Origin of the sequence: Komagataeibacter melaceti (assembly GCF_003403295.1) — a bacterium.
Classification (GTDB): Bacteria; Pseudomonadota; Alphaproteobacteria; order Acetobacterales; family Acetobacteraceae; genus Komagataeibacter; species Komagataeibacter melaceti.
This window is the reverse complement of the sequence record NZ_QUWV01000090.1, coordinates 1-46,803: the sequence shown is the minus strand read 5'-3', so window position 1 is coordinate 46,803 and position 46,803 is coordinate 1. Positions and strand designations below refer to the sequence as shown.

The window sequence follows — 46,803 nt, the reverse complement described above, 5'->3', positions numbered from 1 at the left end:
GCATTTCGCTGGAGCGAAAATACGCAGAAGAAAGATACGACAATGCAATCAATGTGACCTCTTGCATCGTAAAGGCCGTCCACATAAGGGGGACATGGTGCATCCCTATCTGCGCAGGCGTGCCGGGCAGGAAAAGGAAATCTACCCGACGCCGGAACTCGAAAAGGTGCTCAGGAAGACGCTGGGCATTCCGCTGTTCCAGGAACAGGTGATGCAGGTGGCCATGGTCTGCGCCGGGTTTTCGGCATCTGAAGCTGATCAGTTGCGCCGGGCCATGGCGACGTTCAAGAATACCGGCACGGTCTCGCGTTTCCGCACGCGGCTGATTGAGGGCATGACGGCGCGGGGTTATCCCGAGACCTTTGCCGAACGCATCTTCCAGCAGCTTGAGGGGTTTGGCAGTTACGGCTTTCCCGAAAGCCATGCCGCCAGCTTCGCCATTCTGGCCTATTCGTCATCCTGGATGAAATGTGCCCATCCGGATGTATTTCTGGCAGCACTCCTGAACAGCCAGCCCATGGGATTCTATGCCCCGGCGCAGCTTGTGCGTGATGCGCGCGAACATGGGGTCGAGATCCGGCCGGTCTGCGTCAACGCCTCGCGCTGGGACAGCATACTTGAAGGCCCGGAGCGGGATGACGGGCTGTTTGCCGTCCGCCTGGGCATGAACCTGGTGAAAGGACTGGCCAATGAGGATGCCGCCCGCATCGTCGCGGCGCGGGGCGACCGGCCCTTTGCCTCGGTCGATGATCTGTGGCGCAGGGCAGGGGTGAAGGGGGCAGCCCTGACCCATCTGGCCGAGGCGGACGCCTTCCGGCCGGGACTGGGCCTGGCCCGGCGCGAGGCGTTGTGGGCGATCAAAGCACTACGTGACGAACCCCTGCCGCTGTTTGCCGCAGCCGCCGTCATGCGTGAAGCGGAAGAACCCGACGTGCTGCTCCAGCCCATGCGGGACGGGGCCGAGGTCGCACGCGATTACAACCGCACCGGCCTGACCCTGCGGGATCATCCCCTGGCCTTCCTGCGTGCCGACCTTATCGAGCGCGGGATGGTGACGTGCCGGCAGGCCCTGGAGGCCCGGGACAGGAGCAGCCTGTCGGTGGCTGGGCTGGTACTGGTCCGCCAGCGGCCCGGTTCAGCCGAAGGCGTGGTGTTCATGACGCTGGAGGACGAAACGGCGGCGATCAACGTGATTATCTGGCCCGATATGTTCGAGCGCTTCCGCCGGATAGTCCTGTCAGGACAGATGCTGGGGGTTGTCGGACGGCTGCAGAAGGAAGGGGAGGTGGTACATCTCGTGACGCGTGAGATTGTTGATCTTTCCCGCCTATTGGCCGATGTGGGAAATCGGTCGTTACAGATACCTCCAGACTTCGATCAGGGCAGGTCTTCCGAAATATCATTGTGAAGGCCCGGAATTTCCATTGAATGTTGTGTCAGCAGGATAATCCAAGTTCGTAATGTCCTCTTACGCTTACAAAGCGGACATCGAAGTGGTGAGGGTAGTTTTCCGAAAGCTGACATTCTTAAGAGAACCGTGATAGACGGCGTTTGAGGCATTGCTGCTATACCAATAAGCGCGGTGGTAACCGACCTCAGAACGATACTTACCCTTGCAGGTTCAGACGTGAAACAATAGCTGTGAAGAGGCGGCGAGGTTCTGGAACAGGATCAAGAACCTGTTTAGATCGCTTTGTCAAAATTGAGGTTGAGTTTCTGCTGATAGACACCGATCCGCTTTTTTGCTCTGTCGATCACGTCGCTGAAATGTAAAATCTCAAAATAGGTTTCTCCCAGCGGCTGGCGGGTAGCCGGATCCATCAGCGGACTGGACTGAAACCAGCCATTCCCGGTCGGAAACGGCGTCCAACTCCCTCCCAAACGCAGGTTGTTAACTGTATCACCGATCAAATATCCGTAAAATTTCCTGAGCTTTCCGCCGGATTTGGCCGCAAGTAGATGGGCATATTCGGTCAGGTCGCCGATATGCTCGTCGGTGGACACGCCGGGAGCCTTGAACTCCACGATGATGGCTGATCCCTCTTTGCTAAACAGGGCGATGTCAGGTCGCTTTCCGCTATTGTCGTCAGCCCGTCGTGCGAGCAACTCCTGAAATTTCTGGTCTATGTCGCTTTCAAAAACCGCCTCTCCATCATTCCACTTAATATTGGCGAGTGGGATGTCGGAAGCGATGTAATCGTAATAGTGGTATTCTTCGCTCAGCAGCCAGATGTCATGGTCGGATACATCTTGGCTGTCCTTCCGCATAGGGAAAAATATGTTGTGAATGATCTGTTCATCCTTACGGCGGACACCTTCCGCCACCGCCTGCATCGCCAAATTCTTGTCGCAGGCCAGAGTAAGGATTTCGACAATCGCTGCCCGGCGGACGATGAGCTGCGACAGGTTGGCCATGTCAAAATTCTTGAGTGATGAGGTATATTTCCACGAGATTTCATCGATCTTCTTGCGGTATTCGTCCGAGTCTGGCTCCGCCTTAAGAATTTCCTCCTTCAAGCTGTAGATTTCCGCTGTCTCGTCAATCACCCGTTCCTGATATTTTTTTAGAACGCGCTCGACAACCGCTTTTGCCGGTTCTCCATAGATGATCCGGGTCGAGGTATCCGCGAGCATAGCTTCGCTGATACCGAATTGATCGGAGATTTCCCTGAGAACATCTTCCTTTTTCCAATCAGCCGGTGTCACCATCGCATAGATGATCGGGTCGATTACCTCGTGGATCGAGCCGTAGGACAGCTTAGCGTCGGAGAACAGATCGCCGGTTGGGATGTTCTCCGGAATGTTGTCGAAATTGTCTCGCTGCTCATTGACATGCCTGTCAAGAAAATCACTCTCAATCAAAACAATATGATGGAAGCCGCCCACCGGGTTATTCTGTTCGGTCCGGGTCCGCAGATACCGGGGGGTGATGTTTCTGACCGGAGAGAACTTTGCACAGAAAGCAATGGCGTTTTCGGGAAGATCATAAATCGCGGCATCAAGCTGGTAGTGCGACAGCTTGAAGCTCTGGAATGTTCCTAGCGGGTCGCCAGAACGCGGGTCACGCTCTTCGACCTGAACGACCGGAGAGGCTGTAACGGTCGGCAGGTCTGAGCGCTTCAGAGTTTCGACCTGATCTTCGCTATTCCAGTGGGACGTCAGAAACTCGAACTCGAAGTCGCCCAAGCGGCTTTCGAGACTCACTAGTCTTTGAAGAAAGGCGATGAGCATTCGCTCTTTCAGGACAGGTGCCGAAAACAGGTGGCTCAGCGTTTTGCCATGAGCGATCCGAGCGCGGGTCGTGTCCTTGAACTGCTCAAGCTGGATAAGAGTCCCGATATCGCCATCATTGCCGGGAGACGATTTGAAATCGTCATAGTCAATCTGCTTTTGCAGATCGGAATAGCGCATCTGACGTCTAACGATGTCCGTTCCCTGACGAAAGGTACTGTCGATCGACAAGGCAGAAAAATGATGAAAATACTGGATGCGGCCAGCACCCTTGCATTGCCCAATTCCCGAGATGAGAAGATCATCCTTGTAGGATGTATCTTTCGTCAGAAAAGCCTTGAGCTGTTCGTCACCAAGCCCGCATCCGTTGTCCTTACAGGAAACCGCCATGACCTCCTCATCGTCCAAGAGATCGCTCGATGAAAAATCAACTCGAATTTTAACGATGAGATTTGGAACAGAGCCATCCTCATGAGTTCGGATAAGATAAAGAATCTATGGCGTTGGAAATAATTTCTTCAAACACGACATAAGGATTGGAACTTAATTTGGTATTCTTAATGCTTCCCCTAACGTCCAGCGTCATGTTCGTTTCAATCCATGCCTTAGGTTTCGATCACTGTCACTTCTGACCGTAGCACGGCTTGCAAGTCAAACACACATCGGTTGATGGAAAAATCGAGGCGCTCCCTTAGGTGTGTGAGGGGTAAGCAGTCTAATGACCGGATAAACGGGGCCTGTGTCTAGCGTCCGCTTTCAACCAGACCAAGCGTTTACCGATGTGGATGGGAACGGCCACCTTTAGTTAGCAGGCGTCATCAACATGAGCGCACGAAATCGCTGCTTTCGGTTATCTCTTCCCATTAATTGACCTTCTGCCTTCCCCCATCATGACCCATTGAGCGTATCGGCCGGGCAGGACGGCAGCACGTGCGCGAGGTAGCGCGAAAGCTGCGGCCCCAGTCCGTCAGAGGGAAAGATTCCGGCGATGTAACCGTCCGGACGCACGAGCACCCACTGACCGGGTTCGATCCCGTACGCTTCGGCGATATCGCCATCTTCGTCGACGAGTTCATGCCCCGCTCCAACGGTGACGATACGAACGCCCGCGATAGCCGACGGCCGGTCATGCGGCTGGTAGCCGAGCAGGGTCCAGTGAAACCCTTGAAAAACCGTGAACAGCCGTGTCCGTTGCCCCGCCTGTCCGCGACAGGGCGCATCGGGGGCGCGATCACCCGCCTGCACTCTGCCGCCCACCGAGCCGGGCGCGCTCAATGATGAGCCGCGATAGCCGAGGTCGAGCTGACGCGCTTCGCGATCGCGCCGCATGGTGCCCTGCTTTGCTTCACCAAGCAGCCGCGTCGAGAGATGAAGCATGTTCGACGCGATCTGCCGGCGCTCCGCCTCGTAGCTGTCGAGCAGCGCTTCCGGCGCACCCGCGAGCACGGAGGCCAGCTTCCAGCCGAGATTATAGGCGTCCTGAACGCTGGTATTGAGACCCTGACCCCCGGTTGGCGGGTGAACACGAGCGGCATCCCCCGCGATGAAGACGCGTCCGACCCGGTAGCGATCAGCCAGACGCGCATTCATCGCATAAACCGAGGACCAGGACACCGCGCGGACGGCGATGTCCCCTCTGCCGGTCCGGGCCCCGATGAGCGCGGTCAGTCCGGCCGGAGACAGGTCGACCTCTCCCTCCAGTGCCACGGGCGCCTGAACCTGGAACAGATCGGTTCCCGCCAGCGGACAGATCATCACCTGTGTCGCCGGTGAACCGAGCTGGAAACGATGCCAGACGGACCGATCAAGACCTTCCAGCCGCACATCGGCAACGATCGCACGCACGCCCAGTGCTTCTCCCGGAAAATCAATCGCCAGGGCATGGCGCACGAAGCTGCGGCCGCCGTCGGTTCCGACGAGGAACCGGGCGCGGATCATATGCTCGCCGGTTTCGTCTCCCATCCTCGCCGTCACGCCATGTGCGTCCTGTTCAAATCCGGTCAGCCGTGTGCCGAAGCGGAGATGATGCCCAAGCTCGGCAAGCCGCTCCCGCATGACGGCTTCGGTTGCGAACTGCGGCAGCATCAGCGGCGCGGCATAAGGTTCGGCGGGAGTGGGGAAGACTTCCGCCTCCGTCAGAAGCGACACGTTGTGGGTTCCATCAGGACGATACTGGCACAGCGGCGGGTAAGGGCCGCCTGCCGCCGCCACGCGGTCGACGAAGCCGAGATCCTCGAAGATCTCCATCGTCCGGGGCTGGATGCCTTTCCCGCGCGATCCGCTGAACGGCTGCGTGTTCTGCTCGACCAGTCGGAACGCAACCCCACGTCGGGCGAGGTCAATCGCAAGTGTCAGGCCTGCGGCCCCGGCACCCGAGATCAGGACGTCTGTATCGAAGGACACTGGCAACTCCGCGAATCAATGTGTAATATTCACGTATCTCAGATCGGCATCCAGGGCAACAAAAAGCGTGAATAATACACATGATCCTGATATCCTGCGCGGACTTCATGCCGCGATCATCGATCTGGTCGATGAAATCAACCGGCCGCGTCGGGATGATCGACTGATCGAAGAAGCGGGCATTCCACTGGATCGCGCCCTGTTTCCGCTTCTGGCGCGCGTAGGGCGTTACGGTCCTGTCGGTGTTGTCGAACTTGCGGACCGTACAGGGCGTGATCATACGACGATCAGCCGACAGATGACCAGGCTGGAAGAACTGGGCCTTATCGAGCGCCACCCGTCTGCCGCGGACAGGCGTGTTCGCGAAGCGACAGTGACTGGAAAGGGACAGGAAATGGTCGACCTGCTGAATGCGGCCCGCCAGAGACTGGCGAACCGCATTCTCGTCGACTGGACGGATGCCGACCTCGATCAGTTACGGACGCTTTTGCGACGCTTCGCTGACGACCTGATGCGATGATAAATCCAGTGAAAATCTGTCACCAGAATCAAACCGGTTGCTTCCCTCGTAAAGCCGTATGTCGTCTTCAAGAATGGAGCAGACAGGCGGCAGTCGCCTCACTGTGATCATACAAATCTTGGAATGATGTTTCGTTAAGCGGACACGATGGATTTAGCTGCCTGCGGCAGGAGTGTCCGTCAGCGGCCTGACCCACTTGCAGCCAAGGAGTTGACGTCGAATGTTATCAAACTCCATTGAACAGAGACTACAGAGTTTTCCGGATGACGTACACCGGCGACCTCAGATACTTCCTGCTCGAAGTAGGTCGACACTGGAAACTCGTCGCGAATCCACCAGCAGCGGTCTCCACGCCACGGTCTTGTCCCCCAACGTGACCTGTCCGCCGAGCCAGAGTAGAGGTAGGCATACTTTGGGGATGCTGCGCGAAAAAGCGACCATGGAAGCGAAGCCCCCGCCGCCGAGTGCGAAGCGCGATACTTTATCTTCATCGGGCGCCGCGCTGCCATCCTGCTTCAGCCATGCCCGCACCAACTGGCGACCAATGTTCTCACACGCAGCGATCTCGTCGCTGGACCAATCGGCTTGCGGTCGAAAGGCGTAACTGTCGACATAGTCGTGGAGGGTGTCATAGTAATGTGACAACTCCATCCCAAGACCAAGGCGCATTTCTTCTGGCACTTTGCCATTTAGGAAGTCGAGCAACTCTGCACGCGACGTATCAATAGAGACGCGACCCGCGAGGTTAAGAAAGCGGATCGCTTGCCGCGCAACAAGCAGACCGAAATCTGTGACGATCCCGTACCGCAGCGTCACCGGCGCGGTTGGCAACTGCGTGCTCATTGCACGGAGGCGCCTAACTACCTCGTGTCCGCTCCACAGCCCGTCTTCATGGATTACAATCTCGTCAGCGGGCGTAGAAGGGAACTCAAGAGTACCGACATCCTTGCGCCAGCGTAACGCGTGAACCGTTCCAGGCGGGAACGTGCGCTCCAGCAGCCCCTTCATTTCGACCCAACTACCACCTTGGTCGTCGTCCTCAATGTAGCACGCGAGCTGCCGAAGGCCGACTTGGTCGGCCTTACGCATGGCGAAGGCACCGCTCGGTAGATCACCTGTGCGAACGATGCGCAGCCGCGCGGCAAGCTTCGGGCCGATCGTGCCGCACCTCAGCTCGGCGAACTGTTGAAGCCAAGCATCAAGGCTCCCGCGCTGGCTCTCGAACCGATTCAGTTCAGCGGTAGCATGGTGGCGCCAGTGCGCGCCTATCGATTGAAGATGCTCGCCAAGCTCACGCCTAATTGCAGCCGGCGCGAGCTTCCTCGTTGCTGCATCACCGAAGTTCTCGGCGCACCACCAATCAATCAAGTCTTCGAAGCTGCACTTGGTCTCACGGTTGATGAAAAGCCGGTTGCGTGGATGCGGTGGGAAGCTCGCGATCTGTCCTATCAATTGCCTAGTGGCGCGTGCACGGTCTGAGCTCGACGCCTTGCCTGCGCCGCCGTAGCCCACGACCACGACTTCCCCCCGTCTGTTCGGCACGATCTCGCTCCGCGCCAGATCCTCGAGTCTGTCGGCGTCCTTTAGAGGCAACACGATAAAGAGCTTACCATTCGTCAAGGCTTTAATGCCGTCTCGCCGTTCAATCGCGATCTGCGTCGAGTACGACGCCGAGTGGAAGTCTAATAGTGCGCAGTTCGTCAAGCGTCATCAGGTCTACCGCTGCATGGACGAGCCGGCGGGCCCTCGCGAACGTATCTTTCGCACCTGCAGACGACGACGCACGGCGAGGTAACTTGGTGGCCTTAGCGTAGGCGCTATAGGCCCCGCGCTCAGCAGCCGTCAGTTGGCCTAGAACTGCTGATTGAATTGCGGGGCTTAGGCCAATATCCATGATCCTTGACCGAAACAACTCGGCAAGCTTTTGGCGGCGAAACTCTCCCCAATCCCGGACGGATCCGGGAACTGCTCTCCTTAGGGTTGCGATCCACTTATTGAAGTCGGCATCGGCTGCACCGCTTCGCTCCAAAGCCGTGGCCGCGACGGGAGGCAGTGTATCAGCGAACGCGCGACGGATCGCATCGTGTTCGTCTAGGTCGGCCTTCCGGATCTCAATTTCGGCTTCGTCGCCATTGGCAGGAGCGTCTCGCGCGAGCAGAAGGGGAATGGACTGTTTCAGCACCAAGTGCTTGCTGGAACTGGGACTGACGAATGTACGCCAGATCTGCGAGGCTGCACCGTCGGGTAGCTTAGAGGCTTCGCGTCCTTGGATGCTATAGAGGACGTCCTTTCCTTGATATCCGATCTGTTCGAGATCATCGGATAGATGTCTAAGCACGAATGCCGCTAATGCACCCGAACCCGTGGGCATACCCACCATCGCTCGGATATCAAGATTTGGAGCCGCACCTTGAATTAGCTTATTTAGCTGTCCACCGGTTATTGTCGCCTCGGGCCAGTTACTCAGAGCCTCTAATATTGCCGCAATATGGACGTCGAGCATAATAATAGCTTCAGTCTATTGTGCCCGCCGCCCCATCGACTGGGACGGCGGGCGAAATCAATAACAAGCCAGCAGTTACCGGCTAGGAGCTAGACAGCATGGGTCTCAAACCATGACCGCGTCCGGATTCCGTGGACACCCGATCCGGACCGTTGACAGAAATAATGCCCATGGAGACGAGTGCAGCAACAAAGGTCAGCACCATCTCCTGTCAACAAACTAAGTTTAGGCCTTGTGGACAAGATTTGCAAGACAGCTCGGACGGCGGAATTGGACTTAGAACTGCCAAAGCGGTCGGAGCACTCAAATGTCTGTATCTTCATATTTAGGGCTTGAAACCGGACATTCCATTTCCCCCCCAAAGACGACATTATGAAGGCTCTTTTGGCAGCGTCTTTATACAGTTCTACCAATTCTGAATGTGCTTCCCTATCATCGGTGGCATCATGTGGCCCATTGTCTTGGATGGCCCGAATAGCGTGACCAGCCTGCATCCTGCCGGTCGCAAGTTTTCTTATCCGCGCGCCCTATCGCGCAACTGACTTGTTGCGTTTGCATGGCCATGTCTTTCTCTAATTGACCTTGTTACGTCACTGCCTCGCTTGCGAGGCTTGTCGCCGGGGTCTTCCATGTCCGTCATTTCTCCTCGTTCCGAAGCGGCTGCCCGTGGAGCGCGCATGCTGCGTACCGCACTGGGAGCCGCAATTGCCTGTCACCTCGACGATCCCGCCATTGCCGAGGTGATGCTCAACCCTGACGGACGGCTTTGGATCGACCGTCTGACAGGCGGCATGGAGGATACGGGCACCCGGATCAATGCGGCCGATGCTGAACGCATCATGCGCCTGGTCGCCCATCATGTCGGGGCAGAAGTCCATCCCGCCTGTCCCCGCGTTTCCGCCGAACTACCGGGAACAGGGGAGCGGTTCGAGGGGCTGCTGCCACCAGTGGTCGCGGCACCCTGCTTTGCGATCCGACGTCCCGCCGTAGCAGTGTTTTCACTGGGTGACTATGTCGCGTCCGCGATCATGACCGCCACGCAGGCTGACATTCTGCGTGAGGCTGTCCGGGAGCGCCGGAACATCCTTGTCGTCGGGGGCACCTCGACGGGCAAGACGACCCTGGTGAACGCCCTGCTGGCGGAGATCGCCACCAGTGGCGACCGCGTCGTGCTGATCGAGGACACCCGTGAACTGCAATGCGCGGCTCCCAACCTTGTCGCGCTGCGGACCAAGGACGGCGTTGTCACGCTGTCCGACCTAGTCCGGTCGTCGCTACGCCTGCGCCCCGATCGCATTCCGATTGGCGAGGTGAGGGGAGCCGAAGCCCTCGACCTGCTCAAGGCCTGGGGTACCGGCCATCCCGGTGGCGTCGGAACCCTGCATGCCGGATCGGCCATCGCTGCGCTCAGGCGGCTGGAACAATTGATCCAGGAAGCTGTCGTCACGGTGCCGCGCGCCCTGATCGCCGAAACCATCGACATGATCGCCGTGCTGGCCGGTCGCGGCAGCGCGCGTCGTCTTGTCGAAATCGCTTCCGTCGAGGGGCTCGGCCCGAACGATGATTACATCCTCAAATCCGTCGGAGACGTGTCATGATGACCCCGTCCGTCCTGCGCCGTCGCGCGGCCGTAGCGCTTGCGCCCGTATCCACCCTTCTGCTTGCCGTCCCGGCCTACGCATCGGGGTCAAGCATGCCATGGGAAACCCCGCTCAACGAGATCCTGGAATCCGTACAGGGACCGGTAGCCAAGATCATCTCGGTGATCATCATCACCGTGACCGGCCTGACGCTGGCTTTCGGGGAAACCTCGGGTGGTTTCCGCCGCCTGATCCAGATCGTGTTCGGACTGTCCATCGCCTTTGCCGCCAGTTCGTTCTTCCTGTCCTTCTTCTCGTTCTCGGGGGGAGCGCTGATCTGATGGAAATACCTGAAAACGCCCCCGGCTATTTCGCCCCCGTGCATCGGTCGCTTGTCGAGCCGATCCTGCTCGGCGGCGCACCGCGCACGGTCGCCATCGTCAATGGCACGCTGGCGGCAGCCCTCGGGCTTGGCCTGCGGCTGTGGGTCGGCGGCGCTGTGCTCTGGCTGCTCGGTCATCTGGCTGCCGTCTGGGCTGCCAGGCGGGATCCGGCCTTCGTGGACGTGGTGCGCCGGCACCTGCGCTATCCCACCCATATGGTCCGGTGAGGGGTCATGCTCAATCTTGCCGAATACCGCCATCGTCGCGACCGTCTGGCTGATTTCCTGCCGTGGGCAGCACTGGTCGCCAAAGGCGTGGTCCTGAACAAGGATGGTGCCTTCCAGCGCACCGCCCGCTTCCGGGGGCCGGACCTGGACTCCGCGACCGAAGCCGAACTCGTGGCCATCACGTCACGCGTCAATAACGCGTTCCGGCGCTTTGGCTCCGGCTGGTCGCTGTCTGTCGAGGCCCAGCGCCGTCCCGCACGGGATTATCCGCTGTCGCAGTTTCCCGACCCGGCTTCAGCCCTGGTCGATGCCGAGCGCCGCGCACAGTTCGAGGAAGAAGGGGCGCATTTCGAAAGCCATTATTTCCTGACCCTTGTCTGGCTTCCGCCGGCCGACGATGCCGCTCGGGCAGAATCCTGGCTTTACGAGAACCGGGCCGGCACGGGATCCGACTGGCGTGCGGTGATGGCCGGGTTTCTCGATCGCACCGACCGCGTGCTGGCCCTGATCGAGGGCTTCATGCCCGAGGTTGCGTGGCTCGACGACGGCGAGACCCTGTCCTACCTTCATTCCTGTGTCTCGACCCGGCTGCAACGCGTGCGGGTGCCGGAAATTCCGATGTATCTCGACGCCATTCTGGTCGATGAGGATCTGACCGGCGGCCTCCTGCCAAGACTGGGCGACGCGCATCTTCGCATCCTGACGGTTACCGGGTTTCCCACCCGGACCTGGCCGGGCCTGCTGGACGACCTCAACCGGCTGGCCTTTCCCTACCGCTGGTCCACGCGCGCGATCTGCATGGACCGGACGGATGCGACAAAAGCCCTGGGGAAGATCCGCCGCCAGTGGTTCGCCAAACGCAAATCCATCATGGCGATCCTCAAGGAGGTGATGACCAACGAGGCCTCGGTCCTGACGGACAGCGACGCCGCCAACAAGGCAGCCGATGCCGATGCGGCATTGCAGGAACTCGGCGCCGATCTGGTGGGGCAGGCTTATGTCACCGCGACGATTACCGTGTGGGACGAAGACGCGTCCGTGGCTGACGACCGGCTGCGTCAGGTCGAAAAAACCATTCAGGGTCGTGACTTCACCTGCATGCGCGAAGGGGTCAATGCGGTCGAAGCGTGGCTGGGCAGCCTGCCGGGCCATATTTATTCCAATGTGCGCCAGCCCTGCCTCTCGACCCTGAACCTTGCGCATATGATCCCGTTTTCCGCCGTATGGGCAGGGCCGGAACGCGACGGCCATTTCCGCGCACCCCCGCTATTTTTTGCGAAGACCGAAGGGGCGACGCCATTCCGTTTTGCCCTTCATGTCGGTGATGTCGGGCACCTGCTGATCGTAGGACCGACGGGGTCTGGCAAATCGGTCCTGCTGGCCTTCATGGCGATGCAGTTTCGCCGCTACGGGAATGCCCAGATCTTTGCCTTCGATTTTGGTGGCTCTATCCGGGCGGCGGCTCTTGCGATGGGCGGTGACTGGCACGACCTGGGCGGCGGTCTCGCCGAGGACATGTCGGAACCGGTCGCCCTGCAACCCCTGCGCGATATTGACGCGGCAGGCGAGCGGGCCTGGGCTGCGGAATGGGTGGTGGAACTGCTTGGTCGCGAAGGCGTCACCATCACCCCTGATATCCGCGATCATGTCTGGTCGGCCCTGATCTCGCTGGCATCAGCCCCCCTGCCAGAGCGTACGCTGACCGGCCTGTCGGCGCTCCTGCAGTCCAACGCGCTCAAGCAGGCCCTCCAGCCCTTTACCGTCGGTGGCCCGTGGGGACGACTGCTGGATGCCGAGCAGGAACATCTGGGCGAGGGGGACATCCTTATTTTCGAGACCGAGGGGCTGATCGGAACGGCAGCAGCCCCTGCCGTGCTGTCCTATCTGTTTCACCGCATCGAGGGGCGGCTGGATGGTCGTCCGACCCTGCTGCTAATCGACGAGGGCTGGCTGGCACTGGACGATCATGGCCTTGCGGGACAGTTGCGCGAATGGCTCAAGACGCTGCGCAAGAAGAATGCCTCGGTGGTGTTCGCGACCCAGTCGCTGGCCGATATTGACGGCAGCCCGATCGCACCCGCGATCATCGAAAGCTGCCCGACCCGGATCCTGCTGCCCAACGAGCGGGCGCTGGAACCCCAGATCACCGCCATCTACCGCCGGTTCGGCCTCAATGACCGCCAGATTGCCATTCTCGCCCAGGCTACGCCCAAGCGCGATTACTACTGCCAGTCCCGGCGTGGTAACCGGCTGTTCGATCTGGGCCTGTCCGAGGTGGCGCTGGCCTTTACCGCAGCCTCTTCACCCACGGACCAGGCCGCCATCACCCATGTCCTCGCCGAAAGCGGGGCCGACGGCTTTGCGCGCGCCTGGCTGGCCCATCGGGGGGCTGACTGGGCGCTGGACATGCTTGGAAGGGCGAAACCGTCATGAAAACGTCCCGTATGAAGGCGGTTTTCATTATCGGAGCGGGCCTGCTGCTGCCCGTTCTGGCAGGTCGTCCAGCCCGCGCCCAATGGGCCGTCTATGACGGGGCAAATCATGTCGAGAACGTCCTGATTGCTGCCCGTGAACTGCAGCAGGTCAATCAGGAGGCCCAGAGCCTCCTCAACGAGGCCACGATGCTCGCCAACCAGGCGCGCAACCTTGCCAGCTTGCCGTATTCCACCCTTGCGACGCTGGAGCAGTCCATCGCCCAGACCCAGCAGTTGCTCGGGCAGGCACAGGGGATGACTTACAGCACCACCAGCATCGATCAGGCCTTCAGCGGCACCTATCCCGCAGCGCTTGCCAGCCCCACATCCGCGAGCCAGATGCAGGGGGATGCGCAGACGCGCTGGCAGAACGCGCGGGCGGCCTATCAGGATTCCCTGCGGGTGCAGGCCGGGGTGGTGGGTAATCTCGATGGCACGCGCGATCAGGTCACGGGTCTGGTCTCCTCCAGTCAGTCCGCTGAAGGGGCATTGCAGGCCCAGCAGTCCGGCAACCAGCTGGCGGCACTCCAGACCCGGCAGCTTGCCGATCTGACCGCGACCAGTGCCGCCATGGCCCGTGCCCAGGCCCTGGAAGGGGCTCGACAGGTCGAGGCGGAGGAACAGGCCCGGGCACAGCTGACGAATTTCCTCAACTACGGCACCGGCTATCAGCCCGGCTCCGCGCAGATGTTTCACTGATGCGCTGGCCCCGGATCACGGTGCCGGTCGGCGCGCGGATCATCGCCGCAGTCATGGCGGCGGCAATCTTCGCCGTAGCCGGATGGCATGCTGGCCATAAAGCAGCCCCGCCCCTGTCCGGCGTGCCTGTGGGGATCATGACCCCTGTTCGGTCCTCTGATCCGCTGGCCGCCGGGCTGGCGCGATGTGAGGCGCTCGGTCTGCGGGCTGATGGTGACGCAGGCTGTGCTGCCATCTGGGCCGAGAGCCGGCGGCGGTTCCTCGGTGATGCGAAGGGCCACTGACCATGCAGGGCACCGGCGTCATCGACAATTTCCTCGGGGTCTTCACCACCTATATCGATTCCGGTTTTGGACTGGTGCAGGGGGACGTGCACGGGCTGGCCTCGATCCTGATCGGCATCGATCTGACCATTGCCGCCCTGTTCTGGACGCTGGCCCCTGATGAGGACATCCTCGCACGCCTGATCCGCAAGACGCTCTATATTGGCGTATTTGCCTATCTGATCGGCAATTTCAATTCCCTGGCGGGCATCATCTACAATTCCTTTGCCGGGCTGGGGATCGAAGCGGGCGGCGGCACGATGACGGCGGCGCAACTGCTGCAGCCGGGCCGTCTGGCGCAGGTGGGCATCGATGCGGGGCGGCCGATCCTGGCCTCGATCTCCTCGCTGGTCGGGTTCGTCGCAATCTTCAACAATTTTATCCAGATCATCGTGCTGCTGCTGGCCTGGCTGATCGTGGTGATCAGCTTTTTCATCATGGCGATCCAGCTTTTCGTTGCGCTGATCGAGTTCAAGCTGACCACGCTGGCAGGTTTCGTTCTGGTGCCTTTCGGCCTGTTCGGGCGCACGGCGTTCCTGGCAGAAAAGGTGCTGGGCAATGTCGTGTCTTCCGGTGTGAAGGTACTCATGCTCGCCGTGATCGTGGGCATCGGCTCCACCATCTTTTCCCAGTTCACGACCGGGTTCAGCGATCCGCCGACCATCAACGATGCCCTGACCTTGATCCTGGCGGCCCTGTCCCTGCTGGGTCTGACCATTTTCGGCCCGGCGCTGGCCAACGGGCTGATTGCCGGTGGGCCGCAACTGGGGGCGGGGGCCGCGATCGGCACCGGTCTCGGTGTCGCGGGCGCTGGTGCCGCGGCCCTTGGTGTCGCTGCTGCCGGTGTTGCCGGCGCCGGGGCAGCAATGGGCATGGCGGCGGGGGCCGCTCGTGGTGCGGCCTTTGTGGCCGGCGGCGCACGGGCCGCCTATGGCGCGGGGGGCCTGTCCAACGTGGTTGGCACCGGCGCTTCGGCGGCGATGAGTCCGCTGCGCAAGGCGGCCGCCAGCATGAAATCCAGCTACGCCGCCGGCGCCTCCGCCGCGACAGGCGGGGCAGGGGGCGCGCAGGCCACAGGAGGCGCTGGTGCCACGGGCGGCAGTTCCGCCCCGCCAGCCTGGGCCAGCCGCATGCAGCGCAATCAGCGTATTCGGGGCGGGGTTTCCGCTGCCGAGCAGGCCATCCGGGGTGGTGACAGGCCGAGCGGCGGGTCCGGTGTCGATCTGTCGGAAGGAGAATGAGCATGTTCCGTCGCCCGACCATCCGCTATGGCAGCACGCCCGAGCCGGAAACCCCCTACCAGAAAGCCGGTCAGGTCTGGGACGAGCGTATCGGCTCTGCCCGCGTGCAGGCGAAAAACTGGCGTCTGGCCTTCTTTGGCAGCCTGGCGCTGGCCGGAAGCCTCGCCATGGGGCTGGTCTGGCAGTCCGCGCGGGGCACCATCACGCCCTGGGTGGTCCAGGTCGACAAACTGGGACAGGCGCAGGCCGTCGGCCCCGCAACCGCCGCCTATCGCCCGACCGATCCGCAGATCGCCTGGTATCTGGCCCGTTTCATTACCGAAGTGCGGGGCATTCCCGCCGATCCGGTGGTACTGCGCCAGAACTGGCTGGACGCCTATGATTACGTCACCGATCGCGGCGCGCTGGCGCTCAACGATTACGCGCGCAGCAACGATCCTTTCGCCCTGGTCGGGCGGCAGCAGGTCTCGGTCGAGATCGCCAGCGTCATCCGCGCCTCGGATGACAGCTTCCGGGTCGAATGGGTAGAGCGTCGCTATGTCGACAGCGCCCTGTCCGTCACCGAACGCTGGAGCGCGATCCTGACGGTCGTGGTCCGGTCGCCCGATAATGCCGAGCGGCTGAGGAAAAACCCGCTGGGCATCTACATCCATGCCCTCAACTGGTCACGGGAGCTGAACTGATGCGTGTCCTCTCGCTTGTCCCATTGCTCCTTGCCACCGGCCCGCTTTGCGCCTGCGCCACCTGGAAGCCGCCAGCGGTGCCCTATGACAATACGCCCCGGCAGGCCGTGAGGCTGCCTGAGCCACCCAAACCGGTGCAGGTGGTGGCACTTCCCCAGCTGCTTCCCCTTCCGGGTCAGCTCAAACCGGTCCCGTGGGGCCGCTCGCATGCTGAAGCCGCCGATCCGCATGTGCGCGTCGAGGCGGCCAACAATGCTGCGCGGGTGCAGCCGACCCGCTCGGGCTACCTGAACGCCATTCAGGTCTATCCGTTCTCCGATGGAGCGCTCTACCAGCTTTATGCCGCGCCCGGCGAGATCACGGATATCGCCCTCCAGACCGGCGAGAAGCTGGTGGGCACGGGGCCGGTAGCAGCAGGTGATACGGTGCGCTGGATTATTGGCGACAGCACCAGCGGGACCGGGGCCGAACGCCGCGTGCATATCCTGCTCAAACCCACGCGGCCGGATCTGATGACCAATCTCGTGATCAATACCGACCGGCGGACCTATCATCTGGAACTGCGTTCCGACGAGCGGACTTACATGGCATCGGTGTCGTGGGATTATCCGCAGGACCAGCTTCTGGCCCTGCGCCGGCAGGACACAGATGCCGACGAACAGGCGGCCGTAGCCACAGGCGTCGATCTCGATGCCCTGAATTTCCGCTACCGGATTGAAGGAGCCAACGTGCCCTGGCGACCGCTCCGGGCCTATGATGACGGGCGACAGGTGTTCATCGACTTCCCGAACGGGATCGCGCAGGGTGAAATGCCGCCGCTCTGGGTGATCGGACCGCAGGGGGACGGGCAACTGGTCAATTACCGCGTACGCGGCACCCATATGGTCGTGGATCGCCTGTTTGCCGCAGCCCAGCTCAAACTCGGGACCGGGAAACAGCAGATGGTGCGGATCGTCCGCACGGATGGCGCGCGGCGGTCATGAGCGGGAACGATGACACGGCCAGCGAGGAACGGCCGCCCGATACGCTCCGTCCGCCGTCCGAAATGCGGCTGCGATCGACACGGCCGCCGGTCACAAGGCTGTCGCGACGGGTCCTGCTGTCTCTCGCCGCACTCGGCGCGACAGGCGTGGGGGGCGCGCTCTATTACGCGCTCCGGCCGTCAGGCCCTGTGAAACCGCCTGAACTCTACAATACCGGCAACCGGAACACGCCCGATGGCCTGGCAGGGCTGCCCCGCGATTATTCGCAACTGCCCCATGCCACACCGCGTCTCGGGGCGCCGCTGCCAGGTGATCTGGGTGGTCCCATGCTCAGGGCCGGGGTTGCCGGACCAGTTATGGCGACACCAACCCGTGAGCGTGATCCGCAGGCCCAGAAAATGGCGCAGGAACGCGATGCCGCCCGGCTCAGTCGGCTGTTTGCCCAGACCCAGACGGCGCATGAAGAACCGGCCACGACCGGCACGACGTCCACGATACCGGGTGCGGCCGATAAGCCGGTGCCTGCAGAAACTGATGGCAAAGAGCAGTTTCTGAACGGTCCCGCAGACCGCCAGACGGTCATTACCGATCGGGTCGGGGCACCGGCAAGCCCCTTCACGTTGATGGCAGGGTCGATCATCCCGGCTGCCCTTGTCACCGGGATCCGTTCGGAACTGCCGGGCGACATAACCGCCCGTGTTACGGAGAACGTCTATGACAGCCGTACCGGTCATATCCTGCTTATCCCGCAGGGAAGCATCCTGTCCGGGGTCTATAATTCACAGGTCGGGTTCGGCCAGACCCGGGTGCAGATGGTCTGGACCCGCCTTATCTTCCCCGATACCCGCGCCCTTGCCCTGCAGCGCCTGCCCGGGATGGATGCCAGCGGCTATACCGGCCTGCACGACAGGGTGGATAATCACTGGGGACAGGTCTTCGAGGCAGCCATCCTCTCGACCATTCTCAGCATCGGCTCGGAAGCCGATATCAGCAGCGGGCAGGGGGGGATCGCCCAGGCACTGCGGATGGGGGCATCGCAAAGCTTCAATCAGGCCGGAGAGCAGATTGTGGCGCGCTCGCTCTCGATCAAGCCGACGGCGATCAACCGCCCAGGCCTGCCCATGCGTGTCATGGTCAAGACTGACCTTGTGCTCAGGCCCTATGGGGAGACAGGAGAATGACGAAGCTCAGGCTGACGACGATCGAGGTCGAAAAACCCGTACGCCTGACGGTGGACCTGCCCGCGGCCCTGTACCGGGATCTGGTGGCTTATGCCGAAATCATGGCCCGTCAGGACAATCTGTCCGAGCCTTATCCGCCTGCACGACTGGTTGCGCCCATGCTGGCTCGGTTCATGCAGGCGGATCGGGGTTTCCGGCGTCTGCGGAACGGGCAGACGAGGGAGGGAGGCCGGTCCGGGACACCGTCCGCATAAACCGGACAAACCGACCCAGCAGGGCATTCTCGGCTTCGGCGCGCCAGGCCAGGTGCATGTCGAATTCAGCCTGAATGTCGGCAATATTGCGGAACGCGAGGCCCGGTGGCTGCAGGTCGCGAATGGCGGTACTGGACAGGGCAAGCCCGGCGCCAGCGCGGACCTGTGACAGCAGGGTAAGCATGCCGCCCCGATGCATCACGATGCGCGCCTGTGGTCCGAGCAGTCCGAGCTGGAAACGGGCACAGCGGTCGTCCTGTGCCATGACCGGCACCAACAGGTGTTCCGCCCTCAGATCCACCAGAAGCACCGTCTGGCGCTTCGTAAGACGATGGCGCTGGGGCATTACGGCAATGATATTTTCACGGTACAGCGCAAAGGACGCAAGGCTGGCAGTCAGCGCATCCGGGTGGAGAATCGCAGCGTCGACGCCCCGGTTCAACAACAGGGCCGTCACGCTTTCTTCCAGCGGTGCATATAACCCGATCCGTGTCCGGGGATGGGCTTCATTCCATCGCTGCAGCCATGTTTCGACTATCGGATGCAGCGGCGGGCAGGCGAGGCCAAGGCGGATTTCGCCTTCGAGGTTGTCCATGGAACCGCTCCCGAGCGCAAGGAGATGATGGGCTTCGGCGATCATGCGGCGCGCATGTTGCAGGACGCGGCGTCCCGGGGCGGTAATCACCGTGCCGTTCACGCCGCGTTCGAAGAGGGTCATCCCGAGCACGTCTTCGATCCGGGTGAGACGGCGGCTCAGCGCCGCAACGGAGGTGCCCAGTTCGGTCGCCGCGCGGCCAAGGCTGCGCGTCATGTCGAGTACCTGCAGGATATGCAGGTCGCGTATACTCAACGAATGGAGGCGTTTCATCGCGAAATCGTCCTGTCCATTAACCCCTATGGGATAAAGACGTCTGACGACTGTCATTTCAGTAACGCAAAGAAAAAGTACCATTTGCGAACGGTTCTTAGTTGTGTTAGGGGAAGTCTGTATCACGGCAATCAGGCGACCCGCAGGGTGGACAGAATACGAATCAGTCGGCTGTTTTCGAGCCACCAGCGTGAACTGGCCGACTATGTCGGCAGGCAACTGAACGACCGCGACCTCGCCGCTGACTTCGTGCAGGAAACCTTTGTCCGGTTTATGGAGCATGGCGATGCGCTCCCGGCCGGAGCCTGCCGTGCCTTTCTTTACAGTACGGTGCGCAATCTGGTGATCGACCACGTCCGGTCACGGCAGCGCCGCAAGACGTCCAGTGTCCCTGTCGATGATCTTGCCCATATCGCCGATGATCGGCCCCGGGCCGACGAGGTGGCCGCCGCAAGGGAAAAGATCAGGCAGATCGCAGCCCTCCTTGATGAACTGCCCCAACTGACGCGGCGCATCTTCGTACTCAATCGGGTAACCGGGCTGAGTTACCGCACCGTTGCAACCCGGCTGGACGTATCGGAAAGCACTGTGCAGAAGCATCTTGCCACCGCCCTACGCCATCTTCTGTCGCGTCTGCCGCGCTGATCCACGTGTTTTCTTTTACTGGTTTCGTGATGTCCGGACGTCTTATCTGTAACCGCCCCGTCGCACCCGGCAAGCAGGGCCAATGACAGACAGTACGGACGATCAGCAGGACAGGATTGATGCGGAAGCCGCGGAGTGGGTCATCCGCCTGGGTGGCGGAAAACTGACGCCCGAAGAAAAACGGGCGTTTGCGACATGGCGATTGGCGTCATCCCTGCATGAAGCGGCGTTCCAGCGTGCTTCCAGCCTGTGGTCTGATCTGGACGTCGGTAGCCGGGAAAAGAAGGCCCGTCATCGTCGAACCGCAACGCATGTCACGAGCGCCGGTATCGCGGGCCTGTTTGTTCTGGGGCTTGGCATTGGCACGGGATGGGTCGAACCGGGACGCTGGCTGGCGGATTACACCACACCCGTTGGCGAGATTCGTACAGTCCATCTTGCCGACGGCAGCATGGCCGTCATGGACAGCCATACGGCCCTGAGCGTTCGCTATACCGCCAGTGAACGCCGGATCGTGCTGATCGGCGGAGAGGCTTATTTCACGGTTGCTCCTGTAACGGTAGACGAACGTAGGCCCTTTGTCGTGGAATCAGCCGGAGGCACGTCAACGGCGCTGGGCACTGAATTCATGGTTGCCCGCGAAGGCGCTGGCGTCGATACGACCGTGACCGAGCATAGCGTGCGTGTCGCCACTCGCGATGTGGGCACACTACACCGTTCCGTCATCGTTGAAGAAGGGCAGAGCGTTCATTATGGCCGTGACGGGACGTTGGGAACGCCCGTCTCCGTTCCGGCTGCCTCGATGACAGCCTGGCGCAACGGCCAGCTTGTTTTTGACAACGCCACTCTGTCTGACGTCATCGGCCGCCTCAACCATTACAGACGCGGGCGTATCATGCTGATGAGCAGCGGTCTTGGCGCACGACGGGTTAGCGGTGTCTTCTCTTGTACCGATACGGATGGTGCTGTGACGGCCATTACCCGCCAACTGGCACTGCGTTCAGTTTCGGTCGGCGGTCTGGCCACGGTCATCTACTGAAGCCAGTCTTATAGACCGAACAGCCTGCTGCAGCGTGCATACGCAACAGACTGATATCACGAAGAAAACCAAAAAAATGCGATCTTTTCTCAAAAACTTTTACTGAGTCCGGGTATCCCAGCCGTCTTACTCATTAACGCAAATGCAATGCATTCTCGTTTTCTGAGGATGCTGTCGGTGATGAGGTAAGAAAATGAGGGCGTTTGGTAAAGCGCGGAACGATATGGAGCGCGGACGCAGCGCGCTGTTGCGCCTGTTCATGTCAGGAAGTGCCCTGGCCTGGGGTGTCGTTGGCTTATCTCCGGAAACTGGTCTGGCACAGGAAGTCGCCGCGACTGTCCCCGCGCGCACATTGTCCGTGAACATACCGGCAGGGGATCTGAACCATTCGCTTTTGGCCTTCAGTCAGCAGGCGCATCTTCAGATATTCTTCGAGACCAGCCAAGTGAAGGGACTGAAGGGAAACGCTGTTTCGGGTACGATGACAGAGGATCAGGCGCTTTCCCGTATTCTTGCTGGAACCGGCTATACATTTGCGCGATCTACAGGAAACCATATTTCCCTTGTTAAGGCGTCCGCCAATATCACGCTTGGTCCGGTGCGGGTCGGAGGTAGCTTTAACGCACATGCAGCAGCTATCGGGCCCGGGAACGGTTATGTCGCAACCTATACTGATGCGGGTACGAAGACTGATACGCCCTTATGGGAAATTCCCAGTTCTGTTTACGTAATTACCAAACAGGAGATTCAGGACCAACAAGCACAAAATATCCAAGAGGCACTTCGGTACATGCCCGGTGTGTATTCTGAGAAAACGGGTACCGGAAACAACGGAAACGCTGGTACGTCTGGTGGAGGATTTATGCAGCGCGGTTTTCAGTCCACGCAGTATGTTGATGGTATTCAATCCAATTCTATGTCCGCGGGCGAAACTGCTTTTGTCGAACGGGTAGAAGCTCTGAATGGTCCTGCATCAGTTATGTACGGGCAGACAGGACCCGGAGGTATCATCGCAACACGTTTAAAACAGCCAACTGACACGCCTATCCGAAATGTTTCAGTCGGTTTTGGGAACTGGGGTCGTTATGAAGCGACATTTGATGTAAGTGATAAAATCACAAAGTCTGGTAATCTCAAATACCGGATTGCAGGAATCGGTGTGACGCAAGGAACGCAAACGGATTATGTGAATTATAAGAGAGTGGGAATTCTGCCATCCATCAAATGGGATATCGATAACAAAACGAGTGTTACCCTTGTAGGGAGTTATGTATACACACCTGATAACGGCTTTTATGGCACAGGTTATCCACTGATAGGCACGCTAGTGCGCGGTAAGGGAGGATACCTACCTCGAAGCCGTTTTCTAGGAGAGCCGAGTGCTAATGAGTTCAATACATCGGAAGCGCGGTTTGAATATCAATTCTCCCACAAATTTAACAAGCATTTTGAATTCCAGCAGACATTTATGTACGAAAGTTCGACTGCGAAATATAATTCCCTGAGTGGAGCTAATCTAGATAGTGATGGTTCTACATATGAGAGAACAGGGAATAAAGCTTCTCAGCCTAAAAAAACGATTGGTCTAGATAGCAAGATAATTAGTCATTTCTCTACTGGACCCGTTAATCACACCATTGTGGCTGGTATGGATTTTCGCCAGGTTAAAGTAGAACAGAATATTTATTATGATCTTAGCGCATCCTCAATAAATATATGGCAGCCTCAATACGTATGGTCTCCTAATTATAGCTTCTCGGGATCCGACATGGTTACGAATCAGGATTTGTTCCAGACGTTAAATCAGAAAGGTGTATATTTTCAGGATCAGATGAAGTTTCATAAGCTTACTGTGACCTTAGGAGGACGACAGGACTGGTATGGTTATGATGGAACTGTTTATGCCCAGCGCCATATTGGTGCGACAAATGTGGCACGACATATAAGTACTGAACATAAGGAACCTGCCTCCGCATTTACATGGCGTGCAGGCTTTACTTATAATTTTGATTTTGGGCTGACGCCTTATTTCAGCTATGCAACCTCTTTCATGCCTCAGGTTGGATATTTCGACGCGGCAGGAAAGTTGTTCAAGCCCAACCAAGGCGATCAGTTCGAGGCGGGACTAAAATACTTAATCCCACATTCCGATATTTTTCTGACTGCCGCTGCGTATCATATTAAAGAAAGTCACTACGCCATCACCGACACGACCAACCCAGGTTATCAGGTTGATGCCGGGACTGTTGTATCTAAAGGGGTTGAGTTATCCGCGCATGCGAACATTACCAAGGATCTTCATTTAACAGCGTCATATAGCTTTAATGACACACGAGTAGCAAAGAGCGATACAGTTGAAAATCAGAGGGATATGTACGGGAACGTCATTGGCGAAGTCTCAGAGAAGGGAAAATATATAGCCGGTCTACCTAGAAATATGGTTAATATGTTTATTGACTATACTCCATCTGCAAGAATTCTGCACGGTTTTGGTGTGAATTTCGGCGTTCGATATATTGGAATGACCTATGCCGATAATGCAAACTCGTTTAAAGCGCCTGCGTATACTATATTTGATGTCGGCGCCCATTACGATTTTTCTGCATTAACTCCTACTCTCAAGGGATTGAAAGCACAGCTGGCGATCTCAAACCTCGCGAACAAGAGATACGTTACATCTTGTAGTTCTAGTAGTGGTGGGGGAGCTTGCTACTACGGACAGGGCCAGCGCATATATGGAAATCTTTCGTATAGTTGGTGAAATTTTACCGTCCGAAACTGCACCGACTTTCCTTATTTAAATTCAAAGTATTGCCCCGCGTTCTAATGCCAAAGTCGTGGGGCGGCGCTGCTACAAGTTCCGGAGGGGCACGCCAGCAAGAAGCATGCGCTGTTCCTATCTATCAAACGAAGAAGACCAGTAGCAGAGCACTTTCATCTGAACGCAGTATGCAGGTGATTGCGGCTTCCTGAATGTGTTGTGACAGCCCCAATCTCGCTTCCACCTTGCAACGACGGGCAACGCCGAAACGGAGCTCCTGATTCTCTATGCATTCAAAGCATTAGAAGCCGCACACGTGCCAGATTCGTGAGGTCACGCCATGCAATCTGCGTGAGGAGCCTCCTGCGATATCCGTGTAATGTTCCGTGCCAAATTCGTGGAGTAGGGGTGTGCAGCATTCACGAAGCCGGGATGCGAGAAGCGTGGTGGGTGGCGACGCAAAAAACGTGAGGCGATCCTGCCGAGTTTATGATGAGACCATGACACGATGCGCGAGGCTGCACGGTGCCCTTACGCAAATGAGAGCTTCGACGGATTACCATCTCACGATCTTTTTTTGATTTCTGTTACTGAAAACATCCAGTTCGCTCGTCTTACACATAGTAAGGCGGCGTTCGCTTAACCGTTCGGCCGCTCACGATACTATCGGAGCCGCAACGGGAATTGGTTTCCCACGGAAGGAGTGGACGTGGTCATTTGTCATTTTATCGTTTGCGACTCACTCTTACACGCATTTGTGAGTGCGCGGCTTTCATGACCACCCGCACGCTTCGCCGCTGGTTCGTGGTCCATAAATGGACGAGCCTGGTCTGCACGCTGTTCCTGCTGATCGTGTGCGTGACTGGCCTGCCGCTGCTGTTTTCCGAGCAGATATGGGACACATTTGTGGGCGACGATGACCCGCCTTACGAGGTTCTGCCAGCAGGCACGCCGAACGCCAGCTTGGATGTCATCGTGGATAAGGCGCGTGCACTCTATCCCGGCCAGATCATCACCAGCGTCAATCCGGATGATGATGAACCGGCGGTGCTGGTCTCCATGGCGCCGAGTTGGCAGGCCCTGAAGGACGACGAGAACTATCCCGACCGGCATTCCGGACACTGGATCAAGTTCGACGCCCGCACGGCCAAGGTGCTGGAGCAGTCGCGCCCGGCCGATGCGCCCAAGGAGCCGCGCACCTGGACCGGCATCATCATGGGCATCTGCAATCGGCTCCATACCAGCCTGTTCGCCTATCTGCCCGGTCGGCTGTTTCTTGGCCTTATGGGCGGCGTGTTCGTCGCCTCTCTCATTTCCGGTACGGTGCTGTATGGCCGTTTCATGAAGCGGCTGCCGTTCGGTTCGGTCCGAACGGATCGGGCCTCGCGCCTGACATGGCTGGACCTGCACAACCTGCTGGGGGCCGCAACACTGGTCTGGGCGACGGTGGTGGGCTTCACCGGGCTCGTCAACGAACTCCAGACCCCGCTGTTCGGTCTATGGCGTGTGACCGATGTGCGGCAGATTTTGCGCCCCTACGCCAGTCTGCCAGTGCCGTCGCAGGACCATCTGTCCTCGGTGCAGGCCGCGTTCGATACGGCGGCAAAAGCGGCACCTGGCAATGAGGTGACCGGCCTGTCCTTCCCCGGTGCCTCCTTCGGCAGCCCGGTGCATTACGTGCTCTGGACCCGGGGCGCGACCCCGCTGCGGGCGCGACTGTTCACCCCAGTGCTGGTCGATGCCCGTACGGGCGAGTTGACCGGGGCCTATCCCATGCCGTGGTATCTGCGTTTTCTGGAAATTTCCCGCCCCCTGCATTTCGGCGATTACGGCGGTATGCCGCTGAAAATCCTCTGGGCGCTGCTCGATGTGGTGGTGATCGGGGTGCTGGTCAGCGGTCTGGTGCTGTGGGCGGCCAAACGGAAGATCGCCACCGACGCCCGTCTGCAGGCGCTGGGATATGAACTGGATGATACGTCTGAGCTTGTCCCGTTGCCTCACGCTGCAGGGGAGGGAGCAAGATGATCCCCGCCTTTTTCATCCACCCCGCCAACGGAACCACCAGAAACCGAAGTCGGAAACCTGCGTGGGCTCAATGGGTTGCGCCCCAGACTGATGCCAGATCCGTGATGTTTCCCCCTGCAAGATTCGTGATTTACCCATGCCAGATTCGTGACCTGGGTGTGTGCAAGAAACGTGATCTGGGTGTGCAAGATGCGAGAGGCGCCGCTGCAAGATTCGTGACGTCCCCCTGCAATTTCGTGAGGTGGAGCGGTTTGAGCCCGGAGGTCTGCCGGTGAACGCCATGTCACCCGATCCGCTCTCACCGCAGGTGCCCACCACCCGCCATCCCGTCGCTGTCTGGCCGTGGCCGATCGCGCTGGGCCTGCTCACCATCTTCGGCCTGCTGTCCGCCCTGCTGGGCCAGCATGGCGTCTGGCTGGCCCTGTCATGGGCCGCCCTGTCTATTCCCCTCATCGTGACGGTCGCCTGTCTGTTCAAAGCATGGTGCCGCACATCGTCTGTCAAAGGAGGTCAGTCATGACCCCGATCTCGTTTTCCCCGTGGGATATGTTCCTCAACGCCGGTCCTGTCGTCCGCTGCGTGATGATCCTGCTGGCTGTGGCCTCGCTGCTGACCTGGACCATCTTCATCGCCAAGTCGATCGAACTGCTGCGCGTGCGCCTTAAACTCCAGAAGGCCGAAAAAGCGCTGGAAGAGGCCAATACGCTGGACCTTGGCGAGGAATGGACACGGGGGAATTCGTCCATCGCCCACACGCTGGTCATGGCCGCCGAGACCGAGCGCAAACGCTCTGCCGACATTCCTGACGACAGCGAGGGGCTGAAGGAACGCATCGTCCTGCACCTCGAACGTCTTGAGGCCGCTGAAGGACGCAGGCTCCTGCGCGGCACCGGTGTGCTGGCCACCATCGGGGCCACGTCTCCCTTTATCGGCCTGTTCGGCACGGTCTGGGGCATCATGACCTCCTTCACCGGCATCGCCGCCAGCAAGGCGACCAGCCTCGCCGTGGTCGCCCCCGGTATTGCCGAGGCCCTGCTGGCGACAGCGCTCGGTCTGGTTGCGGCGATCCCGGCGGTGGTGATCTACAACCATCTCGCCCGTCAGACAGCGTCCTGCCGCGCGCAGGTTGCCGACCTCACTGCGCTGGTCATGCGTCTGGTCTCACGCGATCTGGGCCGTACGCAGATGCTCATGGCGCAGGGCAATATCGTGCGCATTGGCCCGCAGGCGCGGGATGTCCGCACGGCGGCCGGGGAGTGAGCCGTCATGATCCGCATGCGCCATACCGATGAAAGCCCGCACGAAGCCAGCGAGATCAACGTTACGCCGTTCATCGACGTGATGCTGGTCCTGCTGGTGATTTTCATGGTCACCGCCCCGCTGACCACGGTGAACGTGCCGGTGGATCTGCCGTCCTCGAGCGAAAAGCCGACGCCGCGCCCGGACGACCCGGTGTTCCTGACAGTGAAGGCCGATCATGGTCTGGCGCTGGGAGAGGATGACATCACGATGGACGGTCTGGCGGGGGCTCTGGAGACCGCGACGCAGGGCAACAGGGACGAACGCATCTTTCTGCGCGCCGACAAGACGGTGGACTACGGCACACTGATGGGCGTGATGGATAAACTGCGCTCCGCTGGCTACCTCAAGGTTGCGTTGGTCAACCTGCAGGGACAGGAGGAAGGCAGCGAAGCTGGCACAACAATGGTGCCGACCGCCTCCACAACCTCGGGTAGTGCTCCTGCTACGGCTCCCGTTGCGGCAGGCACGCCGTGAGCAGTTCGACGGATATGGCGCAGGGGGCGGATATTTCCGTGCCATCGTCCTTCTCCGACTGGCAGAGGGGGCAGGCCCGTCTGGCCCGACGTCACGATGCGCTCCGCTGGGGCCTGTCCTTCCTCGCCGTGCTCGCGGTCAATGGCGGGGCGGTCTGGTGGATCATGCGTCTGCCGCCGCCCGTGATGGCCGTGCCCGAACCACCGCCTGCCGCCATTGCCATCGACATGGCGCCGGAACCGGTCTCAACACCCACCCCGCCCACAGACCTGCCGCCGGGACCACAGCAGACCCAGTCCATCCCCGATCCGGTGCCGGTCGAGCCGCCGAAGATCACGGCTCCGCCGTCGCCCGCGCCCAATCCGCCAGTCCCGGTGCCCAAGCCCGAGAAGCCGCGCAAGATCGTCAAGAAGAGCAAGCCGGTGCCGATGCTCAAAAAGCCCATCCCGGACAAAACGCCGCCCGCCGAGGCTACGACCGCGCCGCCGTCCTCGGAAGCGCCACCGGCGCCCACGCAGGCGGCTCCCGCTCCAGGCGCCTCATCTTCCAAGGCATCGCATGACCCGGTGACCTGGCAGGGCGCATTGCTGGCGCAACTGGAAAAGTTCAAGCGCTACCCGTCCGATGCCATGGCCGACCATCAGGAAGGTGTTCCGACCGTAACCTTCTCCATGGACCGCAAGGGGCACGTGCTCTCGGTGACGCTGGCCAGCAGTTCCGGTCATACGCTGCTGGATCAGGAAGCCATAGCGCTTCCCAAACGCGCCCAGCCGCTCCCCATCCCGCCGGACAGTGTCGCGGGGGATCCGATCACCCTGACCGTACCCGTCGAATTCTACATCCACCCCGACAGGAACTGAGGTTTCTGGCCATTCCCTTATTCTGATCGTGACAGGATCATCACCATGCTCGCCTTTTCCGAACACCGTCGTTCTCCGCCCGCCCTGAACCAGATCCGTCCCGGCATGGGCGCCAGTCGCAATGCGGTGCGCAAGCTTGAGGACCGCTGCCGGGAGGCGGGCGTGAAGATGACCGACCTGCGCCGGGTGCTGCTGCATGGCATCCTTGAGGCAGGCGCGGGGGCCACGGCCATCGAGATCTGGAAGACCCTGCGCACCATGACCGACGGCCATCCACCCAGCCAGGGCTCGATCCAGCGCAACCTGAACCTGCTGGTCGCCCGCGACATCCTGCGCCGCGACGTCTCGCCCGACCGGCTGTGGCATTACAGCATTGCGCCCGAACGCAAAGGCAGGCTGGCCGTCACCTTTGTCGAGGCGGGAACGGGCCGAAAGATTCCGTGCCGGATGCCGGAAGTGGCGGCCCTGTTGCGTCGGGCCGCGGCTGAACACGGGCTGGCCGTGCAGGCCGCCGCCATTACCGTGACGCCGGTACCAGCCGCGGGTGATGCGGACATCCGCTGAGCGCTGAAGCATTTTTTCATCCGGTCGCTGAAAAAACGCAGTGGCCGATCGTCTTTATAGACAGAGCCCTCCCGCAGGGACGGGACATCTTCCTTGAAATTCATTGCCTGGTTCGTCCGTCGCCCGGTAGCGACGCTCCTTCTGCTGCTCTCCGCCGTGCTGTCGGGCCTGATGGCGCTGCCTCTCCTGCCGGTCTCGGACCTGCCCGATGTTGACCTGCCGGTGATCTCGATCTCGGCGTCGAATGCCGGTGGCTCGCCCGAGGTCATGGCCCGCACGGTGGCCGCCCCACTGGAGCGGCATCTGGGCAATATCGCGGGCGTTACACAGATGATGTCTTCCTCCACACGGGGGCAGACCTCCATCTCGCTGGGCTTTGAACTGGGGCGCGATCTCAATGGCGCGGCCCGTGACGTGGAAGCGGCGATCAGGGCTGCCCGGCGCGACCTGCCGACCACGCCGGGATCGGACCCGCAATACCACCGCGCCAACCCCAACGCGACACCGGTGCTCATTCTGGCGGTGACACCGGGCATGCAGTCCATGGCGAAGCTGTATGATCTGGTGAACACGACGCTGCGCCCCATGCTGCTGCAGGTGCGGGGTGTGGGGGACGTTACCCTTATGGGCAGTTCAGCCCCCGCCGTGCGGGTGGAGATGAACCCGCTGCTGTTCTTCAAATACGGGATCGGGTTTGAAGACCTGCGTGCGGCCCTGGCCTCGGCCAATGCGCATACGCCCAAGGGCGTGATCGACATGGGCGACCGGCGTTACCAGTTGGCCGTCAATGATCAGGCCGAACACGCCGATGCGTATCGGGATCTGGTGATTGCCTACAAGAGCGGGCGTCCGGTCCGGCTGCGGGATGTGGCCACCGTGACCGACAGCATGCAGGACGTGAATGCCGCCGCGTTCTTTGATGGCAGACCAGCCCTAACCCTGATGGTGCGTGCCCAGCCGGGGGCCAATCTGGTCGGCATTGTCGATGCGGTGAAGGCCCGCCTGCCGCAACTGCGCATACTGATGCCGACCGGTGCGGATATTGCGGTCGCGCGGGATGGCTCGGCCGTGATCCGCTCCTCGCTGCATCACACGCTGGTGACACTGCTGGCCGCCTGCATTCTGGCACTGACCGTGGTGTGGGTGTTCCTGCGGTCATGGACGGCATCCATCGCAGCCGCGATCATTGTGCCATGCTGCCTGATCGCCAGCCTCGGGCCGATGCATCTGGCGGGGTTCGGGCTGGACAACCTCTCGCTCATGGCGCTGACGGTGGTCACGGGCCTGGTGGTGGATGACGCCATTGTGGTGATCGAGAACATCATCCGCATGCGCGAGCGGGGTCTTTTCATCGACGAGGCCGCCATTGCCGGGGCGAGCGAGGTGGCGTTCACGCTGCTCTCCATCACCGTGTCGGTGCTGGCGGTATTTCTGCCGATTGGACTGGCCTCGGGGCTGACGGGACGGCTGTTCCGGGAGTTTGCGGGCACCGTCGGCATTGCCGTGACCGTCTCGCTGGTTCTGTCCTGCGTGGTCACGCCGTGTCTGACGGCGTTGTGTATGCGGTTTGCCGAGGGAAGAGACGCCCGCATCAACGAAGAACAACCGACCGTAGCGGAAGATCATTCCCACGGCGTCGATGCCGCAGATTTTCTGGATCATGAAAAACACAGTGGCAGTCTGTATCGCCGTATTTTGGAAATCTGCCTGACCCACCCCGGCAAGACCGCGCTGCTTTTGCCATTGACCCTGCTGGTGGGCGTCTTTCTGTTCACCCGCATGCCAAAGGTCGTGTTCCCGCGTCAGGATATGGGCATCGTCTCGGGTGGATCGCGGGGCAGCGGCAGTTCGCTGGCCCAGACCAAGGCGCGGCTGGAGCGGTTCAGCAGGGTGTTGCTGGAGGATCCCGCCGTGACGCATGTGATCGCCTATCTGGATACCGGCGAAGGTTCCAGCCACGGTATGGTGTTCGCCACACTGCGCGACCTTTCCACCGGGCGCGCTTCAGGAGCGGAAGTCGCGGCCCGCGTCGTGGCCCGGATGGGGAAAGATATCCACGCCGAATATCATGCCCAGGCGCCCGGCAACATCATGATGCGGGTCGGCTCGAACAGCAGCGGGGTCAGCTACATCCTGCGCAGCGAGGATGACCGGCTTCTGGGACCGGCAACACGCAGGCTGGCAAAAGCCCTGCGGCATCACCCGGAGTTCACGGACGTGGACCTGGACGTCGATCCGCCCGGACAGAGCATTACGCTGGCGATCGACCGCGATGCCGCCGCCCGCGTTGGCGTGACGCCGCAGGTCATCGGTAACACCCTGTCCGATGCGCTGGGCCAGACCACCGCCTCAGTCGTCTACACCATACACGGCCAATACAACGTGGTGCTGACCGTGGAAAACCGCTTCCAGCGCGATCCCGAGATCCTGAAACAGTTCTGGGTCAGTCCGTCCGGGGGATCAGCGTCGGGCAGTTCGGCGTCCAACACCATCCGGGTGGTCACGTCGGCCACGGCCAGCACCACGGCATCGACCGGTGCGACGGCGTTTCGAAACCAGATCGCCAATTCACTGGCGGGCGGGGCGAATGCGTCCACCGGCTCGGCCGTGGCGACGGGAGCGGAGACGCTGGTGCCGCTGTCGGTGGTGGCGCGAATTACCCCCAGTCTCGACCCGGTGGCCGTGACCCATATCGGCTACGCCAGTTCCGCCGCGCTAGCGCTGGAACTGGCGCCGGGTGTCAGCCTGTCACAGGCACAATCCGTTATCGATCAGGAATGGCGCAGCCTGCATCTGCCGGAGACCATCACCGGGGAATTGCAGAGCGATGAAGGGGATGTTGGAAAAAGCACCCATGACAGCGAGATCCTGATCGTCGCGGCCATCCTGGCTGTCTGGATCACGCTGGGCATGCTCTATGAAAGCGTGTGGCACCCGCTGACCATTCTCTCCACCATTCCCTCGGCCGGGATCGGAGCCATCCTGGCGCTCAATCTGTTCGGGCTACCGTTCTCGGGCATGGCGGTGATCGCCATGCTGCTGCTGACCGGCATCTCGCTCAAGAACGCGATCCTGCTGGTGGATTTCGCCATCCACGCCGAACGCGAACGCGGCCTGACGCCGCGGGACGCCATTCGTGAGGCCTGCCTGCTGCGGCTGCGGCCGATTGTCATGACCACCTTTGCGGCGGCCCTTGGGGCACTTCCGCTGGTGCTGATGGGCGGCTACGGGATGGAACTACGCCAACCGCTCGGGATCGCGCTGATCGGTGGCCTTCTCGTCAGTCAGGCCCAGACCATGTTCACCACGCCGGCCCTGTATTTGTTGGTGGGGCGATGCGCCTCTTTTTTCAGGAAAGCAGAAACATCATGAGATTTTCCGGTCATGCGATCAGGGCAGGGGACTGACGGATGGACTGCCTGCGGCGGCTGAAAGGGCGGGTTTATCGGGAATGATAAAAATATATTCCGATATATCTTGACGTAAGATATATCGGAACGTATATCGGTAAGCATGAAACACAGAAACAGACACGCAGGCGGTCGTAACCGCCAGACTTTCTCCGCCGAAGGCATGGCCAGCGGTGGGGAACCCCGCCGCCATCACGGTCGCGGTGGACACCACGGCGGTGGTCGCCGTGGCGGGCGTCACCGGCTGTTCGATTATGGCGAGATGCGGCTTCTGGTCCTCTCGCTGATCGCTCAAAAACCAACCTACGGCTACGAACTGATCCGCATGATCGAGGAAAAGTTCGGTGGCAGCTACGCCCCCAGCCCCGGCGTGATCTACCCCACGCTGACCTGGCTGGATGAAGCGGGCTATGCCCGGATTGTCGAAGCCGACGGTCGCAAGAACTACCACATCACGCCGGAAGGCGAGGCCTTCCTTGCCGCCAGCCGTGCGGCCCTTGAGGAAATACTGGCCCGCGCCGCGACCGGCGCGGCAGAGGGCAGGGGTGGGCGCAAGGATGTCCCGATGCCGGTCATGCGCGGCATGGAAAACCTGCGCACGGCACTGCGCCTGAGGCTGCGCAACGGCGGCCTTGATACGGAAGCCGAAGAAAAGATCGCAGCCCTGCTGGATGACGCCGCCCGGGCGATCGGACAGGTCTGAAAGCGAGATTTCCTGCCCCGGTTGGCCAACAGGTCGCCCGGGCAGGGATGCCCCATAATCCCGCCATGTATGGATCTGTTGTTTATGGAATGTCATGGCGTGGTTTGTGAGTAACCGGACAAATGTTGCTCACGTTCCAGAATATCCATCCGGCTATCTGGAACATTCACCGCAATAGTCCTGGCCCATGTAGGAACATCAGTTCCGGCCCGGATATTCCCGATACTGCCCATTACATCATACGACCTCACATTCCAGTCCCCATGGCGCGACGGACCCGAGGTCGGATTGAAGGATATATCATGAAGCGTTCAATTCTGTTTGCCCTTGCCCTTGGCATCTCCCTTCCGCTGGCAGCCCAGGCCCAGTCCCCTGACCAGAACCAGGGCAGCGGGCAGGGCGAACATCGTGGCCATGGCGGTCACGGCCATCACGGTGGCAGGCATGGCGGCCACGGCAACCATGGGGGCCAGGGCGGCGACCGCCAGAATGGTGGTGACCAGAACGACGGTCCCGGTGGCCAGCGTGATGATCGCGGTGGTGAAAACCGCGGCGACCAGAACAATGGCCCCGGCGAGCGCGGCAACCGTGGTGGCGGCAGCCAGAATGGCAACTGGGGTGAACACGGCGGTGGTCGTGGCGGCGACCGCAATGGCGGTTGGAACCAGAACAGCAGCAGTTCCAACTGATCCCGTCCCTCAAGCGGAAGGCCCGGCGTATTGCCGGGCCTTTTTTGTTGAAAACACCGGAGACGCGCCATGCTGCCCGGTCATTGTGAACACACCCGGCAGAAAAGCACGCTGACAGGCAGGAACGCGCATGCAACCTGTCACCGGCCCTTTCCGTTGCACGTGGACCTGTCAGAGGAGGAACGTCATGTTCAGGATGCAGGTCAGAAATAATCCGGATATTCCCGTGCCGTCTGAACCGCCGACCACGGTGCCACCACCCACACCCATTCCGGATCCCGGGCCTGACCCGGATGACGGTCCGCTGGATGATCCCCGACCGGATATACCGGACTGGGGCAGTGATGACGAACCGCTTGATCCGCCCACGGATGACCCGCCTGATCCGTTTGCACCCAATGAGAAAGACAGGGGAAGCGTCGAAGACTGGTAAGCTGCGGGTTTACATTTCGTGACGGGAACACAGCCGGTTAGCGGATTAAGGTTGGGGTTCCAACAGGTGAGATGCCGCTACTCTCCATGTCCAACCATAATACAGGACGTGTCTTCACGTTCTTCGTACCTGTCCTCGTGATGGCTATATCAGGCTGTCACCAACTGCCCGACCATACCGATAAATGCTGGCGCGCGCCATCGTCGCACAATAGTAGCGTGCATGGCAGCATAACCACGGGCTTTGGCGTCGGCAGCGGGCACGGCATGATGGGTGGTTTTCCCATGGGCGGCATGACAGGCGCAGGCGGTATGCCCGGCCCGATGCCGACGGGTATGGGGCCCGGCATGGAGCAGAGCAGTCCCTTCACGGAAGAACAGACCGCCAGGAACAGCCTGCCAAAAGACTGCATGCCGCCTGATTTCCCCATGCGCGCACAAAGTTCCGCCCACCAGACGACCACCCCGCCAACCCAGCCTGCGGTCCAGCAGGTTCCCGATACGGTAGACGTATCCGGCATCCGCATCGGTCCGTGAACTGATCCATGTCTTATATCCATTCTGAATGGAAATGATCAGTTCTCATGTCGCATATACAGTACAGTCGCGACATAGAGTCAGAGGGCTGCGCGGGAGTTCGTGACGGGATGAGAAGAGGGGAGAGAGGCTCGCCTACGCCCGTCATGGAGTTCACCGTCATGACGATCCGAATGCCTGGATCAGCCAGGCCCCTGTCTGATCCGTTAAAGCCGATGTGCGATATCCGACTTCTGCCTCATCAGTCAGGCAATCGGCCTGCAACCCGAAAACTCGGGGCAGGACATCCGGCACGACCGTTTTTCAGACCGAAACCGGACAGGATTCCCATGGAGATCCTGCAGTCCAAGCAGGCTGCCGCCTGCAAGTCTTTCTATCCGGTTCCCCTATCACCGGCCAGATCGGTTGCGGCCGCGTAGCTTCGTGCCGTCTTAATCAGTTCCGTTCCGTAACTGCTTCACAGGCAGTCGGGAACACTCCGGTATGCCCCGGAAGCAGCATGGCATCGCCATTCATACCGGGAAGTCCTGCAGACATCAGGAACACGAAACAGATTGATCCCAACAGACAAGACATGGAGGATCTGAACATGGACGCAACGGAATACAGACCCGACAACAGACTTCTACGTCTACGGGAGGTTACTGAAAGAACCGGACTGAGCCGGGCAACCATTTACCGGCATATCAGTAAAGGGACGTTCCCCAGACCACGCAAACTGTCCAGCGGCACAATTCGCTGGCATTCCGGCATTATCGAGGACTGGATCAACACCGCTGGAACATCAGGCACCTGACCGGCGTTTTGTCGCAATCAGTTCCCCGAGGCTGACCTGGCCTTCGCTGACCAGGTCAGCCCAGACCTGCGCCAGTTCACGCCGCCGCTCCAGATAGATCGCCCGATTGTACGCGCCTTCCACTTTATCCTTGAGCGAATGGGCCAGCATCACATCGATCACCTGCCGGTCACTTCTGAAACGCTCGTTCATGATGGTGGAAAACGATGCCCGGAAGCCATGCGGTACATGGCAGTGATGGAAACCCGCACGGTTAAGCAGATAACCCAGTGCATTTTCACTCATGACCTGTCTGGGGCGACGCGTATTGGGAAACAGATGCGGCCATCGCCCGCTGAATGGCCGGAGCGCCTCAAGGGTCGCAACGGCCTGCCGGGAAAGCGGCACCAGATGGTCGCGCTTCATTTTCATCCGTTCCGCCGGAATATTCCACAGGGGCTTTGGTCCATCGAGACCCTCAAAGTCAGCCCATTGTGCGAACCGTAATTCGCCTGGCCTGACAGCCGTGAGATAGAGCAGCCGCAAGGCCAGAAGGGTCACGGGATGAGCCTCTTCGGCTTCTGTCCTGTGGACGAGGCTGCGTAAGCCTTCCAGATCCGTAATGGCGGGCTGCCGACCTCGTATGACGGGACGAAGGGCAGGCGCTACAACCGCAGCAGGATCGGAGGAACCACAACCAGATGCGATGGCATGCACAAACACATCGCTCATGCGCTGACGGATGCGGTGGGCCGTCTCGATTGCCCCACGATCCTCGATCTGCCTCAGCACTGCAAGGACGACGGGAGGGGTAATCCCATTGATCGGAACATGACCGAGTTTGGGAAAAATATCCCGTTCCAGACTGCGGATCACATCAAATGCATGGCGCGTGGCCCACAGAACCTTGCGCTGTTCATACCATTCGCGCGCGACAGCTTCAAAGGTCGTTGCCGTATTCACACGCGCGGCAAGGCGCACGATCTTTGCCTCCATCGAAGGATCACGACCTTCGCGAAGAATACGCCGGGCTTCTTCCCGCTCGGCCCGCGCTTCGGCCAGCGAGACACCAGGATAATGCCCGAGCGTCAGCAGTTTCTCCCGCTTTTCGAATTTGTAGCGGTACCGCCAGATCTTCTTTCCCGCCGGGGTGATATGCACGAATAGTCCGCCCGTGTCTGCCAGTCGCCAGGCCCTGTCTGCCGGCTTGGCCGAGCGGATTTTTGCGTCGGTCAGCATCGCAATCTCCATACCCGCTATGCCTGTTCTTCATACCCGCTCCATACCCGCTTTCTGACGAGATAGGATGAGACAAAACAGGAACTTTCGAGATGAAGAATGCGCCAAAACTGGCTGAAAACCAAGCTTTTTGACGCTATTTCACATTGTCTGAGAAGGAAAATTGGCGGAGGGGAAGTCCTCCTTACTAGCGTTCATGATCGTCCGCAGTCATTCAAAATCCGCTGTTTCCCGTCACATATCTGCGCCTGAATTATTCGCCATAGTCCCTATTTGTTCACTGGCAGCCGGATGCTACTTTGGGGCTGATTTGGGGGCCAGACCATGAGCAAGCTGACAGCGATAGCCGTAAAATCCATGACCATCCCGGGGCGATATGCCGATGGCAATGGCCTGTATCTGCATGTGAGATCGGCCGACAGGAAGAACTGGGTGCTGCGGTTCATGCTCAAGGGGCGCAGTAGGGATATGGGGCTGGGATCGTTCCCGGATATCTCTCTGGCCGCCGCCCGCATCAAAGCCCTCGAGGCTAAGGCGCTTATTCGGGAAGGAGTAGACCCCATTGAAGCACGGCGCGTTTATCGATCCCCGGAACCCGAGATGGCAAAAACCTTCCGATATGCTGCCCAAGCACTGATCGAAGACAAGCGGCCCGGGTGGAGAAATGAAAAGCACGCCGCCCAATGGAGCAGCACGCTAGAGCGATTTGCTTACCCGGTCATAGGAGATACGCCGGTTCAGGATGTAACCCTAGATCACGTTCTGGACATCCTGCGCCCGATATGGCACTGCATCCCAGAAACCGCATCACGGCTGCGAGGCCGCATCGAGAACGTGATGGACTCGGCCTATGCGCGCGGGTGGTGTGCGCAGGAAAACCCGGCCCGTTGGAAGGGGCGGCTCTCCACGATCCTGCCAACGCAATCCAGCATACGCGCCGTTGAGCACTATCCATCATTGCCATGGAGAAAGGCGCCAGATTTCTTGCTGGCCCTCTCTGAGCGTGAGGGAATGGCCCGATGGGCTCTCCTTTTCGCCATCCTCACGGCAGCCAGATCAGGCGAGGTGAGGGAGGCGACATGGGGAGAGATTAATCTTCATTCGCGCACGTGGACCATTCAGGCCGGACGCATGAAGGCCAAGCGGATGCATCGCGTACCACTCTCATCTCATGCCATGGCGGTGCTGGGCATGATGCTGCCTGACAAGGACGGCCCGGTTTCTTATGTGTTCCCGGGCAGGAACGGCCGGCCGATTTCGTCCATGGGCATGACCATGCTGCTGCGTCGGATGAATGGCATAGGCACAGACGACGCTGCTCATTGGAAGGATGGCCTTACCGGCGAACCTATCGTGCCGCATGGATTTCGATCGACATTCAGGGACTGGGCCGCTGAGGCGACAAACTATCCCCGCGAGATCGCGGAGGCGGCTCTGGCACACGAGAAGGACAATAAGGTTGAAGCCGCCTATGCCCGCAGCGATTTGCTGGAGCGTAGGCGGCCCATGATGCAGGAGTGGGGAGACTGGTGCGTCAGTCGGATACCTGGCGCCCATCAGGCTGATGGTAGGGCAGGGAGTTGATGTAGCTTTCCAGGCTATCAACCATGATCAGCGTTCGGCGACCGCATTTCCGGGCCTTGATCTTCCCCTGGCTCAACAGGCCGTAAAGGGTGGTACGACCAATGCCGCTCATTTTTACCGCGTCTTGGATGGATGCGGATATAGGCGATGCTGTCCGGTTCATTGTTTCACCCATTCCCCACCTCCAAAACCCGCCCGCTCTCCACCATAGCGCGCCGGGCCTGCGGCCGCGCCGCGACAATTTCCCCACGCCACCGCAGAAACACGCGGTCCTGGGTCTGGGCGACCAGCTCGACGGTTTCAGTCAGGTCGCCTGCTATGCGTAGGGTGTAGGTCATGCCGCCTCCCGCCGCGTGATCTCGTCATGGATCAATGGAATGACCACTTCATGCATTCGGCAGCGTGCATCCTGTTCACCGGACACTTCATCACCGACGATGTCGGCCCAGAAAATCTGGCGAAGAATAGGACGCTTCCATGCGCAAACGCCTGCAAGAATATGGGCAGTCTCAATATCAAGGTGTTCAATCAGCCTATGCGGCATGCGGTTTCCAGAGGGCGGAATGTCCTGATGCGCTATCCAGTCCTCAATGAAGTCCACTGCCTTCCGAAGATCCGTGACAGCATCCTGCTCAGACCCCTTACGCCCGCAGCGATAGACATACTGCCACGCCTGAGCCATGTCGCCGGACAGGTATCGGGTCACATCCCACGCCTGAAACTGCCCGGCCTGGTAGTGCGCGCCGCGTGTTGCGGCTGTTCCTTTCGTGCTGTCCCATCCACGATACCAGTCATCTTTTCCGGTATGGGCCTTGTGAATATCATCGGGAACCACTCGGGGCGCCCCACGCTCAGCCGCCCGGCGGCCGCGCTGGTAGGGAGTGTGTGTTTCGGTCACAGGTATTTCTCCATCAGGGCGCGGTTCTGGACCCATCCCCGGAAATTGCGTTGGTCGGTTTCGTCGTGGAAGCCGGGAACATAGGGTGTGGCCTGCTGCTCGAATGGGCTGGCGTGGAATGGCCGAGAGCGCGTCAAGCGCTCCCCAAGCGCCACATCCTCAGCAAGCGTAGATTTCCGGCCATCATGCGTCAGGTAGGACGTGCGGGCGCACCGGGCGGAAGATACGGCCCGTAGGTTTCCGGTCGGGTCCATCAGCCCTTGGTATTCGCGGATTTCCTCTGGCGTCACGAAAGGCAGATGCCACTGGCCGATATCGAGGGATTGCACGCGCGCGCTTTCCATAGCTTCCTTCATGGCCTGAGCCAGCGCACGGATTTCCGGCTGGGCGTCCTCATGGTCGCGCAGGGCGAAGAAATTGTCCCATTCCGTAGCCGTCACCACCACGTTGATGTGGGCGAACGGCTCAAGGATACGGTTGACGATCTGCTTGTGAGCACCGATCTCAGCCATTGCACGGGCATGCTCAACCGCACTGAGGAAAGCCATGGTCCAATGAGACTTAGCCACCCGCAACGCAATGCCGGTCAATGCCTTCTTGGCCTGCATGCCAGGCTGGTTGGCACCCCAGAATAAGGGTTCCACAGGATCGCGCTCCACATCCGCGATCATGCGCAAGACAGGGATCGCCCGGCTGCTAGAGGCATTGCGCGATAGATCCTCGCAATACATCATGCCATCGGCGATAGCCTCATAGAACAGACATTCGGGCTGGGTCTCGATGATGCGGTGCGTCAGTTCCTCGGCATGGATAAACCGAGGATACCTCAGCAGCAGCGTGTCGATCCGCTTCCCCGCCGCATCAACGCTGGCGAGGATTGAAGTGGCTGTGATGGTCATGCATCGCGCTCCGGCTGATCTGGCAGGCCGTTCCAGTCGCTCATTCCACCACATCCCGAAGCATAGAAATCAGGTCGGCCACCGTCATGCTTTCAACGCGGGCATCTTCGCGAACCATATCAACCAGAAGTTCTTTCGCCGCCTTGGCGCGGTCAACAGAAACGCTCTGGTATTCGTCGCGACCAGCCATATCCACTATATGATGGAAATCATCAAAATCCGGCTTATTGCTCATACCGCCGCACCTTCGTTGAGGGCTTTCTTCCTGAGCGCGTGGACATAATCCACGACATCCTCCACAGCATCACGGTATCCGAAATTATTGGACCACTCCGGGTATTCGCCCATAGCGGCATGATACAGGTCAGATATTACCTGCTCGCACTCGTCGCGCTCTTCAATTACTTGAGTGAGAGCCTTGTCGTCTTGTGCTTGCATCAGGGCAACTGCTCGTTTCAATTCTCCATTTTCATGAACAACCCTGTCATGGAGAGGCTGATTCGCCAGCAACCGCGCAATCTCCGCATCGCGGTCGCGTATTTCAGCTTTCAGGCCGCGAATAAGCGCCTCGGATGCCTGCGTTTCCATGTCGGCGCGGAGACATTCAATCTCCATATCCCGAACCGCAATTTGCGCGGCCATGTCAACGCGACGGACGAGAGGGCACCAGTCATCAGGGCCTGTGACCGTCTCCACATCCGCGCACGGCTGGATGGGGGAAATACCGGAACCCATCGCATGCAGCATCATGCAGAAGTTGGCTACATCTACTGGGTCGCCTTTTTCGACATGCTCATGCAGCATACGTGATAGGTCTGCGGGAGCGCATTTCTCCCATCCTCCACGGCCTTTGGTCATTGCTTTCTGCATCTTCTGAAACATCACGCCAGAGAATGCGTCGATCGCATCTTTATCCCTCGCCAGTTCCGCGCGCTGTGCTTCCGTCAGCCGCCCCGGCACAAGATACATCGGTGTTTCGTTCATCTTTATCGCTTCTTCCAAATCAACCTGGCGCTCGTCGTGGATCAGTTCTTCAGAACTGCACACTGTCACCAACCACCAGAACAAATGCGTCCCATGGGGACATTTCGATTTCCTGACAGACATGCAGCCTGAACTTGTCGCCTGAGTTGAGCGCGGTTATTCTATGCGCCCTCATGTGAAGCCTGACCTGCTCCATCCATGGTATTTCTGCCGTCAGATGGGCGGGTTCGGCGGCATCGCTTGTCACGCTTTCACCCCATCGCGGATGTGAAAGAACAGGCGAGCGCATGCGCGAACGTCAACCAACGCATCATGCGCCCCAATAAGCTCCTCTCCGAAAAAGTGGCGATAGCATTCGCCCAGCTTCGGCGCTTTAGGCTTATCTATGCCCGCCGCGCGCATGCGATCAGTTGGCGGCAAGTTCACGATCGGAGATGATTTCTCCATCGTGCAGGCGCGCCCAGACGGAAGCCGCCAGTTACGACCGGCGCGGGCATACATTGTCCCGATGATTTGCAGATCAAACTTAATGTTATGTGCCACCAACAGGTTGGCACGCTGGCTCAGGTCATAGAATGCAGCGGCGGCTACAACCTCACGGATGCCACACATATCAGCTATTGTTTCTGTAATTCCATGCACGTCTGAAGCCTGTTTTGGTATGTCCCACCCATCCGGCTTGATGATTACATTCATGCTGGCGCGCTCTGTTCCATCCGTCTCGGTAAGTATCGCCGCAAGCTGCACGCAATGCGGCTGATCCTCATGTCCTGACGCGATACGATAATTTGGCAGGCCTGTAGTCTCGGTGTCGAAAAACAGAATCATGCCGCCGGTTCCTCAATCGGAGCCGCTGCCAGTTCTTCGGCCTTCTGGCGTTCGGTCTGTTCGACCTCGCCCATGCGATCGCCAAGCATTTCTTGCACACGCTCGATGATGTCCGGCGCAATGGGGCGGCCAACTGCTTCGGCTTTCTCGATCGTCGCTTTCCATTTCTTCCAGAGGGCATCCACACACGCGATATTGCGGCAGTCAGCCAGCTTGTTCTCGAAATAGGCAATATGGTTGAACGGGCGATCCTGTTCGACGCGGCGCGTCTGCGGTGTCACATCAACAGGCCGCTGATTGGCCACGCTATTGCGGAAGTCATCCTGCGGAATATCGGCCGCTTCCTCTGCCGTAATCAGGCCGCGCAGCACATCGGGGAACGCATCACGCAGAGCAAACCCACGAGCACGCATCTGTAGCATACGCTTGGGATACTGCTTCCACGGACCCTGCTTGCTCCACAGGCCCGCATTCTTGGCATTCTCAACGCTGAACCGCGCTTCGACCGGGGATTTTCCTTTGCGTTTGGCAACGCAGATGGCGGTCATGGCATCGCCTTCGCCTTCCATCGTCTCAACCACGTCATCGCAAACGACAGATGCCTTCACGAGACCAAGCAGGGCATCACCCCAGACGCTCGGCCTGCCGTTAATGACCGCGATATTCTGAAGGGACTGCATCGGCGCAAGACCAAGCTCGGAACCCATCTGCACAGCTATCAGAACAGCCTGGGGCTTGCCGTTGTATGCAGCCGGAACCATGCCGCTACGTGACGCGATGTCCGCGAACTTCATAAGCTGGTCAAAGCTGGAGATCTGAATGGCGGGCGTATGGCCCTGCGCGGTGAGAGCGTTCATGCTGCAATTCCTTTCTTGCCACGGATCACGAGGCGCATTGCGCCGCCGTTGCTCAACGTGGCTCCATCAATTCTTTCACCCTGCTTGAGTGCTTTGGTGAGTTCAGCGCGATTCAGCTTATCCGGCTGCGGCTCGAACAGGTCGGGGCGCGCGGCGCGTAGGGCCTGTTCGTTCGTCACGGTCGCGGTCTGGGGCGACGTGGCCAGACTGCCGGTATAGTGCTCGCTCTCAAACGCGAGGACGCCGGTGCCCTCCATATCTCCTGCCAGCACCTTGCGCAGTGTGGCTGCCTGCGCTGCGGCTTCCTTGCCCCACAGCTCCAGCATGGCGATCTGCTCAAGCGCGATCTGGTCCACGTTCGCGCCGGTTGCTTTGGAAGCGACACGCGAGGCATTGAAAGTCTTGATTACCGGAGCGACCTGTTCGACGTAGATCCGGTCCATTACCGTTGCGAGACTGGACATCAAATCCGTCCCTCACCAAATGGCACCCGCTGGCCACCCGGGAGCCACACGGCGTTGTAATCAGGGAACGGCCACGCGGGGATTTCCAGATCGTCGCGGCCGGTGATGCGCTGCCAGTCGGTGCACGGGTCCATCATGCGCAGGTTCCGGCGTGCAGCCTCAAGCTGGCGGGGAGTGAGGTAAGTCATGGCTGGACTTCCTCAAAACGACCGTCGAAGAAATCCGCCGCCGGGCGCACCCAAACGCGGCCATCCGTCGTACTGGAATAGATCACACATTCCGCCATATCGTGCGGCCCCTCAACCTGAAGCGTTGCCCGACCGTGCACGACATACAGGCCACCACGTTTCTTGTGGCGATACATGGGTTCGCTCACAGCCCCTTCCTCCCCAAATGGTTCATCATGGTGCGCCGGTTGATCCGGACGCGGGCGTACTGGTGGGATGTCAGGGGGAAGGTCATTCCGCAGCCTCCAAGAACATAGAGCGCGATGCTTCCCATTTGTCTTCGAGTTCGATAAGGCCGCTATCAAGGCGTTTTACTTCGCCTTCAACCTCAGAAATACAATCCGGAAGCCAATCAAGTGTTTCCGCGCAACCATCGTTGCCGAAAAGCCATTTCGCCTCATAGAGGCAGTCCTTGAGCATCTTGGCCAGCTTTTCGGCACGCCGCGCCTTATCCGCAAGCGCCGAATTTTCCTTTCGGAACTGGCGGTCAATATCAGTCTGCGAACAACCGTCAGGAAGATTACTGCACATAATCAATTCCTCTCATTACTTGAAAAATACTCGGCCAACTCGGCCAGACTGCCGGGACCGCAATCCCGGTGGCCTGGGCGTGTCAGGGCATTGCGACAGTGGAAAACGCGTAGAACACCGTTCCCAGAAGCATGGCGCCGAGCAGGGCCATGCCGAGGAAGCGGGCCAGAAATGTATCCATGATCGGTGTGGTATTTTCGGGAGCTGCTTGGCGCTCAACCGGGGTATCTGTCACTGCCCATCTCCGTGTTGGTGATGGGAACATCATGCGGCCAAATGACCGCGCTCGTCAACGGTCAAATGACCGCACACAAGATTTTTTTGGTCATCTGGCCGCAACGTGGAAAACAGCTTTCCCGACTCTATGAGAACGCAATAAGAACATGGGGAGGAGATTCGCCATGCATACGCCCCAGAATGAAGCCTACGTGTTCCAAGCCTATAAGATGGAGGGGAGGGAAGGTGCTCAATATGCGTGGCCGACTGGCCTGGTGAGCTGCAAATCCAAGCAGGAGGCACTGATGCGGCTCTATCAGGTCAAATCAGGGCTGACCGATGATGTGGGAGCCAGCGTGTTCCGGTTCTATGTGGGGGAGGATGGTGCGCCACGGACCGAGACGCTGGAGGAAGTGGGGCGCGTGGCTGTGGTGCAGGCATGAAAAACCCCGCCGAAGCGGGGTAACTCTAGAACAGTCCGTGTGATACGCCAGCATGATAGAGGGCGGCTAAGATCCCACCAAAAAGGGTTAACCCGGACCCTATAGTGACAATTTTAGCAGTTGTCGGCAGCGCATCGACGCGACCCTTAATCTCTGCGACATTTGCGGCTGTGGCTTTAGCGGTCAATTCGCCTTTAATCTCAGATATATTGGCACTAATCGCCGCAATGTCATCTTTCGTCGCTGTAGACGATTTAATCTCGGCAAGAGTTTCCCGTATGGCGCTCAAGGTGTCCTTGATGCCGTCAACTTTAGTCTCTAAAGCTCCAACACGGCGATCCATATCTGGATCATGGGGAGGGCCTCCGCTTCCGTCAACTCCGTCTCCGCCAGATTTTTTGGTTTTTGATTTATCGTTATCGTAAACAAGATGAAATATATTGCTTAAATCATGATCTTTACTCATCTTTATCTATTCCGAGTAATTCATGGCAAACATCGATAAGCCTTTCGTGGTTCATTTTTAAAATTTCGAAGCGCTCATCTGTTATATTTATTCCTGCTTCAGATATTATTCCTTTAATTGTGAATATTGCCTGAGCGGAATTAATGGCAACTTTTGTTATCGCCATCCTGATTTGGTTATTAGTTAGAGGCGGTAAGTCTTCGATACTCATGCATTTAATCCTTGCGCCTATTTATTATTTTATTCGTATAACCCATATCCAAATTACGTATATCAATCACGCGGTCGGTTCTGCTATCGTTCCATGAGAACGAAAGGGAAACAATGGACGGGAACGCGGCAAAAGACCTACGGGTGCTTGGGGATGGGTCAGGCTGCATTGATGTCGATTCTGGCCTTGAGAAGCGCCATCAGGCCAAGTCGCTCTTCCTGGCTCATAGCGCGCCAGATCTTGAGGAGGATGCGCTCAAAGTCATCATGCGCGACATCACCTCCCTCCTGATCCGGAGAAGGACCGAAGAGCATGTTCGGAGTCAGCCCCAGAGGCTTCAAGAACTCAAATGGCGGCACATTCAGGGTGTGAGCTATTTTTACCACTGTGAGCAGATCAGGCGAAGTTCGGCGTCGGCGATGATTTCTCAATGCGTCGATACCGACGCCTGCCGCGCGCATGACGGATGACTCCGATGGCGATCCGGCGGCTTTCAGGGCTGCGTCATAGACGCTGAAGAACTCCTCTACGCTCATGTGGTCTTTTTGCCGTTTTTTGAAGAAATTTGCATGCGGTAATACGACCGCACTTTCTTGTTGACGAAGCGGTCAAATGACCGCATTGTTCCGTTATGGAACTCACAGAGAAGCTCGCGAAACTGACTGATGCCTACTGCGAGGCGCGTGGCGTATCGGTCGCGACAGTTTCGGGGATCATTTTCAAAAATAGCCGAACCCTTCCACGAGTGAAGTCTGGTGGGGATCTTAAGACACGCAGCTATCACCGTGCGGTCGCATGGATAAGCAACCACTGGCCTTCCGATAAGGAATGGCCGTCCGATATTGCGCGCCCTGTAGCCGAGGGAGGGCGCGTGTAATGCCTGTGTACTTCATTCGGTCTGGAAGTGATGGACCGGTAAAAATTGGCAGCACGAACAATGTTCGACGCCGCATGCAGATGCTCCAGACGGGTAGCGCGAACCAATTGGTATTGCTGCGCGCCTTTGTTGGGGGCGAAGCGGAAGAAAAGGCTATTCATAATCGTTTGTCGCGTTTCCGGGTTTCTGGGGAATGGTTTGAGGCATCTGACGAAGTTCTAACAGCCTGTCGGATTGGGCATTTGGGGGCTGATAACGCCGCGGCTGAGCGGGCTTATGCTGCCTGAAGCCGCGCCATTCTTTTGCAGTT

At 59.4% G+C, this 46,803-nt stretch carries 52 protein-coding genes; 30 read left to right on the top strand and 22 right to left on the bottom strand.

Features of this window, described 5'->3' with window-relative positions:
* Positions 1–94 precede the first annotated feature (94 nt).
* Positions 95–1,408 (top strand): helix-hairpin-helix domain-containing protein, encoded by a 1,314-nt coding sequence (locus tag DY926_RS11060; protein WP_408886053.1) that lies wholly within the window; start codon positions 95–97, stop codon positions 1,406–1,408.
* Between the two features lie 275 nt (positions 1,409–1,683).
* Here the strand turns inward: DY926_RS11060 and DY926_RS11055 are convergent, their stop codons facing one another.
* Positions 1,684–3,621, bottom strand: a complete 1,938-nt coding sequence (locus tag DY926_RS11055) for a hypothetical protein (RefSeq protein WP_196778576.1) — start codon at positions 3,619–3,621, stop codon at positions 1,684–1,686.
* A 498-nt stretch (positions 3,622–4,119) separates the two neighbouring features.
* Positions 4,120–5,634, bottom strand: a complete 1,515-nt coding sequence (locus tag DY926_RS11050; protein ID WP_196778575.1) for an FAD-dependent oxidoreductase — start codon at positions 5,632–5,634, stop codon at positions 4,120–4,122.
* 67 nt (positions 5,635–5,701) lie between these two features.
* Between DY926_RS11050 and DY926_RS11045 the strand changes: the two genes are divergently transcribed.
* Entirely contained in the window at positions 5,702–6,154 is a 453-nt protein-coding gene (locus DY926_RS11045) for a MarR family winged helix-turn-helix transcriptional regulator (protein WP_116703421.1), read from the top strand.
* A 282-nt stretch (positions 6,155–6,436) separates the two neighbouring features.
* On the opposite strand, the gene DY926_RS11040 is transcribed toward DY926_RS11045, so the two are convergent.
* Positions 6,437–7,774, bottom strand: coding sequence for a hypothetical protein (locus DY926_RS11040; protein WP_116703420.1), 1,338 nt, complete (start codon positions 7,772–7,774; stop codon positions 6,437–6,439).
* Between the two features lie 22 nt (positions 7,775–7,796).
* Positions 7,797–8,657, bottom strand: a complete 861-nt coding sequence (locus tag DY926_RS11035; RefSeq protein WP_116703419.1) for a hypothetical protein — start codon at positions 8,655–8,657, stop codon at positions 7,797–7,799.
* Positions 8,658–9,286: 629 nt separating this feature from the next.
* Between DY926_RS11035 and trbB the strand changes: the two genes are divergently transcribed.
* Genes trbB through DY926_RS10980 form a run of 11 tightly spaced genes read left to right on the top strand, consistent with a single transcriptional unit; the run spans position 9,287 to position 18,685 of the window.
* Positions 9,287–10,255, top strand: coding sequence for a P-type conjugative transfer ATPase TrbB (gene trbB / locus DY926_RS11030; protein WP_116703418.1), 969 nt, complete (start codon positions 9,287–9,289; stop codon positions 10,253–10,255).
* On the top strand, positions 10,255–10,578 hold the full coding sequence (locus tag DY926_RS11025) for a TrbC/VirB2 family protein (protein ID WP_087608834.1): 324 nt from the start codon (positions 10,255–10,257) through the stop codon (positions 10,576–10,578). The genes trbB and DY926_RS11025 overlap by 1 nt, the downstream gene beginning before the upstream one ends.
* Positions 10,578–10,847 (top strand): VirB3 family type IV secretion system protein, encoded by a 270-nt coding sequence (locus tag DY926_RS11020; protein ID WP_116703417.1) that lies wholly within the window; start codon positions 10,578–10,580, stop codon positions 10,845–10,847. The genes DY926_RS11025 and DY926_RS11020 overlap by 1 nt, the downstream gene beginning before the upstream one ends.
* A 6-nt stretch (positions 10,848–10,853) precedes the next feature.
* Entirely contained in the window at positions 10,854–13,280 is a 2,427-nt protein-coding gene (gene trbE / locus DY926_RS11015) for a conjugal transfer protein TrbE (protein WP_116703416.1), read from the top strand.
* Positions 13,277–14,020: a P-type conjugative transfer protein TrbJ gene (gene trbJ / locus DY926_RS11010; protein WP_241503171.1), complete on the top strand. Its 744-nt coding sequence runs from the start codon at positions 13,277–13,279 to the stop codon at positions 14,018–14,020. Before trbE ends, trbJ begins: the two co-directional genes overlap by 4 nt.
* On the top strand, positions 14,020–14,304 hold the full coding sequence (gene trbK-alt, locus DY926_RS11005; RefSeq protein WP_116703414.1) for a putative entry exclusion protein TrbK-alt: 285 nt from the start codon (positions 14,020–14,022) through the stop codon (positions 14,302–14,304). The genes trbJ and trbK-alt overlap by 1 nt, the downstream gene beginning before the upstream one ends.
* 2 nt (positions 14,305–14,306) lie before the next feature.
* On the top strand, positions 14,307–15,584 hold the full coding sequence (gene trbL / locus DY926_RS11000) for a P-type conjugative transfer protein TrbL (RefSeq protein WP_116703413.1): 1,278 nt from the start codon (positions 14,307–14,309) through the stop codon (positions 15,582–15,584).
* Between the two features lie 2 nt (positions 15,585–15,586).
* On the top strand, positions 15,587–16,267 hold the full coding sequence (gene trbF, locus DY926_RS10995) for a conjugal transfer protein TrbF (RefSeq protein ID WP_116703412.1): 681 nt from the start codon (positions 15,587–15,589) through the stop codon (positions 16,265–16,267).
* Positions 16,267–17,250: a P-type conjugative transfer protein TrbG gene (gene trbG / locus DY926_RS10990; protein WP_116703411.1), complete on the top strand. Its 984-nt coding sequence runs from the start codon at positions 16,267–16,269 to the stop codon at positions 17,248–17,250. The genes trbF and trbG overlap by 1 nt, the downstream gene beginning before the upstream one ends.
* Positions 17,247–18,431 carry a TrbI/VirB10 family protein gene (locus DY926_RS10985; protein WP_116703410.1) on the top strand — a complete coding sequence of 395 codons (1,185 nt, stop codon included), beginning with the start codon at positions 17,247–17,249 and terminating at the stop codon, positions 18,429–18,431. The genes trbG and DY926_RS10985 overlap by 4 nt, the downstream gene beginning before the upstream one ends.
* On the top strand, positions 18,428–18,685 hold the full coding sequence (locus DY926_RS10980) for a DUF2274 domain-containing protein (RefSeq protein ID WP_116703409.1): 258 nt from the start codon (positions 18,428–18,430) through the stop codon (positions 18,683–18,685). Before DY926_RS10985 ends, DY926_RS10980 begins: the two co-directional genes overlap by 4 nt.
* Here the strand turns inward: DY926_RS10980 and DY926_RS10975 are convergent.
* Entirely contained in the window at positions 18,603–19,637 is a 1,035-nt protein-coding gene (locus DY926_RS10975; RefSeq protein ID WP_116703408.1) for a LysR family transcriptional regulator, read from the bottom strand. The genes DY926_RS10980 and DY926_RS10975 overlap by 83 nt on opposite strands.
* A gap of 63 nt (positions 19,638–19,700) precedes the next feature.
* On the opposite strand from DY926_RS10975, the gene DY926_RS10970 reads away from it, so the two are divergent.
* From DY926_RS10970 to DY926_RS10900, 14 genes are all read left to right on the top strand, one after another.
* Positions 19,701–20,198 (top strand): RNA polymerase sigma factor, encoded by a 498-nt coding sequence (locus tag DY926_RS10970; RefSeq protein WP_158551961.1) that lies wholly within the window; start codon positions 19,701–19,703, stop codon positions 20,196–20,198.
* Positions 20,199–20,280: 82 nt separating this feature from the next.
* Positions 20,281–21,237 (top strand): FecR family protein, encoded by a 957-nt coding sequence (locus DY926_RS10965; RefSeq protein WP_116703406.1) that lies wholly within the window; start codon positions 20,281–20,283, stop codon positions 21,235–21,237.
* A 193-nt stretch (positions 21,238–21,430) separates the two neighbouring features.
* Positions 21,431–23,998, top strand: a complete 2,568-nt coding sequence (locus DY926_RS10960; RefSeq protein WP_241503170.1) for a TonB-dependent siderophore receptor — start codon at positions 21,431–21,433, stop codon at positions 23,996–23,998.
* 774 nt (positions 23,999–24,772) lie between these two features.
* Complete coding sequence (locus tag DY926_RS10955) at positions 24,773–26,023, top strand: PepSY-associated TM helix domain-containing protein (protein WP_116703405.1); 1,251 nt, start codon at positions 24,773–24,775, stop codon at positions 26,021–26,023.
* Positions 26,024–26,303: 280 nt separating this feature from the next.
* Positions 26,304–26,543, top strand: a complete 240-nt coding sequence (locus tag DY926_RS10950; RefSeq protein WP_116703425.1) for a hypothetical protein — start codon at positions 26,304–26,306, stop codon at positions 26,541–26,543.
* Positions 26,540–27,283: a tonB-system energizer ExbB gene (gene exbB / locus DY926_RS10945; protein WP_116703404.1), complete on the top strand. Its 744-nt coding sequence runs from the start codon at positions 26,540–26,542 to the stop codon at positions 27,281–27,283. Before DY926_RS10950 ends, exbB begins: the two co-directional genes overlap by 4 nt.
* Before the next feature lie 6 nt (positions 27,284–27,289).
* Positions 27,290–27,799, top strand: coding sequence for a TonB system transport protein ExbD (gene exbD, locus DY926_RS10940; RefSeq protein ID WP_116703403.1), 510 nt, complete (start codon positions 27,290–27,292; stop codon positions 27,797–27,799).
* Positions 27,796–28,659 carry an energy transducer TonB family protein gene (locus DY926_RS10935; RefSeq protein ID WP_116703402.1) on the top strand — a complete coding sequence of 288 codons (864 nt, stop codon included), beginning with the start codon at positions 27,796–27,798 and terminating at the stop codon, positions 28,657–28,659. The genes exbD and DY926_RS10935 overlap by 4 nt, the downstream gene beginning before the upstream one ends.
* Before the next feature lie 45 nt (positions 28,660–28,704).
* Positions 28,705–29,223: a Fur family transcriptional regulator gene (locus DY926_RS10930; RefSeq protein WP_116703401.1), complete on the top strand. Its 519-nt coding sequence runs from the start codon at positions 28,705–28,707 to the stop codon at positions 29,221–29,223.
* Positions 29,224–29,316: 93 nt separating this feature from the next.
* On the top strand, positions 29,317–32,595 hold the full coding sequence (locus DY926_RS10925) for an efflux RND transporter permease subunit (RefSeq protein WP_116703400.1): 3,279 nt from the start codon (positions 29,317–29,319) through the stop codon (positions 32,593–32,595).
* Positions 32,596–32,736: 141 nt separating this feature from the next.
* Entirely contained in the window at positions 32,737–33,336 is a 600-nt protein-coding gene (locus DY926_RS10920) for a PadR family transcriptional regulator (protein ID WP_186336150.1), read from the top strand.
* Between the two features lie 302 nt (positions 33,337–33,638).
* Complete coding sequence (locus DY926_RS17290) at positions 33,639–34,025, top strand: hypothetical protein (RefSeq protein ID WP_158551959.1); 387 nt, start codon at positions 33,639–33,641, stop codon at positions 34,023–34,025.
* 519 nt (positions 34,026–34,544) lie between these two features.
* Positions 34,545–34,994, top strand: a complete 450-nt coding sequence (locus DY926_RS10905; RefSeq protein WP_241503169.1) for a hypothetical protein — start codon at positions 34,545–34,547, stop codon at positions 34,992–34,994.
* A gap of 499 nt (positions 34,995–35,493) precedes the next feature.
* Positions 35,494–35,790, top strand: coding sequence for a helix-turn-helix transcriptional regulator (locus tag DY926_RS10900; RefSeq protein WP_338034339.1), 297 nt, complete (start codon positions 35,494–35,496; stop codon positions 35,788–35,790).
* Here the strand turns inward: DY926_RS10900 and DY926_RS10895 are convergent.
* The gene (locus tag DY926_RS10895) at positions 35,779–37,008 is read right to left on the bottom strand and encodes a tyrosine-type recombinase/integrase (RefSeq protein WP_116703423.1); all 1,230 of its coding nucleotides are present in this window, start codon (positions 37,006–37,008) and stop codon (positions 35,779–35,781) included. The genes DY926_RS10900 and DY926_RS10895 overlap by 12 nt on opposite strands.
* 324 nt (positions 37,009–37,332) lie before the next feature.
* Here DY926_RS10895 and DY926_RS10890 point away from each other — a divergent pair, with 324 nt between their 5' ends.
* Entirely contained in the window at positions 37,333–38,592 is a 1,260-nt protein-coding gene (locus tag DY926_RS10890) for a tyrosine-type recombinase/integrase (RefSeq protein ID WP_116703395.1), read from the top strand.
* On the opposite strand, the gene DY926_RS18115 is transcribed toward DY926_RS10890, so the two are convergent.
* The 13 genes from DY926_RS18115 to DY926_RS17285 form a co-directional block, all read right to left on the bottom strand.
* Positions 38,543–38,704: a helix-turn-helix domain-containing protein gene (locus tag DY926_RS18115; protein ID WP_408886054.1), complete on the bottom strand. Its 162-nt coding sequence runs from the start codon at positions 38,702–38,704 to the stop codon at positions 38,543–38,545. The genes DY926_RS10890 and DY926_RS18115 overlap by 50 nt on opposite strands.
* A 55-nt stretch (positions 38,705–38,759) precedes the next feature.
* Positions 38,760–38,930, bottom strand: coding sequence for a hypothetical protein (locus tag DY926_RS17550; RefSeq protein WP_186336149.1), 171 nt, complete (start codon positions 38,928–38,930; stop codon positions 38,760–38,762).
* Positions 38,927–39,490, bottom strand: a complete 564-nt coding sequence (locus DY926_RS10880) for a DUF3310 domain-containing protein (protein ID WP_148707763.1) — start codon at positions 39,488–39,490, stop codon at positions 38,927–38,929. Before DY926_RS10880 ends, DY926_RS17550 begins: the two co-directional genes overlap by 4 nt.
* Positions 39,487–40,389 (bottom strand): FAD-dependent thymidylate synthase, encoded by a 903-nt coding sequence (locus DY926_RS10875; RefSeq protein ID WP_116703392.1) that lies wholly within the window; start codon positions 40,387–40,389, stop codon positions 39,487–39,489. The genes DY926_RS10880 and DY926_RS10875 overlap by 4 nt, the downstream gene beginning before the upstream one ends.
* A 40-nt stretch (positions 40,390–40,429) precedes the next feature.
* Entirely contained in the window at positions 40,430–40,624 is a 195-nt protein-coding gene (locus tag DY926_RS10870; protein ID WP_116703391.1) for a hypothetical protein, read from the bottom strand.
* Positions 40,621–41,457, bottom strand: coding sequence for a hypothetical protein (locus DY926_RS17635; RefSeq protein WP_206609044.1), 837 nt, complete (start codon positions 41,455–41,457; stop codon positions 40,621–40,623). The genes DY926_RS10870 and DY926_RS17635 overlap by 4 nt, the downstream gene beginning before the upstream one ends.
* A 159-nt stretch (positions 41,458–41,616) precedes the next feature.
* A complete protein-coding gene (locus DY926_RS10855) occupies positions 41,617–42,201 on the bottom strand; it encodes a 3'-5' exonuclease (RefSeq protein ID WP_116703389.1) in 585 nt (194 codons plus the stop codon).
* Entirely contained in the window at positions 42,198–43,058 is an 861-nt protein-coding gene (locus DY926_RS10850; protein WP_116703388.1) for a recombinase RecT, read from the bottom strand. Before DY926_RS10850 ends, DY926_RS10855 begins: the two co-directional genes overlap by 4 nt.
* Entirely contained in the window at positions 43,055–43,522 is a 468-nt protein-coding gene (locus tag DY926_RS10845) for a siphovirus Gp157 family protein (protein WP_116703387.1), read from the bottom strand. Before DY926_RS10845 ends, DY926_RS10850 begins: the two co-directional genes overlap by 4 nt.
* Complete coding sequence (locus DY926_RS10840) at positions 43,522–43,710, bottom strand: class I SAM-dependent methyltransferase (RefSeq protein WP_116703386.1); 189 nt, start codon at positions 43,708–43,710, stop codon at positions 43,522–43,524. Before DY926_RS10840 ends, DY926_RS10845 begins: the two co-directional genes overlap by 1 nt.
* Positions 43,707–43,898 (bottom strand): DUF1653 domain-containing protein, encoded by a 192-nt coding sequence (locus tag DY926_RS10835; RefSeq protein WP_116703385.1) that lies wholly within the window; start codon positions 43,896–43,898, stop codon positions 43,707–43,709. Before DY926_RS10835 ends, DY926_RS10840 begins: the two co-directional genes overlap by 4 nt.
* 82 nt (positions 43,899–43,980) lie before the next feature.
* The gene (locus DY926_RS10830; protein WP_116703384.1) at positions 43,981–44,280 is read right to left on the bottom strand and encodes a hypothetical protein; all 300 of its coding nucleotides are present in this window, start codon (positions 44,278–44,280) and stop codon (positions 43,981–43,983) included.
* A gap of 82 nt (positions 44,281–44,362) precedes the next feature.
* Positions 44,363–44,515 carry a hypothetical protein gene (locus DY926_RS17285; RefSeq protein WP_158551957.1) on the bottom strand — a complete coding sequence of 51 codons (153 nt, stop codon included), beginning with the start codon at positions 44,513–44,515 and terminating at the stop codon, positions 44,363–44,365.
* Positions 44,516–44,801: 286 nt separating this feature from the next.
* On the opposite strand from DY926_RS17285, the gene DY926_RS17280 reads away from it, so the two are divergent.
* Positions 44,802–44,939, top strand: a complete 138-nt coding sequence (locus tag DY926_RS17280) for a hypothetical protein (RefSeq protein WP_158551955.1) — start codon at positions 44,802–44,804, stop codon at positions 44,937–44,939.
* A 25-nt stretch (positions 44,940–44,964) separates the two neighbouring features.
* Here the strand turns inward: DY926_RS17280 and DY926_RS17015 are convergent, their stop codons facing one another.
* From DY926_RS17015 to DY926_RS10820, 3 genes are all read right to left on the bottom strand, one after another.
* Positions 44,965–45,405, bottom strand: coding sequence for a hypothetical protein (locus DY926_RS17015; RefSeq protein ID WP_148707762.1), 441 nt, complete (start codon positions 45,403–45,405; stop codon positions 44,965–44,967).
* Positions 45,398–45,616, bottom strand: coding sequence for a hypothetical protein (locus tag DY926_RS17010; RefSeq protein WP_148707761.1), 219 nt, complete (start codon positions 45,614–45,616; stop codon positions 45,398–45,400). Before DY926_RS17010 ends, DY926_RS17015 begins: the two co-directional genes overlap by 8 nt.
* A 158-nt stretch (positions 45,617–45,774) precedes the next feature.
* Positions 45,775–46,152, bottom strand: a complete 378-nt coding sequence (locus tag DY926_RS10820; RefSeq protein ID WP_116703382.1) for a hypothetical protein — start codon at positions 46,150–46,152, stop codon at positions 45,775–45,777.
* 340 nt (positions 46,153–46,492) lie between these two features.
* Between DY926_RS10820 and DY926_RS10815 the strand changes: the two genes are divergently transcribed.
* Entirely contained in the window at positions 46,493–46,780 is a 288-nt protein-coding gene (locus DY926_RS10815; RefSeq protein ID WP_158551953.1) for a GIY-YIG nuclease family protein, read from the top strand.
* Positions 46,781–46,803: the final 23 nt, after the last annotated feature.

Excerpts from the sequence above, each read along its gene's own strand:
- exbB (WP_116703404.1), top strand. The coding sequence starts at position 26,540 with ATGACCCCGATCTCGTTTTCCCCGTGGGATATGTTCCTCAACGCCGGT.
- DY926_RS17550 (WP_186336149.1), bottom strand. The coding sequence starts at position 38,930 with ATGACCTACACCCTACGCATAGCAGGCGACCTGACTGAAACCGTCGAG.
- DY926_RS11025 (WP_087608834.1), top strand. The coding sequence starts at position 10,255 with ATGACCCCGTCCGTCCTGCGCCGTCGCGCGGCCGTAGCGCTTGCGCCC.
- DY926_RS10875 (WP_116703392.1), bottom strand. The coding sequence starts at position 40,389 with ATGACCATCACAGCCACTTCAATCCTCGCCAGCGTTGATGCGGCGGGG.
- exbD (WP_116703403.1), top strand. The coding sequence starts at position 27,290 with ATGATCCGCATGCGCCATACCGATGAAAGCCCGCACGAAGCCAGCGAG.
- DY926_RS10950 (WP_116703425.1), top strand. The coding sequence starts at position 26,304 with ATGTCACCCGATCCGCTCTCACCGCAGGTGCCCACCACCCGCCATCCC.
- DY926_RS10955 (WP_116703405.1), top strand. The coding sequence starts at position 24,773 with ATGACCACCCGCACGCTTCGCCGCTGGTTCGTGGTCCATAAATGGACG.
- trbE (WP_116703416.1), top strand. The coding sequence starts at position 10,854 with ATGCTCAATCTTGCCGAATACCGCCATCGTCGCGACCGTCTGGCTGAT.
- trbF (WP_116703412.1), top strand. The coding sequence starts at position 15,587 with ATGTTCCGTCGCCCGACCATCCGCTATGGCAGCACGCCCGAGCCGGAA.
- DY926_RS11035 (WP_116703419.1), bottom strand. The coding sequence starts at position 8,657 with ATGCTCGACGTCCATATTGCGGCAATATTAGAGGCTCTGAGTAACTGG.
- DY926_RS11020 (WP_116703417.1), top strand. The coding sequence starts at position 10,578 with ATGGAAATACCTGAAAACGCCCCCGGCTATTTCGCCCCCGTGCATCGG.
- DY926_RS10840 (WP_116703386.1), bottom strand. The coding sequence starts at position 43,710 with ATGACTTACCTCACTCCCCGCCAGCTTGAGGCTGCACGCCGGAACCTG.
- trbG (WP_116703411.1), top strand. The coding sequence starts at position 16,267 with ATGCGTGTCCTCTCGCTTGTCCCATTGCTCCTTGCCACCGGCCCGCTT.
- DY926_RS17290 (WP_158551959.1), top strand. The coding sequence starts at position 33,639 with ATGAAGCGTTCAATTCTGTTTGCCCTTGCCCTTGGCATCTCCCTTCCG.
- DY926_RS10965 (WP_116703406.1), top strand. The coding sequence starts at position 20,281 with ATGACAGACAGTACGGACGATCAGCAGGACAGGATTGATGCGGAAGCC.
- DY926_RS10900 (WP_338034339.1), top strand. The coding sequence starts at position 35,494 with ATGGCATCGCCATTCATACCGGGAAGTCCTGCAGACATCAGGAACACG.
- DY926_RS10845 (WP_116703387.1), bottom strand. The coding sequence starts at position 43,522 with ATGTCCAGTCTCGCAACGGTAATGGACCGGATCTACGTCGAACAGGTC.
- trbL (WP_116703413.1), top strand. The coding sequence starts at position 14,307 with ATGCAGGGCACCGGCGTCATCGACAATTTCCTCGGGGTCTTCACCACC.
- trbB (WP_116703418.1), top strand. The coding sequence starts at position 9,287 with ATGTCCGTCATTTCTCCTCGTTCCGAAGCGGCTGCCCGTGGAGCGCGC.
- DY926_RS17015 (WP_148707762.1), bottom strand. The coding sequence starts at position 45,405 with ATGAGTAAAGATCATGATTTAAGCAATATATTTCATCTTGTTTACGAT.
- trbK-alt (WP_116703414.1), top strand. The coding sequence starts at position 14,020 with ATGCGCTGGCCCCGGATCACGGTGCCGGTCGGCGCGCGGATCATCGCC.
- DY926_RS17280 (WP_158551955.1), top strand. The coding sequence starts at position 44,802 with ATGCGGCTCTATCAGGTCAAATCAGGGCTGACCGATGATGTGGGAGCC.
- DY926_RS10870 (WP_116703391.1), bottom strand. The coding sequence starts at position 40,624 with ATGAGCAATAAGCCGGATTTTGATGATTTCCATCATATAGTGGATATG.
- DY926_RS10855 (WP_116703389.1), bottom strand. The coding sequence starts at position 42,201 with ATGATTCTGTTTTTCGACACCGAGACTACAGGCCTGCCAAATTATCGT.
- DY926_RS10820 (WP_116703382.1), bottom strand. The coding sequence starts at position 46,152 with ATGAGCGTAGAGGAGTTCTTCAGCGTCTATGACGCAGCCCTGAAAGCC.
- DY926_RS10890 (WP_116703395.1), top strand. The coding sequence starts at position 37,333 with ATGAGCAAGCTGACAGCGATAGCCGTAAAATCCATGACCATCCCGGGG.
- DY926_RS10895 (WP_116703423.1), bottom strand. The coding sequence starts at position 37,008 with ATGCTGACCGACGCAAAAATCCGCTCGGCCAAGCCGGCAGACAGGGCC.
- DY926_RS10815 (WP_158551953.1), top strand. The coding sequence starts at position 46,493 with ATGCCTGTGTACTTCATTCGGTCTGGAAGTGATGGACCGGTAAAAATT.
- DY926_RS10930 (WP_116703401.1), top strand. The coding sequence starts at position 28,705 with ATGCTCGCCTTTTCCGAACACCGTCGTTCTCCGCCCGCCCTGAACCAG.
- DY926_RS10985 (WP_116703410.1), top strand. The coding sequence starts at position 17,247 with ATGAGCGGGAACGATGACACGGCCAGCGAGGAACGGCCGCCCGATACG.
- DY926_RS10920 (WP_186336150.1), top strand. The coding sequence starts at position 32,737 with ATGAAACACAGAAACAGACACGCAGGCGGTCGTAACCGCCAGACTTTC.
- DY926_RS10960 (WP_241503170.1), top strand. The coding sequence starts at position 21,431 with ATGAGGGCGTTTGGTAAAGCGCGGAACGATATGGAGCGCGGACGCAGC.
- DY926_RS10850 (WP_116703388.1), bottom strand. The coding sequence starts at position 43,058 with ATGAACGCTCTCACCGCGCAGGGCCATACGCCCGCCATTCAGATCTCC.
- DY926_RS10830 (WP_116703384.1), bottom strand. The coding sequence starts at position 44,280 with ATGTGCAGTAATCTTCCTGACGGTTGTTCGCAGACTGATATTGACCGC.
- DY926_RS11055 (WP_196778576.1), bottom strand. The coding sequence starts at position 3,621 with ATGGCGGTTTCCTGTAAGGACAACGGATGCGGGCTTGGTGACGAACAG.
- DY926_RS10980 (WP_116703409.1), top strand. The coding sequence starts at position 18,428 with ATGACGAAGCTCAGGCTGACGACGATCGAGGTCGAAAAACCCGTACGC.
- trbJ (WP_241503171.1), top strand. The coding sequence starts at position 13,277 with ATGAAAACGTCCCGTATGAAGGCGGTTTTCATTATCGGAGCGGGCCTG.
- DY926_RS17010 (WP_148707761.1), bottom strand. The coding sequence starts at position 45,616 with ATGAGTATCGAAGACTTACCGCCTCTAACTAATAACCAAATCAGGATG.
- DY926_RS10905 (WP_241503169.1), top strand. The coding sequence starts at position 34,545 with ATGTCCAACCATAATACAGGACGTGTCTTCACGTTCTTCGTACCTGTC.
- DY926_RS11060 (WP_408886053.1), top strand. The coding sequence starts at position 95 with ATGGTGCATCCCTATCTGCGCAGGCGTGCCGGGCAGGAAAAGGAAATC.
- DY926_RS10975 (WP_116703408.1), bottom strand. The coding sequence starts at position 19,637 with ATGGTACTTTTTCTTTGCGTTACTGAAATGACAGTCGTCAGACGTCTT.
- DY926_RS18115 (WP_408886054.1), bottom strand. The coding sequence starts at position 38,704 with ATGAGCGGCATTGGTCGTACCACCCTTTACGGCCTGTTGAGCCAGGGG.